Source organism: Vibrio sp. CUB2, assembly GCF_001557945.1.
GTDB lineage: Bacteria > Pseudomonadota > Gammaproteobacteria > Enterobacterales > Vibrionaceae > Vibrio > Vibrio owensii.
The window spans coordinates 346,028-403,698 of record NZ_LNRB01000003.1 but is presented as its reverse complement, the minus strand read 5'-3'; the positions used below and the strand labels follow the sequence as shown (position 1 = coordinate 403,698).

The 57,671-nt window shown below is 45.0% G+C and carries 46 protein-coding genes and 1 pseudogene (2 of these 47 running past the window's edge); 31 read left to right on the top strand and 16 right to left on the bottom strand.

What is annotated here, in order from left to right; all coding sequences use genetic code 11:
* Together hutH and ATB78_RS06545 are read left to right on the top strand one after the other, a co-directional pair.
* On the top strand, positions 1–1,497 hold the 3' portion of the coding sequence (hutH, locus tag ATB78_RS06555) for a histidine ammonia-lyase (protein ID WP_039985177.1). The gene continues 39 nt to the left of window position 1, outside the view; the window shows 1,497 of its 1,536 coding nt (coding positions 40–1,536); its start codon lies off the left edge, out of view; the stop codon is at positions 1,495–1,497.
* Positions 1,498–1,755: 258 nt separating this feature from the next.
* Positions 1,756–2,481, top strand: a complete 726-nt coding sequence (locus tag ATB78_RS06545) for a DUF3581 domain-containing protein (RefSeq protein ID WP_009705868.1) — start codon at positions 1,756–1,758, stop codon at positions 2,479–2,481.
* Positions 2,482–2,597: 116 nt separating this feature from the next.
* Here the strand turns inward: ATB78_RS06545 and ATB78_RS06540 are convergent, their stop codons facing one another.
* On the bottom strand, positions 2,598–3,059 hold the full coding sequence (locus ATB78_RS06540; protein ID WP_033006935.1) for an isoprenylcysteine carboxylmethyltransferase family protein: 462 nt from the start codon (positions 3,057–3,059) through the stop codon (positions 2,598–2,600).
* A 92-nt stretch (positions 3,060–3,151) separates the two neighbouring features.
* Positions 3,152–6,187, bottom strand: coding sequence for an FAD-binding and (Fe-S)-binding domain-containing protein (locus ATB78_RS06535; protein ID WP_061008148.1), 3,036 nt, complete (start codon positions 6,185–6,187; stop codon positions 3,152–3,154).
* 260 nt (positions 6,188–6,447) lie between these two features.
* On the opposite strand from ATB78_RS06535, the gene ATB78_RS06530 reads away from it, so the two are divergent.
* The 8 genes from ATB78_RS06530 (at position 6,448) to ATB78_RS06495 (ending at position 12,949) form a co-directional block, all read left to right on the top strand.
* A complete protein-coding gene (locus ATB78_RS06530; RefSeq protein WP_009705865.1) occupies positions 6,448–7,131 on the top strand; it encodes a DUF3334 family protein in 684 nt (227 codons plus the stop codon).
* Positions 7,132–7,284: 153 nt separating this feature from the next.
* Positions 7,285–7,980, top strand: coding sequence for a DUF2786 domain-containing protein (locus ATB78_RS06525; protein WP_005443269.1), 696 nt, complete (start codon positions 7,285–7,287; stop codon positions 7,978–7,980).
* Between the two features lie 156 nt (positions 7,981–8,136).
* Positions 8,137–8,805, top strand: a complete 669-nt coding sequence (locus ATB78_RS06520) for an OmpA family protein (RefSeq protein ID WP_009705864.1) — start codon at positions 8,137–8,139, stop codon at positions 8,803–8,805.
* A gap of 76 nt (positions 8,806–8,881) precedes the next feature.
* Complete coding sequence (locus ATB78_RS06515; RefSeq protein ID WP_061008147.1) at positions 8,882–9,862, top strand: J domain-containing protein; 981 nt, start codon at positions 8,882–8,884, stop codon at positions 9,860–9,862.
* 177 nt (positions 9,863–10,039) lie between these two features.
* Positions 10,040–10,225, top strand: a complete 186-nt coding sequence (locus ATB78_RS06510; protein ID WP_009705862.1) for a hypothetical protein — start codon at positions 10,040–10,042, stop codon at positions 10,223–10,225.
* A 249-nt stretch (positions 10,226–10,474) separates the two neighbouring features.
* Positions 10,475–10,792, top strand: coding sequence for a hypothetical protein (locus ATB78_RS06505; RefSeq protein ID WP_227739867.1), 318 nt, complete (start codon positions 10,475–10,477; stop codon positions 10,790–10,792).
* 457 nt (positions 10,793–11,249) lie between these two features.
* Positions 11,250–11,642, top strand: coding sequence for a SulA-like leucine-rich domain-containing protein (locus ATB78_RS06500; RefSeq protein ID WP_005443276.1), 393 nt, complete (start codon positions 11,250–11,252; stop codon positions 11,640–11,642).
* A 203-nt stretch (positions 11,643–11,845) separates the two neighbouring features.
* On the top strand, positions 11,846–12,949 hold the full coding sequence (locus ATB78_RS06495; RefSeq protein WP_061008146.1) for a phosphoribosylaminoimidazolesuccinocarboxamide synthase: 1,104 nt from the start codon (positions 11,846–11,848) through the stop codon (positions 12,947–12,949).
* A gap of 105 nt (positions 12,950–13,054) precedes the next feature.
* On the opposite strand, the gene ATB78_RS06490 is transcribed toward ATB78_RS06495, so the two are convergent.
* The 4 genes from ATB78_RS06490 to ATB78_RS06475 form a co-directional block, all read right to left on the bottom strand.
* Positions 13,055–14,731, bottom strand: a complete 1,677-nt coding sequence (locus tag ATB78_RS06490; RefSeq protein ID WP_061008145.1) for an alkaline phosphatase D family protein — start codon at positions 14,729–14,731, stop codon at positions 13,055–13,057.
* 293 nt (positions 14,732–15,024) lie between these two features.
* Complete coding sequence (locus ATB78_RS06485; protein ID WP_005443279.1) at positions 15,025–15,402, bottom strand: hypothetical protein; 378 nt, start codon at positions 15,400–15,402, stop codon at positions 15,025–15,027.
* Positions 15,403–15,637: 235 nt separating this feature from the next.
* Positions 15,638–16,396 carry a phospholipase A gene (locus ATB78_RS06480; RefSeq protein ID WP_005443280.1) on the bottom strand — a complete coding sequence of 253 codons (759 nt, stop codon included), beginning with the start codon at positions 16,394–16,396 and terminating at the stop codon, positions 15,638–15,640.
* A gap of 119 nt (positions 16,397–16,515) precedes the next feature.
* Positions 16,516–18,867, bottom strand: a complete 2,352-nt coding sequence (locus ATB78_RS06475; RefSeq protein ID WP_061008144.1) for a helicase-related protein — start codon at positions 18,865–18,867, stop codon at positions 16,516–16,518.
* Positions 18,868–19,104: 237 nt separating this feature from the next.
* Here ATB78_RS06475 and ATB78_RS06470 point away from each other — a divergent pair, with 237 nt between their 5' ends.
* The 3 genes from ATB78_RS06470 (at position 19,105) to ATB78_RS06460 (ending at position 23,323) form a co-directional block, all read left to right on the top strand.
* Complete coding sequence (locus tag ATB78_RS06470) at positions 19,105–20,793, top strand: NAD-dependent malic enzyme (protein WP_061008143.1); 1,689 nt, start codon at positions 19,105–19,107, stop codon at positions 20,791–20,793.
* Positions 20,794–20,959: 166 nt separating this feature from the next.
* The gene (locus ATB78_RS06465) at positions 20,960–21,706 is read left to right on the top strand and encodes an ElyC/SanA/YdcF family protein (RefSeq protein ID WP_005443283.1); all 747 of its coding nucleotides are present in this window, start codon (positions 20,960–20,962) and stop codon (positions 21,704–21,706) included.
* Between the two features lie 246 nt (positions 21,707–21,952).
* Entirely contained in the window at positions 21,953–23,323 is a 1,371-nt protein-coding gene (locus ATB78_RS06460; protein WP_061008142.1) for a DASS family sodium-coupled anion symporter, read from the top strand.
* Between the two features lie 234 nt (positions 23,324–23,557).
* Here ATB78_RS06460 and ATB78_RS06455 read toward each other — a convergent pair whose 3' ends face one another.
* On the bottom strand, positions 23,558–24,895 hold the full coding sequence (locus ATB78_RS06455; RefSeq protein ID WP_005443285.1) for a GGDEF domain-containing protein: 1,338 nt from the start codon (positions 24,893–24,895) through the stop codon (positions 23,558–23,560).
* A gap of 341 nt (positions 24,896–25,236) precedes the next feature.
* On the opposite strand from ATB78_RS06455, the gene ATB78_RS06450 reads away from it, so the two are divergent.
* Positions 25,237–26,061 carry a DUF2797 domain-containing protein gene (locus tag ATB78_RS06450; RefSeq protein ID WP_061008141.1) on the top strand — a complete coding sequence of 275 codons (825 nt, stop codon included), beginning with the start codon at positions 25,237–25,239 and terminating at the stop codon, positions 26,059–26,061.
* A 79-nt stretch (positions 26,062–26,140) separates the two neighbouring features.
* Here ATB78_RS06450 and ATB78_RS06445 read toward each other — a convergent pair whose 3' ends face one another.
* Positions 26,141–27,376, bottom strand: a complete 1,236-nt coding sequence (locus ATB78_RS06445) for a cysteine desulfurase-like protein (protein ID WP_061008140.1) — start codon at positions 27,374–27,376, stop codon at positions 26,141–26,143.
* Positions 27,360–28,016 carry a 2OG-Fe dioxygenase family protein gene (locus tag ATB78_RS06440; RefSeq protein ID WP_061008139.1) on the bottom strand — a complete coding sequence of 219 codons (657 nt, stop codon included), beginning with the start codon at positions 28,014–28,016 and terminating at the stop codon, positions 27,360–27,362. The genes ATB78_RS06445 and ATB78_RS06440 overlap by 17 nt, the downstream gene beginning before the upstream one ends.
* 371 nt (positions 28,017–28,387) lie before the next feature.
* Between ATB78_RS06440 and trxB the strand changes: the two genes are divergently transcribed.
* The 3 genes from trxB to cydC all read left to right on the top strand — a co-directional run bounded on the left by trxB (position 28,388) and on the right by cydC (position 32,955).
* Positions 28,388–29,347: a thioredoxin-disulfide reductase gene (gene trxB, locus ATB78_RS06435; protein ID WP_009705851.1), complete on the top strand. Its 960-nt coding sequence runs from the start codon at positions 28,388–28,390 to the stop codon at positions 29,345–29,347.
* A 103-nt stretch (positions 29,348–29,450) separates the two neighbouring features.
* Positions 29,451–31,238 carry a cysteine/glutathione ABC transporter permease/ATP-binding protein CydD gene (cydD, locus tag ATB78_RS06430; protein WP_061008138.1) on the top strand — a complete coding sequence of 596 codons (1,788 nt, stop codon included), beginning with the start codon at positions 29,451–29,453 and terminating at the stop codon, positions 31,236–31,238.
* Positions 31,231–32,955: a cysteine/glutathione ABC transporter ATP-binding protein/permease CydC gene (gene cydC / locus ATB78_RS06425; protein WP_061008137.1), complete on the top strand. Its 1,725-nt coding sequence runs from the start codon at positions 31,231–31,233 to the stop codon at positions 32,953–32,955. The genes cydD and cydC overlap by 8 nt, the downstream gene beginning before the upstream one ends.
* An 87-nt stretch (positions 32,956–33,042) precedes the next feature.
* Here the strand turns inward: cydC and ATB78_RS06420 are convergent, their stop codons facing one another.
* Positions 33,043–34,374: a D-serine ammonia-lyase gene (locus tag ATB78_RS06420; protein ID WP_061008136.1), complete on the bottom strand. Its 1,332-nt coding sequence runs from the start codon at positions 34,372–34,374 to the stop codon at positions 33,043–33,045.
* A gap of 211 nt (positions 34,375–34,585) precedes the next feature.
* Here ATB78_RS06420 and dsdC point away from each other — a divergent pair, with 211 nt between their 5' ends.
* Complete coding sequence (gene dsdC, locus ATB78_RS06415) at positions 34,586–35,527, top strand: DNA-binding transcriptional regulator DsdC (protein ID WP_027726587.1); 942 nt, start codon at positions 34,586–34,588, stop codon at positions 35,525–35,527.
* A gap of 3 nt (positions 35,528–35,530) precedes the next feature.
* On the opposite strand, the gene ATB78_RS06410 is transcribed toward dsdC, so the two are convergent.
* Complete coding sequence (locus ATB78_RS06410) at positions 35,531–36,331, bottom strand: EAL domain-containing protein (RefSeq protein ID WP_061008135.1); 801 nt, start codon at positions 36,329–36,331, stop codon at positions 35,531–35,533.
* Positions 36,332–36,492: 161 nt separating this feature from the next.
* Here ATB78_RS06410 and ATB78_RS06405 point away from each other — a divergent pair, with 161 nt between their 5' ends.
* From ATB78_RS06405 to ATB78_RS06385, 5 genes and pseudogenes are all read left to right on the top strand, one after another.
* Positions 36,493–37,413, top strand: coding sequence for a helix-turn-helix transcriptional regulator (locus ATB78_RS06405; protein WP_061008134.1), 921 nt, complete (start codon positions 36,493–36,495; stop codon positions 37,411–37,413).
* A 166-nt stretch (positions 37,414–37,579) separates the two neighbouring features.
* Positions 37,580–38,515 carry a helix-turn-helix transcriptional regulator gene (locus ATB78_RS06400; protein ID WP_061008133.1) on the top strand — a complete coding sequence of 312 codons (936 nt, stop codon included), beginning with the start codon at positions 37,580–37,582 and terminating at the stop codon, positions 38,513–38,515.
* Between the two features lie 68 nt (positions 38,516–38,583).
* Entirely contained in the window at positions 38,584–39,531 is a 948-nt protein-coding gene (locus tag ATB78_RS06395; protein ID WP_041055403.1) for a helix-turn-helix transcriptional regulator, read from the top strand.
* A 574-nt stretch (positions 39,532–40,105) separates the two neighbouring features.
* Positions 40,106–41,118, top strand: a pseudogene (locus ATB78_RS06390) (DNA-binding protein).
* Between the two features lie 591 nt (positions 41,119–41,709).
* Positions 41,710–42,096, top strand: coding sequence for a hypothetical protein (locus ATB78_RS06385; protein WP_009705841.1), 387 nt, complete (start codon positions 41,710–41,712; stop codon positions 42,094–42,096).
* 185 nt (positions 42,097–42,281) lie between these two features.
* Here the strand turns inward: ATB78_RS06385 and ATB78_RS06380 are convergent, their stop codons facing one another.
* The 4 genes from ATB78_RS06380 to ATB78_RS06365 form a co-directional block, all read right to left on the bottom strand.
* The gene (locus ATB78_RS06380) at positions 42,282–44,216 is read right to left on the bottom strand and encodes a GGDEF domain-containing protein (RefSeq protein WP_061008132.1); all 1,935 of its coding nucleotides are present in this window, start codon (positions 44,214–44,216) and stop codon (positions 42,282–42,284) included.
* Positions 44,213–45,316, bottom strand: coding sequence for an extracellular solute-binding protein (locus tag ATB78_RS06375; protein ID WP_009705839.1), 1,104 nt, complete (start codon positions 45,314–45,316; stop codon positions 44,213–44,215). The genes ATB78_RS06380 and ATB78_RS06375 overlap by 4 nt, the downstream gene beginning before the upstream one ends.
* Positions 45,317–45,549: 233 nt before the next feature.
* Positions 45,550–46,644, bottom strand: coding sequence for a 3-phosphoserine/phosphohydroxythreonine transaminase (gene serC, locus ATB78_RS06370; protein WP_061008220.1), 1,095 nt, complete (start codon positions 46,642–46,644; stop codon positions 45,550–45,552).
* A 131-nt stretch (positions 46,645–46,775) separates the two neighbouring features.
* On the bottom strand, positions 46,776–48,038 hold the full coding sequence (locus tag ATB78_RS06365; RefSeq protein ID WP_061008131.1) for a DUF945 family protein: 1,263 nt from the start codon (positions 48,036–48,038) through the stop codon (positions 46,776–46,778).
* Between the two features lie 185 nt (positions 48,039–48,223).
* Here ATB78_RS06365 and ATB78_RS06360 point away from each other — a divergent pair, with 185 nt between their 5' ends.
* From ATB78_RS06360 to ATB78_RS06350, 3 genes are all read left to right on the top strand, one after another.
* Positions 48,224–50,164, top strand: a complete 1,941-nt coding sequence (locus ATB78_RS06360) for an ATP-binding protein (RefSeq protein WP_038894817.1) — start codon at positions 48,224–48,226, stop codon at positions 50,162–50,164.
* Positions 50,161–50,658, top strand: coding sequence for a response regulator (locus ATB78_RS06355; RefSeq protein ID WP_061008130.1), 498 nt, complete (start codon positions 50,161–50,163; stop codon positions 50,656–50,658). The genes ATB78_RS06360 and ATB78_RS06355 overlap by 4 nt, the downstream gene beginning before the upstream one ends.
* A 206-nt stretch (positions 50,659–50,864) precedes the next feature.
* Complete coding sequence (locus tag ATB78_RS06350) at positions 50,865–51,413, top strand: hypothetical protein (protein ID WP_005442235.1); 549 nt, start codon at positions 50,865–50,867, stop codon at positions 51,411–51,413.
* Positions 51,414–51,624: 211 nt separating this feature from the next.
* Here ATB78_RS06350 and ATB78_RS06345 read toward each other — a convergent pair whose 3' ends face one another.
* A complete protein-coding gene (locus ATB78_RS06345) occupies positions 51,625–52,212 on the bottom strand; it encodes a TfoX/Sxy family DNA transformation protein (protein WP_009705834.1) in 588 nt (195 codons plus the stop codon).
* Between the two features lie 370 nt (positions 52,213–52,582).
* On the opposite strand from ATB78_RS06345, the gene ATB78_RS06340 reads away from it, so the two are divergent.
* From ATB78_RS06340 to ATB78_RS06320, 5 genes are all read left to right on the top strand, one after another.
* On the top strand, positions 52,583–53,503 hold the full coding sequence (locus ATB78_RS06340) for an HDOD domain-containing protein (protein WP_061008129.1): 921 nt from the start codon (positions 52,583–52,585) through the stop codon (positions 53,501–53,503).
* Positions 53,504–53,606: 103 nt separating this feature from the next.
* Positions 53,607–54,512, top strand: coding sequence for a lysine exporter LysO family protein (locus ATB78_RS06335; RefSeq protein WP_045413660.1), 906 nt, complete (start codon positions 53,607–53,609; stop codon positions 54,510–54,512).
* Between the two features lie 208 nt (positions 54,513–54,720).
* Positions 54,721–55,233 carry a hypothetical protein gene (locus tag ATB78_RS06330; protein ID WP_005442243.1) on the top strand — a complete coding sequence of 171 codons (513 nt, stop codon included), beginning with the start codon at positions 54,721–54,723 and terminating at the stop codon, positions 55,231–55,233.
* A gap of 121 nt (positions 55,234–55,354) precedes the next feature.
* A complete protein-coding gene (panP, locus tag ATB78_RS06325) occupies positions 55,355–57,001 on the top strand; it encodes a pyridoxal-dependent aspartate 1-decarboxylase PanP (RefSeq protein ID WP_009705831.1) in 1,647 nt (548 codons plus the stop codon).
* Between the two features lie 312 nt (positions 57,002–57,313).
* Positions 57,314–57,671, top strand: partial view of a MurR/RpiR family transcriptional regulator gene (locus ATB78_RS06320; protein ID WP_005442248.1) — the 5' portion only. 497 nt of this gene lie beyond the right edge of the window; only the first 358 of its 855 coding nucleotides appear in the window; its start codon is at positions 57,314–57,316; its stop codon lies beyond the right edge, outside the window.

Genomic DNA, 57,671 nt, shown 5'->3' with positions numbered 1-57,671 from the left:
AACGAACTACGTCAGGTGAGCCGCTCACCTGTCAACCTTACTCTCGATCCAGAAGCCATTCCGGCCATTGAGGAAAGCACTCAAGTTGTCGACCGAGTGATTGCAGAAGATCGCACCGTTTATGGCATCAATACGGGTTTCGGTCTACTTGCAAACACTCGTATTGCGCCGGAAGATCTAGAAACGCTGCAACGCAGTATTGTGCTTTCTCATGCTGCGGGCATCGGCAAATTTATGTCAGATGAGACTGTTCGTTTGATGATGGTGCTGAAAATCAATAGCCTTGCGCGTGGATTCTCAGGCTTACGTTTGAAAGTCATCAACATGCTGATTGACCTTGTGAACGCACAAGTATATCCATGCGTGCCTCAAAAAGGCTCTGTCGGTGCATCCGGTGACTTAGCGCCGCTTGCTCACATGAGTACGGTTCTTCTTGGCGAGGGCCAAGCGCGTCATAATGGCAAAGTCATTTCTGGCTTAGAAGCTCTGCAAATTGCTGGTCTAGAGCCAATCACACTGGCACCTAAAGAAGGCCTTGCACTACTTAACGGTACTCAAGCGTCAACGGCGTTTGCGTTAGAGGGCTTATTTATTGCCGAGGATCTGTTCTCATCTGCGACCGTTTGTGGCGCGATGTCGGTAGAAGCAGCACTAGGCAGCCGTCGTCCGTTCGATCCTCGTATCCACCGAGTCCGTGGCCATCGTAGCCAAATGGATGCGGCGTTAGCGTATCGACACCTATTAGAAGCGACCAGTGAGATCGGTGAATCCCATACCAACTGTGAGAAGGTTCAAGACCCTTACTCTCTGCGCTGTCAGCCTCAAGTTATGGGTGCTTGTTTACAGCAAATTCGCAATGCGGCAGACACTCTGCAAGTAGAGGCGAACTCGGTGTCAGATAACCCGCTTGTGTTTGCAGAAGACGATGACATCATCTCTGGTGGTAACTTCCATGCTGAGCCCGTTGCTATGGCGGCGGATAACCTTGCACTTGCGATTGCAGAGATTGGTAGCTTGTCAGAGCGTCGCATGGCACTGCTTATTGATAGTGCTCTATCTAAGCTTCCTCCATTCTTGGTCGACAATGGCGGCGTAAACTCGGGCTTTATGATCGCTCAGGTTACTTCGGCTGCGCTGGCGAGTGAAAACAAAACACTGGCTCACCCTGCTTCTGTCGATAGCTTGCCAACATCAGCAAACCAAGAAGATCACGTATCAATGGCGACTTTCGCCGCTCGTCGTTTGAAAGAGATGGGAGAAAATACGCGTGGTATTTTGGCGGTTGAATACTTGTCAGCCGCGCAAGGGTTGGATTTCCGTGCGCCAAACAAATCTTCGGAGCGTATCGAAATTGCCAAGCAAATGCTGCGCGAGAAAGTGTCGTTCTACGATAAAGACCGCTACTTCGCGCCAGATATCGAGCAAGCCAATGCCCTACTCAAGCTTGCTCTGCATAACGCATTGATGCCAGAAAGCTTACTGCCAAGCGTGCATTAATCTATTGTGCTAATGACCCTAAAGGCTCCTTCTTGGAGCCTTTATTGTATTTATACGCATCAAGTCCCTCAATAATATGGTAAATCGCGGATTTATGGCCATACTGAATAATGCATAACAAAAGCGCTCTTTTTGGTGCTTTATTCCGCTGCGTTATCGTTTCATTGTTAAGATACAGTGAAGTTTTCACTGGATGGACCATTGCTACGCAGATATTCGCATATAATCCCTGACAGTTTTGGTTACTACGTAAAAATTATGTTTCTAACACCTTATTTTTCAAACACTAATCACCAATTTCAGTTCACTCGTGAACAAGCAAGTCACTTCGCAAAACGCGTAGCTGGTGATTACAACCCTATTCACGATGAAGACAACAAGCGCTTTTGCGTTCCAGGCGATCTGCTTTTTGCAGTATTGCTGAGCAAAGAAGGCGTAAGCCAAAAGATGCGTTTCGATTTCTCTGGAATGGTGAATGATGGCGTTGCACTTCACATCGAAAATAAGTGTGAAAAAGAAAGCGCCGTGGTCGATGAGGCAGGTAAAGAATACCTACACATGTCTCGTGAAGGCGAAACAAACCAAGATCCAGCATTCATTGAGCACGTGGTGACTAACTACGTTCAATTCTCTGGCATGAACTTCCCTCACATCATGGTTCCTCTAATGGAAGAGAAACAGATGATGATCAACTGCCAACGTCCACTGGTGATTTACGAAAGCATGGAAGTTGAGTTCTGTCGTTTAGACCTGACTCACCCAGAAGTCGATTTCACAGGCGCAACGTTTGATGTGGAAGGCAAGCGTGGTGTTGTAACGTTAAACTTTGCATTCAAACAAGACGGTGAAGTCGTTGGTAAAGGCATCAAACGTATGGTGGCAAGTGGCCTTAAACCATACGACCAAGATGCAGTTGACGATTTGGTACAACGCTTTAACGAGCGTAAGGATGCCTTCTTAGCAAAGTTCGCTAAGGCAGCTTAGTCTTCGGAAGCTATGCTCCAGCAGACAAGCCCTGCCGCTCCTTTCCAAAAAAGAAATTCAATAGAAAGCCCAGCAAATATGCTGGGCTTTCTTTTTATCTGCGGTTTATTTACTCATCAAATCCAGCGACGGACTTGGTTCTTATAATCTAGGTAATCTTCCCCGAATAGTCTTTCCAAAGCGCGTTCTTCTGGCTTAATTTGGTAGCGATTCATGTACGCGACAAACAATACACCGCACAAGATAACACTGAGATGTTGCCACCATAGACCAATAGCGATAATGACAAGCAAAAGCGCTACATACATTGGATTGCGTGTGTAAGCAAATACGCCTGTATCGACCACCAGCGACGCGGTTTCTGGTTTCACGGGGTTTACTGTCGTCTTGGCTTTACGAAACTCGTAAACACCGGCAATGCCGACAAACCCTGCTATCAAAACAAGCCCAGCAGTAACAAACTCAACAAACGGTACGGTAATTTTCATTTCTGGCACGACGTCTTTCAGCCAGTACATCAGCAATACCATCAACAAAAATAGAGCGACAGGTGGCACTTTAAGCTCAAGCTTTTTCAATCTTCATATCCTTATGAGAATAAAACGTTGTCATCGTCAGTAACGGTTCTTAAATGATAAAAAGCCCAGTTAGACTGGGCTTTCGTAAAACATTATATCAAGGTTAGCAAAGCTTGAACTGGGTGCTTAGGTTTTACCCCTTCAAATCGTTTGACTTGGCTTCGGCAGGAGTACCCCGTAATCAAGCAACGCTCGTTATCGAGTTTGTCCAAGTTTGGCTTCCAGCTCAGATCATAAATGTCACGCGACATCGAGAGCTTATCTACTTCATGGCCAAAGGTCCCCGCCATACCACAACAGCCTACAGGCACAGTGTTCAGCACCGCACCGAAGTGGGCGAAGATAGCCCCCCACTCTTTCTCTGCATTTGGCAATTTGGTTTTCTCCGTACAATGAGCGAACAGGTACCAAGGTGCTTGCTCTTTAGACTCAAGAGCATCGAACTCGCCCAGTCTTGGATGAAGCCACTCATGGGCAGTAAGCACATCAAACTGACCACGCTTGTTACCCAATACTTCAGCATACTCGTCGCGGTAACACAGTACTAACGCAGGATCGACTCCCACCAATGGGATATCTAGGTCCGCGACCATCTCCAAGAACTTCGCGGTATCTTGCGCGGTGTTCTTAAACTGACGTAAGAAACCTTTGATGTGCTGTGCTTTGCCGTTTGGCTTAAATGGCAGAAGAACCGGATTCATACCCAACTTCTTAACCAGTTTGATGAAATCTTCCACCACCTCTGCGTCGTAGTAACTGGTGAAAGGGTCTTGAACAATCAGCACATGCTTTTGTTTGTCTTCACTTGATAAGCCACTTAGTGCTTGAAGGTCATAAGCCGTGGTTAACGTCTCGACTCGCTCTTTCAAAGTCGGTACAGACAATAACGGAGCATCAACATACCCCACCGTCGAAGCCGTTAGACTTTGCACCCAAGATTGCTTGAGCACACCATTCACGACACTTGGCGCTTTGGCCATCAATGGCAACATGGATTCAATGTTCGATACCAAATAGTCTTTTGCCGGGCGTTGATAACGCGAGTGATAAATATTGAGGAAGCGAGAGCGGAAACTAGGTACATCCACTTTAATCGGACACTGACTCGCACACGCTTTACACGCCAAACAACCATTCATCGCTTCATACACTTCGTGGGAAAAGTCATACTCATGACGACGATTAATCGAATGACGCACACGGTCAATCATGGTTTTGATGGACGTTTTGTTTTCCAGCGTCTGCTTCTCTAGATCGAGAATATCAATGCCCTGCTCAGTCAACTGGCGTAGCCACTCACGAACTAAACCTGCACGCCCTTTCGGCGAATGACGACGGTCTGCAGTGACTTTCATTGAAGGACACATAGGCGAGCTGGTGTCGTAGTTAAAACACAAGCCGTTACCGTTACACTCCATCGCTTGCTTGAAGCTATCACGTACTTGTACGTCAATCTGACGATCATAGTAACCGCGTTTGGTATCGGTGACTTTCACAAGCTCAGCATCGCTATTCAGCGGCGTACAGATCTTGCCTGGGTTCATTTTGTTGTGTGGATCAAAAGCAGCTTTCACTCGGCGCAATTCAGTAAAGAGTTCTTCACCAAAAAACTCAGGGCCGTATTCAGAGCGGAACCCTTTGCCGTGTTCACCCCACATTAAGCCGCCGTATTTTGCCACCAGCTTAACCACCTCATCCGAGATTTCATGCATCAAGGCTTCTTGGTGAGGATCGCACAGATCCAATGCTGGTCGAACGTGGAGAACACCTGCATCTACGTGACCAAACATGCCGTAGTTAAGCGATTTTGCGTCTAGCAACTCGCGAAACTCAACGATAAAGTCCGCTAAGTTTTCTGGCGGAACACAAGTGTCCTCGGCAAACGCGACTGGTTTCGCACGCCCTTTTGCTGCGCCTAATAACCCCACGGCTTTTTTACGCATATTGTAGATACGGCCAATGCTCGCCACATCACTGCAGACTTGGTAGCCAATGATGCCCGCTTCTTCCGTTTCTAGCATACTATCGAGCTTGGCCGTTAGAAACGCGACTTGAGAAGCCACTTCTTCTTCATCCTGACCTGCGTACTCGACCATGTTGATGCCAAGCATCTCTTTATCAGGTACGTCGGTGATCAAGTCACTGACTGTGTGCCAAACAATGTCTTGCTTCGCCAAGTTCAGAACTTTTGAATCCACTGTCTCAACGGACAACGCTTTCGCTTCCACCATAAATGGCGCGTTGCGCAGAGCCGAATCAAAACTGTTGTACTTAACGTTAACCAGAGTACGCGCTTTAGGAATGCGGGTTAGGTTGAGCTTCGCTTCGGTGATAAAGGCCAATGAGCCCTCAGCGCCGCACAAAACACGAGTGATATCGAAGCTGTCTGCCTCTTCATCAAATGCGTTTTTAAGGTCATAGCCAGTTAAGAAGCGGTTTAACGGTGGAAACTTATCATTAATTTGCTGGCGCTTGTCACGACATACCGACTCCGTCACACGCATTGCCGTATTGGCAAACTCCCCTTCGTTTGGCAAGCCATGAGAAAGGTCAGATTCCAAAATCGAACCATCAGCAAAAACCGCTTGAAGAGAAAGAACGTGGTCTGAGGTTTTACCGTACTTAAGCGAGCCTTGGCCAGACGCATCGGTGTTGATCATCCCACCAATCGTGGCACGGTTGCTGGTCGATAAATCAGGCGAAAAGAAATAACCATACGGGCGAACAGCATCATTCAGTTGGTCTTTAACCACACCCGTTTGAACACGAACCCAGCCTTCTTCTTCATTCACTTCTAGAACTTGGTTCATGTGGCGAGACAAATCAACCACGATGCCCTTCGTTAAAGATTGACCGTTCGTACCCGTACCGCCGCCACGAGGAGAAAAGGTAATACGCTCGTATTTTTCTTTGTTGCTGAGTTTACCGATGAGGGAAACGTCTTGGGTGGTTTTGGGGTGAACAACAGCCTGAGGAAGTTGCTGGTAGACACTGTTATCAGTGGCTACTGCGAGACGGCTAGAGTATTGGCTTTCGATATCGCCAGTGAACCCGGAGTGCTCAAGCTCTTTGAGAAAACTAAGAACAAGAGGATCGACATCCGTTTGCGAGTGTAATCTTGGTAACATTTGCTTCCTGCCCCTACTGCGCTGATCCAATCAGCTGCGGGTTATCTAATTTTTAATCATTCTCACCATCAACGACCAAAAAAACCACTGGCGAGTTAGAGGTATGAATGAGGTTGTTTTCTTTGAATTACGTCACTTTACAACATTTAAAAAGGCGTTCAAATCAGAATCTCAATACAAGAATTAAACTTATGCTTTATTTTATAACGCTTGATGCCTTACATTGAAAAAGAAATAGCCTTTCAATATGAGCTTTCAGGATGAAAAAAAATAAAGTTGTAACCACTGAAGATATCCTTCTAAAACTTTGCCAGTCGGTTTCTGGCGTACTTACTTCAGCAACCTCTTCTCAAGTTAACTACTCTGCCATGGTGCAAAAGATCAACAAAACCAGCCTCAAGCCGGATTTTGGTTGTTTTGTATTGTTTGATGGAGGCTTCACTGGCCTTGTTGTAATTAACTTTACAGCAAAAGCGGCCTTAGAGATTTACACCAACTACATGCGTAATATGGGCATGCCAGAGGAAGAGTTAGCGATCTCACACACTTCAGATGAAGTGGGCGATGTGCTTGGTGAGCTGATGAACCAATTGGTCGGCGACTTCACCAATAAAATTCGTAAAGAGCTGCAGACCAATATCACGCAGAACCAACCAAAAATGCTTTCACTGAACAAGCAAGTGATTCTGCAAGTTGATACCAATCTAGACCGTCCTCAAGCGCGCCGAGTCACCTTCTCTACAGAGAACAATAATATCTTCTACCTAGAACTTGCGATGGACAAGACCGAGTTTATCCAACTTGAAGAGTTTGAAGTGGCTGAGGATGAAAGCCCGGATGATATTTTAGAAGCCACGCGCAAAAGTATGGCTGACAAAAAAGCAGCAGAATCAGCAAGCTCAAAAAGTGACGCGGATGATCTGCTAGATCAGCTTGGTCTGTAATATTGTCAAACAACGACCTTTCTCAAAGCCTCTTTCCATAAGGGGCTTTCTTTTTGCGGCACAGTTTTCCCTCTCCATCGTTATTCCGTTTTCCCATCAAAAAAGGTAATATATCCGACTTCCTAAATTTTCAGTTCCCGGTACTGGTCGTCGATGGATAAACAAAAAGCTCTGAAAAAAATCGCCAAGTGTTTAGAACTGGGCAACTCCGCCAACGTAAATGAAGCGGCGAACGCTATCAAGATGGCGCATCGTCTCATGCTGAAATATGGCTTGGATAAGGACGATATTGAGTTTATCAAGATGGGTAAGACTCAGTCTTCACATCTCTTGCCAGCAAGCATTAGCTCGACGATATTGCGCGTGATTCGCGGCATCAATACTAAGTTCGGTGTTGAGGCGGTTCTTCTGAACCATAAAGGGCTTAAACGAGTAGAGTTTATCGGTGAAGCAGACCGCGCGATTTTTGCGGCTTTTGCCTTTGATATTATCTATCGTGAGATGAACGAGAGCACCGGACAGTTCCGTAATAGTTTCGCGGGTTCAGGCACTTCTTCAATGGAAGTAACGCGTCGTGTTAACTCCTTCGTTTCTGGTTGGGTAGAAGGTGCGCTCGAAAAGCTACCTGTGATCTCACCAGACGAAGAATCCGCAAACAAAATCAATAACTACATTGATAAAGAATTTAAAAACATCGACCGTGAGACGTTCAAGAAACAGCTCAAGGAAGCGATGAAGAACATCACTGCAGATTACGAAGTCGGCTTGAAAAAAGGCCGCAAAGTTTCCGTTAACCGAGGGGTTGGCGGAGAGCAGGCGAGAAAAATGTTGGATAACCCTTCTAAATAACTCTGGAACTGATTACAACATCGCCAACTATAAGAAAAAGCTTACAAAGCTTCTATCAATCTGACGTTCGCATAACAAATATCAATACCTTCTATTCCATAATTCACATCCCATTATGAGGCGCACTTGCGCCTCGGCTTATACGGAGATTTTCCCTTGAAAAAGATGTCTATTGCACTTGCGCTAGTGCTGGCTCTTACTGGCTGTCAAGCAACACAACGCCAAAACGCAACTACAGGTGAATACGAAACTAACTCAACCACGCAAGGTGCGCTTATCGGTGCGATTGCGGGGGCAGCAATTGGTCTTGCGACTGGTGACGACGCTAAAGAACGTCGTAAACACGCATTGATTGGTGCAGCAGCTGGTGGTGCGACAGGCGCTGGTGTTGGTTACTACTTCGACCAACAAGAAGCGGAACTGCGTCGTGCTCTATTAAACTCTGGCGTACAAGTTGAACGTGTTGGCGAAAACCAACTGCTTCTTCGCATGGAAAACGGCATTGGCTTCTCTTCAAGCTCTTACCAACTAGACGCAAGCATCCACAACACACTACGTGGTGTGGCTCGCATCCTAGTTGAATACCCAGACACAAGCCTTGTGATCGATGGTTACACAGACAGCACAGGTAGCGATTCTTACAACCAAACGCTATCAGAGCGTCGTGCTGAATCGGTACGTCAATACCTAGTATCACAAAACGTTGCACCAGGTCGCGCTATCGCACGTGGCTACGGTGAGCGTAACCCAATTTGCTCAAACCAAACTTCTGAAGGTCGTGCTTGCAACCGTCGTGTTGAAATCCAGATCTTGCCACTGAAGTAATTTGGTTGCACCATATCGGTAATAACAATTATTACCGGAGCAGGTCTAGCGTTGTTCGCTAGACCTGACATACCCAATGTCTTTGAGAACCACTGCCCTCACCTTTGCTTTAAGTGCCTGCCTTACGAGCACTGCATTTGCTTCTCAGAACCCGACACAACCTGAAGCCCAATTCGACCTTGCACAGCAACTGGCGTTAACCTCAAATCCAGAATCACCTACTGACGCACGTTATTGGCTAGAACAAGCGGCACATCAAGATTACTTACCTGCTCAAAAACAATTAGCAGAAGATTACGCTCGCGGTTTAACTGGCAACACGGATTTCACCCAAGCGATTTATTGGTTCACTTCTGTTGCGCTAAACGATCCAACCGACCGTGGCTTTTTGTTGGCCGATTTTGTCCAGCACCATCAAGCGGAAGTATCGAACTCTGATCTCGTCGAAGCTTGGTATCAACTGTCTGCACTTAAAAACCCTCAGGCAGAAGAAGCCTATAACCAGTTTTTGGAAGAACGCTTCAATCAACTCAGGGCCAAACAAGTTTCTGAGATTGTAGAGTTGGATAAGCAAGCTACAGACGAAGAACAGAAAGAGACCATTGAAATTCAACAAGCAAAGAAAGCTGAAAACTCCAACGTTTGGTATGCCTCTGGCGCTTTGGGCTTTGCTCTACTACTTGGAGGCGGTGCATTCGGTTACCGCAGGCATACACAAAAGACCAAAGCCACTGCAGCAAATGAAGTATCACGCTCTCTGCAATTAGAGACACAAGTGAAAGAACTGCAGTTTGCCAATAAACAACTTAAGCGCCAACTCGAAAAAGTATTTAAAGAGTTTAAGAAGATAAAAGGTCAATCTGAGAACCAAAAACTTCTCGTCGCTTGTGCGATGTTTGGCTATACCCCGCAAACCATTCCAGACAGTAAAGCAGTGAAGTTGCGCTACAGACAATTATCTAAACTCTATCATCCTGATTCGAGGGGGAGTGAAGAAGAGATGAAGCGTTTAAATCAGGCGTTTAAAACCATTTCACAAAATGTTACAAAAGAGTAAAACTTAGCCGCACACCTTTATCTTGCGAGCTTTTCATCCTAGAAAATAAAGGCTCGCAATCGATCTCCCTCTCAAACAAATTAACAGACATTTAACTTGACCATCTTTTATATGCCATAATGCTGGGCGAAAAATAACACCTAGCGACTAAAATTTATGTAGGTGGGGAGAAAATCAATGTTCACTGAAGAAGGCACCTGTGACTGGTGTAAAAAACCTAGCTTTGTAACTCGTCATGATTACGTAGATGGTAAATACCATCGTTCATGCAGCTCTTGCTACGACATCGCGAAAATCGATGTCCGCCTATTCAACCAAGGCGAATTGCAAATGCGCGAGCGTTTGGAACAACGAGCAAGCTAAATAGAACAAATCAACGGAACTGATTTTCAAGGGCGCCTTATCACAAGGCGCTTTTTTGATCCTTCATTAGAACGTGAAGCCCTCACAACCAAAACACTCCGCAATCACATTCTCTAGTTCTCTGGTGGTTCTCACACTCTCAAATCGGCTATTAATTGACCTATTAAAAACAGTGTCACTTATTTCATAGTGATGTTGATGGTTTTCCCTGTCAGCGGGTCAAACCCACGATACATCTGGAGTATAGTTTTGTCGCTCAAACAAAAAACAGGTGACCATATGTACACAGATGAAGCGGAAGCAATTATTGCTAGCCAGCCTCCTGAAGCCGTTGCAACTGGCGAGTTGATGGTTTTGAAAAATACAATTAAAAGAAAAGTCTCTGGCCCTAACAAAAGTCGATTATTGCGGTTAGCAAACTCCGACCTTGGCAGTTTATGCTCCCGTGCCAATTCAGGTAACATCGAACAAATTCGCACCATGTTTCAAACTATGGTTCAGCTTGTAAGAGCTGGCAACCTTGGTCAGTTTGAAACAGAAATCGCGCGTGCAAAAACCGAATTCTAACCATTATTAAACATCGCTCCTTGTATTTTCAGGCTGCGTATTCGTAGCCTGCTTTTTATCGTTGTCTGAAAAAGCAAAGCGCTTTCTTAAACGTCCCGCCTCTGCCTTCCTTGTTTTCTCTTCCTTTCTTCTCCCTCAAAAGCACTAACACCACTGTGTGCCATCACGAAAAAGCACTGTATAAACCGGTTAAAACCACTGTATAGCTAAGCCGAAATTACTGTATATACAGTAGTAATCACCTGTATATACAGCTCCGGAATGCAGGTGGCTTCACATTTCACCATGTTTATCAAACATATCAAAACCCAAACTTTACATCTTAATTTCAATAACTTAGAAAAAAACAAATCATAAGTAAGGGAAAGTTTTTCAACTCAATTCATAAAAATCGGTTGATCAGGCATCAAAAACAAACTACTGTATACACATACAGCATGTATAAAGGAACAGCAAGATGCAGTTACAAACTCAATCTCATACATACTCTCGCTACAACGTATTGGCACAAGCAACACAACCTATGGACGTGTCAGACCAACTTCTTTCTAAGTTGGCAGTATTGTCTCAACAACAGCAATGGATTCTGTTTACCGCTGAGTGCCCTCGTCCTGACTTTGAGCAACTTGCTGCTTCCAACATTCGCTGTCAAAACATCATTCAGATGAAGCCGTCTCAACAGCTTTCTGAAGTGGAAATCGTGATTAAAGCTATTCAGTCTGGTAACGCTAGCGCTGTCGTCGCATCGAACAAGATTGCCCTAATGAATCAATCAATGCTTCGCGATATTGCTCAACGTTATCAGTGTGAAGTCTTTTTCGTCGAAGGCAGAGTGAACAAGTACCACTAACAAGATCGACGTTATCCATCCTGCATCTCGCCTCCTTTTAAGGGGGCTTTTTTGTGCTTTAACAAATTAAGGCAAACGTTTGCTTTTTCTCTGGCGAGTTAAAATAGTTCTGGTATGATGCCCTCATTCGATTTATTCAGCGTGCTCTTTTCGCTGGATATCTTCTCTTTATGACGTTTGATTAAGATGATAGGAATGTCGCAATGAGCCTTGCTAATCAAGTACTTGCCGTCAATGACGACCTGCCAATTCGCACCCACAAGCCTGTTCACAGCGGAAAAGTTCGCTCTGTTTACTGGTTAACTGAAGAAGACAGCGCACGACTGATCAAAGAAAAAGGATACGATGTCGCTCCTAATGCCCCGCTGGCCATCATGGTGATCAGTGACCGTATCTCTGCATTCGATTGTATCTGGCACGGCGAAGGTGGACTCAAAGGCGTGCCGGGTAAAGGCGCTGCACTCAACGCGATCTCTAACCACTGGTTCAAATTGTTCAAAGACAACGGCCTTGCTGATAGTCATATCTTGGACATCCCTCACCCATTCGTTTGGATCGTACAAAAAGCGAAGCCAGTTAAGATTGAAGCAATCTGCCGTAAGTACATCACGGGTTCTATGTGGCGTGCCTACGCAAATGGCGAGCGTGAATTCTGTGGCATTCAGCTTCCTGAAGGTCTTGAGAAGGATAAAGCGCTACCTGAACTGCTAATGACACCTTCAACTAAAGGTATCTTGAAAGGCATTCCAGGCGTTCCTGAAGCGGATGACGTGAACATCACTCGCCAAAACATCGTGGATAACTATGAAGCTTTCAACTTCTCAAGTGCAGAAGACATTGCACAATACGAAAAGCTATTGAAAGAAGGCTTTAACGTGATCAGCGATGCGCTTGAAGCCGTTGACCAAACATTCGTAGATACTAAGTTTGAATTTGGTTACGTACACGACGCTGCCGGTAACGAAAAGCTAATTTACATGGATGAAGTAGGTACGCCTGATTCGTCACGTATTTGGGATACAAAAGAATACCAAGCGGGTAACATTGTTGAGAACTCGAAAGAAGGTTTCCGTCAGTTCTTACTAAACCACTTCCCTGATCCTGATATTCTGCTTAACAAAGAACGCATGCCAGAGCGTGAAGCCCTTGCTCGTGATAACGACCTGCCAGTGGAGTCTTTGATGGACATCTCTCGCACGTATATCGGCATTGCAGAAAAAATCACAGGGCAACCAATCAAGTTGAGCGAGAATCCAAAAGCAGAGATCATCGAAATCTTGAGCAAAGAATACGGTCTAATCGACTAAAGCCAGCCTTTACGCTGAGTTACTAGATTAACCAACAAGAAAGTCCGCCAAGTGCGGACTTTCTTATTTCTAGCGCGGTCGTCTAGAACGTATTCGTTAGCTGCCCTACTCTATATCGAGCGTCAGACCATCCGTTGTGGATGCCGACTTGGTTGTCACTTGATAGTTTTTATCTTTAATGCTGGAAAGCATGTACCACGTTGATTGCGCTTTCTCTGGCGTAAAGGTCACACGCATGAAACCGCGTTGCTTAATGTCTGCCCATTGCAGCTCAGAGACTAAATTCGGCAGTGAATATTCCATCTGAGCAATCGCAACTGGCTCCAACGCTAAATATTCTTCCAAGCCCGGCGAACTGACCGAGCTTGTCGCGAATTCAACGCCAATAGGATTGTTCGACACATCCTTCAACTCACTAGTCCATGCATTATGTGTATCGCCCGCCAAACACACAAAGTTGCCTGAGCTTGCTTTAGCAATTTCATAAATGCGCTCACGTTCGACATAGTAACCATCCCAAGCATCGAGGTTATACGGCAGTTTAATCGTGTCTGAGCTTGGGTCAGCAAGATAACCTGCGATTGCATTGTTCACTGCCAATAATGCGTCCAACTTCTGCTCATCGGTTGCGGTAAAAAGTTGGAACATCGCCAACATGACCGAGCTCGGAAGCTCCATGCGTGACATCAGCACTTGCTGTCCAAGCACATTCCACTTTGCATTCTGGCTGTTAAACGCATTCATCAACCACGCTAACTGCTCTGTACCAAGCAGTTCTCGTTCGGAACTACGTGACTGAGCAACTAGGTTACCAATTGCTTCCATTGTTGGTGCGGTGAGAGAGAAATAATCCAAAGGTTGGTCGCGGCCTACCAATCGAGTGTCGAGCATCATTAGATTGATTAGGTCACCAAAAGCAAACTGACGATAAATCAGCATGTTTGAGAAGGTGTTTTCTCGCACAGGGAGCCATTCAGTCCAAGCTGCTGCTGCCGCGGCACGCCTATCATCAAAGCTGCCTTCGTTGTCTTGGTGGTTTTCCGCCCCCTCTTTCCATGCATCATTAGCTAACTCGTGGTCATCCCAAACCGCAATCATTGGTAACGCCGCATGTAGAGCTTGCAGATCTTCATCTTGGCGATATTGAGCATAGCGCTTTCGATAATCATCTAACGTAATACATTCTGTGCCTTTACTCGGCTCACGACCTAACACAGCTGCATCTTCGCTCGCATAACCACCAGCGCCGTATTCATAAATGTAATCACCGAGATGCAAAACCACATCGAATGCTTCCTTTTGATGCTGTACAAGAATCTCCTTGTAGGCGTTGAAATACCCCGTAGGATAATTTGCGCAAGACACGACTGCCATAGACGCTTTGGTCACGCTGCCTTCCGGTAAGGTCTGTGTCATACCTACTATGCTACTATTCTCTCCCACCATGAATCGGTAGTAGTACTGGGAGCTTGGATTAAGGTTTTGCACATCGACCTTAACCGTAAAATCGCGACTGGTATCTGTGGTAAAAGTGCCACTTTGCTCGATGCTAGAAAAGTCTTCCGTTGCAGACACCTGCCAAGAGACATCGACATAACTCGCCTGCGTAGTCACTCTTGTCCAGATAATCACTTGAGTTTGAGTTGGGTCACCACTGGCGACGCCATGCTCGAATGAGGCAGCAGTGGCAGTATTGTTATCATCACTTCCACAAGCGGTCAGCGTGGTAGCAACGGCTCCTGAAGAGACGACTTTTATAAAGTCTCTGCGAGACAATGACATAGTAACTTCCTTTGTTATTGTGTTTTTATCAATGCGCGTTTTCATGCGCTGAGTAACGAGCCAATTTGGGCCTTGGGGTCGTTTGGCTAATTACTCTAAAAAACATTAAGTTAGAAGCTAGTTATGACAATTGCATTTCTTGATGTTAATTTTTTGTTACTTTAAGTGTAAATACTCTATATTCATCACAGTTCCAACAAATTGAAAACCAATTTATAGAATCGATAGGACAAACATAAAAAAAGCGACCGTTGCTGGTCGCCTTTGTGTTTGGGGGAAATGTTCCTTGGGTGTTAGAGCTTCAAATTAAGCACATCTTGCTCTGCAGTTTCTACTTTTAGTTTACTTCTAGATTCAATGTACTCTATTTGTTTTGAGTCTAACGAATAAGGCATAACTACACGTAATTCATGGATCCCTTCGTGTTTTGCTAGCTTCACCAACATCACTAGATTGGATTCATCGCTCTGACGAGAAGACATCGATTTTAAGGCAGCATCCCAAAGGCGATCCTCTGGTTGGCTTAACTCCGCGATGTTCTGTTTCCACATCAGGCCAAAAATGGGAGCGATGGTGGCGAATGCCTCCAAGAAGGTCCACTTCTTACTTCCTGTTGCCCCTAGGAAGCTTGTGTAGTCGAATTCAATGCATGTCTTTCCTTGTTGCTCCATCCTATGCCTCGACACTCTGAAATGAGATATACAAAATATCGTTCAATTATTTTGATATAGCAATAGGATATAAAACAATGGTCTTTTATGCCCTAATTTAACCTCAAAAGGAAATATTAAAACCAGCTTTGTAACAAATGATGTACAGCTTCGCCATATATAAGCATCCAATTGATTAATATTTTAAACGCCAAACTAAAACTAAGCGGCAACAAGGGATACAAGCAGATCGGCGTTATAAGTTAACCAACCTGATCCCAAGCCCAACACGCGTTTGCGAATGGTCGTAATCAATCAAGGTTTCACCATAGCCATGGTAGCCCTGAACGTACAAACCTAAGATGTCATTGAAGTACAAGGTGTACCCCAATTCTACGCCACCTTTATCATCGGCAAAGTTATAGAAGCCTCGGGTATTAAATACACCAGCGCCAGTGTAGACCTTTGCCCACAGTTCATACGGGGCATAATAGTTTTCCATGTCATCATTTTCGGTGGTAACCACCCACCAAGCGTGCGCACCGTATTCAACAGGACCAGAAAAACGCTCTGCTGCGATATAAAGGCGATCCCAACTACGAGATAGCTTACTTGATTGTCCATTTGACTCATGCTTGTACCCCACCTCTAAATGGTTGAATAGCAGCATGTTTGATTGATGTGCAAGAAACACTTGAGGTTTGTAATTGGTCTCTCTGAACGGAGAAGAAATGTCAGAGTTAGCAAGTTGCCAGAGAGACTTTTGCGTGTAAGACCCCATCAAGGCCGTGCCAGAGCTGAATCGGTAGAATGGGATAGAAGCCGAGATTTGAAACTTCACTTCAAACTGCTGAAGTGAGTCCATATCTGAACCGAGCTCGTTGTAGGCGTCTTGATTGATGTCTGTGGTGTAGGTACCCAGAACGTAGTTGTCTTCGTATGTTGAGATGTGTGTGATGCTTTTGCCGTACGCTAGTACCGGACATAACAATAGTGGAATCGCTTTATACTTCATCGTTTTCCTTCACGCCGCTCAACCGGAGCGGCAAATTCATTCCTTATCACCTAATAATCAGGTCATAAACTGCAAGGGAAACGGATTAAAGCAATTATCGTTCCGGCTTATAAATATCCTTATTTTACATCAAGCACACGACTGGCTTTTTTATACTGCACTTTCCAACCAGCCCAGCGAGGTAACTCCCAACGTTTAGGGTCGCCTTTTCGGCTGCCTTCAGTGTAAATGACATGAACCAGTTTACGAGACACAAAGTATTCCACATCGAGTTTCAGTTCCGCCAAGATCAACTTTAAAGGGAACTGCTCTGCAAAGTCTTGATATTCCCAATCTGGAATACCTTCGAATGGGATGTCTTCGGCTTCAAACAGCTCGATATCTTCCACACTTTCTACACCAAGCGTTTCCAGCTGCTCGACCAACCAAGTAGTGAAAGATAAACCGTCAAGTTCCGTTTTTTCAATAGGCTCAGGATTTAACCCAAGCGCGTTATAGATCTTCCAGTGCTGAATTTGCTGTTTTCTCAATGGAGCAAAACCCGGTAACAGCGTTTCGTCTTCAATCATCTCAACAATAGATTGGACGGCAACTTCACCTTCAAGCGCTTGATATTCAGTACAAATGGTTCGTCCTGCATAGATCAAATGCATAGTCGCGCGTGGGGCTTCTTCCTCATAATTGGTTTCGCCTTGTTGCCACTCACCAAGCTCTAATTCGCGCAGCAGATTGAGGGAAACAGGCAGCATTACGGAGGCAAGATTGAGCGTCTGTTTTACACCTCGTCCGGGTACGCTGTGGCTATCTAGCACCAAAGCTGCTTCACTTTTTTCCGGAAAACGGCTACGCCCAACCATCATTTCCATCAAACCATTGCCTAGCGCGTCACGACGTCGTTCTCGGCGAACAAATACAAGTTCTGGATGTAACGTGGCAATGGCTTTAGTCAATTTATCGCGTTTGTATCGCGATGCGACTTCAAGATCCGGCAATTCAAACACTTCTCGCATCTGCTTTGCTAAACCTTGCACCTCTTCAAGCACGCTTATATCAAGATTAACGCCGGGGAGTTGCTCCCCTCGCACCAAGCGAATCATCAGCGAGGCATCGCAGCCAAATGGTTCTTCTTGTGCTAATGCTTCGGCCGATTCCCCACCTTGCAATTGATACAACTGAGCGGGCACAGAAAGCGCTGCCGCTAAGTCGATCATTGCTTCTCTTTCTGATTTGGTTTGGATGCGAGTCACTAAGTCCGCAAATAAGGCATCAATTGGTAGAGGGTAAACTTTTTTACCGTGCTCGGTGATGTCACCTTGCTCGTCTATCGCTGCCATCCCCTGCAGGGTTTGGAGTGCTGAGTTAAGTGACTTTTCAGGTACAGAATCGAGGAAGGAAAGTTCGGAAAGTCTGTATCCACAACAAGCCGCTGCGAGCATTGGTTCTACGAGTTCTTCACGGTGCAATTCAGGTGGCGTCACCAGTTCCAACGGTGCATGCTCACCAAACAAGCGAATACACGCCCCTTCAGCAACACGGCCTGCTCGACCCATTCGCTGCGCCGCGCTGGCTTTGGAAATGTTACTTAACGTCAGAGCTGTTCGTCCATTTCGTTGTACGGTTCTGCGTTCCAAACCACTATCGATGACCACGCGGATGTTTGGAATGGTCAGAGAGGTTTCTGCAACGTTGGTTGCCAACACCACTTTACGCTGCTTTTGTACCGTCAACGCACGATGGCGCTCTTCATCACTCACCGATGCATGCAGCTTCACGACCATCACATCATCAATACTTTGCAGCATTTGTGCACATTGAGTGATCTCTTTTCGACCCGGTAAGAAAACGAGAATATCGCCCTCTTCGTCTTCGAGTGCTTCTTTTACTGTGCGCACAACATCTTTCTCACAACCTTTCTTGTTCGGCAAGTAACGACTGTCCATTGAGCGATGAGTCACGGTGACAGGAAAGCAACGCCCTTCAGAACGCAGGCGCTTGGCATCCAAATAGTTCGCTAGCTTTTCGCCTTCTAACGTGGCTGACGTGACAATCAGACGGTGCTGTTTTTCTTGCTTTAAAATCGCGGTAAGGAGATCAATGTCCCAGCGGCGTTCATGAAATTCGTCCACCATCACGATATCGAAGCTAGCCAGTTTGTCTTCCGCGAACCAACGCAGCGCAACACCGGGCGTCACGAACACGACTTTAGTCTTTTCATCATAGTGAGCGTGAAGCTTTATCGCGTAGCCAATCTGTTTACCTAAAGGTTGACCAGATTGCTCGGCAAGAAATTCAGCTAACGAGGTACAAGCGATTCGGCGTGGCTCAATCACCAATACTCGACCGTGATTTGCTGCCCAAAGTGGCAATCGCGTGGATTTACCTGAGCCGGTTTCGGCCTCAACCACCAAATGATGGTGATTCACGAGTTGGTCAAATTCCGCTTGTAAGCTATCGATAGGTAATTGAGACATAAAAGATAAGAACGTGATAATGGATTGCGAGGCATTATACCTGAGTGAGAAATTCCTGCTTTAGGAATCGTTTCTGGCCATTTAATGACAGTATTAATGTTTCAGTGACGATATTTTCGTCGGGAATTGGATTTTTTTGCGACATTACGTTGATGTGCATCAACGAATGTTTACAACTAAATAGTGAACCCGTTAGAATTTTGCACGCATCCTTCAACCCTACATTTAAGGCACCCAATGAACAACGACAAGCGCCCACTCTATATCCCATATGCGGGTCCGGCTCTTTTAGCGACCCCTCTTTTGAACAAGGGCAGTGCGTTCTCCGGAGAAGAACGTAGTTCATTCAACTTGGAAGGTCTTCTACCAGAGACGACTGAAACCATCCAAGAACAAGTAGAGCGTGCGTACCAACAGTACAAAAGCTTTGAAAGTGACATGGACAAGCACATTTACCTGCGCAACATCCAAGACACGAACGAAACGCTATTCTACCGCCTAGTTCAAAACCACATTTCTGAGATGATGCCGATCATCTACACACCAACCGTTGGTGCAGCGTGTGAGAACTTCTCAAACATCTATCGTCGTGGCCGTGGTCTGTTCATCTCTTACCCGAACCGTGACCGTATCGATGACCTGCTAAACAACGCAGCAAACCACAACGTTAAAGTAATAGTAGTAACTGATGGTGAACGTATCTTGGGCTTGGGTGACCAAGGTATCGGCGGCATGGGTATTCCAATCGGTAAGCTTTCTCTGTACACAGCGTGTGGCGGTATCAGCCCAGCTTACACACTACCAATCGTACTTGATGTGGGTACCAACAACCCGCAACGTCTTGCAGACCCAATGTACATGGGTTGGCGTCACCCTCGTATCACTGGTCCTGATTACGATGCGTTTGTTGAAGAGTTTATCCAAGCAGTACAACGCCGTTGGCCAGATGCCCTGATCCAGTTCGAAGACTTTGCACAGAAAAACGCAATGCCACTTCTAGAGCGCTACAAAGATCGCATCTGTTGTTTCAACGATGACATTCAAGGTACGGCGGCAGTTACAGTAGGTTCTCTACTGGCAGCATGTAAAGCGGCAGGCACTAAACTGTCTGATCAGCGCATTACTTTCTTGGGTGCTGGTTCTGCTGGTTGTGGTATTGCTGAAGCGATCATCGCGCAAATGGTATCGGAAGGAATCTCTGATAAGAAAGCACGTTCGCAAGTTTACATGGTTGACCGTTGGGGTCTGTTGCAAGAAGGCATGCCTAACCTTCTTGATTTCCAACAGCGCTTGGTTCAGAAGTTCGACAACACGAAGAAGTGGGAAAATGAAGGAAATGGCTTCTCACTTCTTGATGTGATGCACAATGCGAAACCAACCGTGCTAATTGGTGTATCTGGTGCCCCTGGTCTCTTCAGTGAAGAAGTGATCAAAGAGATGCACAAGCACTGCGCGCGTCCGATTGTATTCCCGCTTTCGAACCCAACAAACCGCGTAGAAGCAACACCAAATGACATCATTCGTTGGACAAACGGTGAAGCGTTAGTTGCAACAGGTAGCCCATTTGAGCCAGTGGTTCATGAAGGCAACACTTACCCTATCGCGCAATGTAACAACAGCTACATCTTCCCTGGTATTGGTTTGGGTGTACTTGCGGTAAACGCGAAGCGCGTAACTGACGAAATGTTGATGGAATCAAGCCGTGCATTGGCAACATGCTCACCATTAGCGATCAACGGTAACGGTGCTCTGCTTCCACCACTAGAAGAAATTCATTTGGTATCGAAGAAGATTGCATTCGCTGTTGCGAAGAAAGCGATTGAGCAAGGTGTCGCGCTAGAAATCACTGATGAAGCGCTAAATGACGCAATTGACCAAGCATTCTGGCAACCAGTTTACCGCCGTTACAAACGCACAGCATTCTAAGCTTTAAGACGTTTTGTATAATTATTAGCCCTCGCACTCCGAGGGCTTTTGTTTTTTATGCGCTTTTTTCTCATCCTAACCATATTTTGGCATAAATGGGCTTCTCTCTTTTCATTTCTATCAGATATGATGAGGGATACACATTGAAATAAGGACATCGAACGTTTTGCTGTTTTCTCGCATAAAGTCAAAGTGGAAGCTCAAGTTCTCATGGAAGCGTCTGGCTTTGGTTTTGTCGATCTCTTTACTCGGTCTTTTCGTCACGATTATTGCCATTGACCGTTGGGTCGTGCTCCAAGCACAAGAAGAAATCTTTACCGACTACGAGCAAGTGCCTAAGCATGAAGTCGCGGTCGTTCTCGGCACCAGTAAATACATTGGGAAGATCCTCAATACTTACTACACCCACAGAATCAACGCCGCTATCGAACTGTACAAACAAGGAAAAGTGAAGCAATTTTTGTTGAGTGGGGACAACGCACATCGCTCTTACAATGAACCGTGGACGATGAAACGTGATCTACTCAAAGCGGGCGTGCCAGAAGAAGTCATTCATCTGGACTATGCAGGATTCCGAACTCTGGATTCCATCGTTCGTGCTAAAAAGATATTCGCCTCTGAGCGCTTCTTGATTGTCACTCAACGATTCCATTGTGAACGAGCTCTGTTTATTGCTGACGCTTACAATATTGATGCGCAGTGTTTGGCCGTAGCTGGACCAACGGCAAGTAAGCAGAAGATCAACATGCGAACACGTGAACTTATGGCTCGTGTGAAAGCGTTTTTGGACTTGTACATCATGAATACGCAACCGCGCTTCCTTGGTCCTCAAGAGCCAATCGTTGCGGTCGAAGATACAGTGGAAGAAAAGCAAGAAATCATCGAAAACGAACGTAACATTCCGGTTCATTAAGTCGACCAAAGTGTTGCTGCTTTCAACATTCTCGCTCTGCATTACACACCGATAACAATTCATTAAAAGTAAATGGGTAGCTTTCTACCCATTTCCAATTCCCAACCTCACACTTTCTTATTCTGCCGTCGATTCAGGCAAAACACCCTTTCGCATCCGAAGTAACATTTAATCAATAAATAACTACAAGTCAGTTACTTTGCCATAAAAAACCAACACTAAGGCAATGCAAAAGGAGCACAACCCATGACCGCACTCGCTGTGACACTGAAGAATTGGTTCTTCACACGCAACAGCATGATATTGACGTCTAATGTCCTGCTGTTCGCTATTTTGTTCAACACCCTACCCTTTGAGCCTCAAGTCGTAACCGGCTTATGTATTTTGATTTTCGTTGCCGTACTTTGGTTAACGGAAGCCATTCACGTAAGCATCACTGCCCTGCTAATCCCGCTACTCGCGGTATTCTTGGGCGTATTCAATACTCAAGCAGCACTAAACAACTTCTCTAACTCGATCATTTTCTTGTTCTTGGGTGGTTTCGCATTGGCTGCCGCGCTGCATAAGCAAAAGCTTGACCAAGCGATCGCAGACAAAGTACTGCTCATTGCACGCGGTAAAATGTCTGTCGCAGTCTTCATGTTGTTTGGGGTGAGCGCAGGCCTATCAATGTGGATCTCAAACACCGCAACGACAGCAATGATGTTGCCATTGGTTCTAGGCGTTATGAGCAAGCTAGACGCGAAGAAGAGTCACAGCACTTACCTGTTCGTATTACTTGGTATTGCTTACAGTGCGTCGATTGGCGGCATCGCAACGCTAGTAGGTAGTCCACCGAATGCTATCGCAGCTGCAGAAGTCGGTTTGAACTTTACAGAATGGATGGAGCTGGGTTTACCAATTTCTTTGATTCTGATGCCTATCGCGATCTTGGTGCTTTACACCATGACAAAGCCAGATTTAAGCCACACGTTCGAACTTGACCACCAGCCTGTTGAGTGGACAAACGGCAAGAAGATCACCTTAGCGATTTTCCTATTAACAGTGACATTCTGGATTTTCAGCAAACCAATCAACGCGATGCTTGGCGGTTTTGCGAAGTTCGATACGCTGGTTGCAATTGGTGCGATTCTATTACTTGGTGCATCTCGCGCAGTAGAGTGGAAAGACATTGAAAAAACAACTGACTGGGGTGTTTTGCTCCTCTTTGGTGGCGGTATCTGTCTAAGTAACGTACTAAAAGCAACGGGCACAAGTGTCTTCTTGGCTAACGGTCTAGCTGGTTTCCTTGAGCAAGCTGGTGTCCTACTCACGATTCTATCTGTGGTTGCGTTTGTTGTTTTCCTAACCGAGTTTGCAAGTAACACAGCAAGTGCGGCGTTATTGGTGCCAGTATTTGCCACCATTGCAGAAGCGCTTGGTCTATCGCCAGTCATTCTATCAGCATTGATTGCTGTAGCAGCATCTTGTGCCTTCATGCTGCCAGTAGCAACGCCACCGAACGCGATTGTATTTGCGACGGGCCATATCAAACAGAAAGAGATGATGCGAATCGGTATGGTGTTGAACGTTGCCTGTATCGGCGCGCTGACTCTATTCGCTTGGTTGTTCTGGTAAACATTGCTCAAATAAAAAAGAGCTGCGCCCAAACGCAGCTCTCTTATCAAAACTAGCACTACAACTGCTGTTCTCGGTAATCAAATTGAATACCTAACTACTACCCCCTAGTCATGTTCAGCAGTTTCCCTTTTGGTGGTCGGTCGGCCACCTTTTTTCTTTTCCACGCCAATTATTAGCGCGGCAGCCATATCAGAACGCTGCACTTAGGAAGCTTAGGTTATGAAACTTGAGTTAAGAAGCGATATCCGACTTCTTTTGCATACCGTAATTCACTTCTATTCGGTTTCGACCATTCCGCTTAGCCAAATACAACACTTCATCTGCACGAGCCATGGTCTCAGAGACTCGTTCGTTTTGCATTTGAGCGACACCAATACTGCACGTTAGCGATTCACCATGAACCCAGAGGTGTTTTTCAACATTCTGGCGCACGACTTCAGCTTTCTTCACGGCTTGCTCAATATCGGTATTTGGGCAGAACACGACGAACTCTTCCCCACCCCAGCGAACCAGACGATCATCTGGTTGGATAGAGCTAGCGATCACCATGACAAACTCCCGCAGAATATCGTCACCCATCTGATGACCATACTTGTCGTTTACTCGTTTGAATTTATCCAGATCCATGTAAAGGATAGAGAAAGAGTCATGCCCCCAACGAACTTGTCGAGCCTGTTGCTCCAACCAGTTCTGTACCGCATGTCGGTTCATTGCTCCAGTTAGCGCATCGCGATGTGCCAGTTCTGCAAATTCATAATTTTGAGCGCGCAGTGTACTGTTCACTTTTTCTAAATGGCGATGACGCTTTCGTGCTTTGTTATACGCGATTTTGTTTTTGCGCATTTCATGCAGCGAGAAAGCCAAGCCAAGTGCCATCCAAGAGAACAACAGAGCGAACAAGAGTGTGGATTGCTGAACATACGCACCTTCAAACTCAATTTTATCGATAACGATCTTATGTTTACCGAGTGCCGCACCCGCTCCAGTAGCCAAATCAATACGAGTAATATTGGCAAACTCAGGCGCAGAGTGTTCAATTGCAACGTCGTTGTCATTCAACCACCACGTCATTACTTGGAGGTTTTCTATTGGAATCTCGATAACTTCGCTAAAGTCTGAAGGAGAAAACTGCATGCCATTGTATTTGATGGTGTATTCGTCATTCGGATCTGAATAGGCCGAATTGAAGTTACGTAGGTACAAGCGCAAGTTTTTGCTTGGGCTTTGTCCCTCTCCCGCCGTTTCATAACGAATTTTAAGACGAACGGTATGGTAACTCGAAAGATCCAAACCTTTAGTCGCTTGCTTCACATCGGTGTAAACGGAGATACCGCAATAAGGCCACGCGTACTTACTTTCTTTTAGGTCACAGTTAAGAACCAAACTGTGGTTCTGATAAGTAATATCAGATTCACTCAGACCACCAGCAATGGCATCGCTTGTGACATGAATATTAAATTGATCCGGCGTGACTTCTAGCTTACGGGTATCACCAAGCAAACTGTATAACGCCACTAAACTGATGGTGCATATCGATAATGCAAAAATTAATCTGTGTATCCACTTCATCGTGACTAACCTAGTTACTGACTATCGTTCCGTTTATATTAAGCAAATGTACTGAAAGTTATTTCACATTTCAAATAAAGTTATTTATCAAGTTAAAAAGTGATTTTTGACTCACATTCTCACTCTCGATACATATTACTCATTTAAGAAGCGTGATCTTGCTTCAGGTATGTTGGATTTTTCCCACTTGAGCGTTTGTGCGAAGCATCTCACGTCAATCAACGTCACTTTGATTAAAAAGGCACCAAAGAGAACACAAAACCACAGACTTGTTTGCTTACCTCTGCATATCGAGACCGCTTCGGTATATACTGTGCAAAAACACAATAATGAGTAATGTCATGTCAATAATTGCTACAGGCACGCTAAACAAAATGCGTGCTTCTCTGGATGGTGCAGTAAGCTATCGTCTGCCTGTGGGTGACGAAGAAGTGGATTTGAGCCCATTTCTTGGTAAAACCCTCACCCTAACTCACACTGGCAACATCTACTGTTGTTCTTGCGGTAAGAAAACCAAGAAGAGCTACTCTCAAGGCCACTGCTTTGTGTGTATGAAGAAATTAGCGAGTTGCGACATGTGCATCATGAAGCCAGAAACTTGTCACTACGAACAAGGCACCTGTCGCGAGCCACAATGGGGTGAAGAGAACTGCATGGTGGACCACTTCGTTTACCTATCTAACACGTCAAGTTTGAAAGTGGGCATCACGCGTCATACCCAAATTCCAACGCGTTGGATAGACCAAGGTGCGACACAAGGTCTTCCTATCTTCAAAGTGAAGACTCGTCATATCTCTGGCTTGATTGAAATCGAATTAGCGAAACACATTGCTGATAAGACAAACTGGCGAACGCTGCTAAAAGGCGATGGCGCCCCAATTGAACTGCAAGATCGCTTTGCAGAACTGCTGCCATTAGTGGAAGACAAAATCGCTGAGATTAAACAGCAGTATGGCGATGACGCAATTGAAGTGTTAAGCGAAAACATCACTTCTCTAAGCTACCCAGTTCAGCAGCATCCGACTAAAATCACCTCACACAACTTCGATAAAAACCCAGTTGTAACGGGTACATTGCAAGGCATTAAAGGCCAATACCTGATCTTCGATACTGGTGTGATCAACGTGCGTAAGTTCACCTCTTATGAAGTTGAAGTGAGCGAATAAGCTCTCGACTCATTGAATAAACGAAACGAAAAAGCTCGAGCACTTGGCTCGAGCTTTTAGTTTGTGGCGTCTTCGATTCTTAGGCGTCGAGGATGTTTTCTAACACATCAAACAACATATCGATTTCTGCCGTCGTGTTGTAGTGCATACAACCGATGCGCACCACACCACCCGACTCTTCTAGGCCTAACTGACGAACGAGTCCTAGCGCATAGAAGTGTCCATTCCAGACACAGATATTGTGCTCGCCCAACGTCTTCGCGATGAACTCTGGAGCGTATTTATCAAAAGTGAGCGCGAAAGTTGGCGTTCTCAGTTGATTGCTTTCATTGTTAATACCAAACAAGTTCACGCCGTCCAGCGCCCCTAAACGCTGCAAGAAATGCTCGCTCAATTGCTGCTCATGTTGGCTGTATAACGCATAGCTTTGCTCTAGACGCTGGCGAAGTGATGCATCGTCATCACCAAACTGAGCTAAGTATTCAACCGCAGCCGTGACGCCTGCCAAGCCTTCAAAGCTCTGCGTTCCGGTTTCAAAGCGCCCCGGTCCAATATTGGTTGCAGGTTCAACTTTGTAGGGCTTAACACTGTGTAACCACTGGTCTGCTACGTACGCAATTCCTACGTGAGGTCCGAAAAACTTGTACGCTGAACACGCCAAGAAATCACATCCTAATGCTTGCACATCGACTAAATGGTGCGGTGCATAATGCACGGCATCCACATAAACTTGAGCGCCGATACTGTGTGCCATTTTGACCACTTGGTGCATATCGACGATCGAGCCTGTAGTGTTCGATGCGTAAGTCACCGCCACTAAACGCGTTTTCTCATTCAACAAGCCCTGAAGATGCGCAAGATCCAGCGTGCAATCTTCTTCATTAACTCTGACTTGGTGAACCACCACGCCTTTATCTTCTGCTGCTTGTTGCCAACTCGACACGTTAGAGTAATGGTCTAGGGCTGAAACAATGATCTCATCACCCTTTTTCCAGTCTCGACTAATAGCGCGACTTAGCTGGAATGTCAGCGAGGTCATATTCGCGCCAAACACAATATTGCCCGAGGAAGGTGCGTTTAGCAGAGCTTGTGCCGATTCGCGAGCCGATTGCATTACATCAACCGTCGCTTGGCTTGAGAAATAATGCCCGCCGAGGTTCGAATTGAATCGTCCAAGGTAGTTCACCATGCTATCGAGTACCGACTGCGGCACTTGTGAACCACCGGGTCCATCAAAAAAGGTCACTGGGCGATCATTGTGGTATTGCGCCAGTGCGGGAAATTGTTCTCGGATCTGATTAAGATTGAAGTTCATTTCGTTTGTCCGTCGCTGTCAGTACAAATACATCCATATGACCTTCTTGGTCATTAATCACTGAGCGAATTGGCACCGCGTTGTGCCACAGTTTGCTGTCTGCCAGCATTGCCACTTCGCCATTTTCCAATACTTTACGGAAAAAAGGCGCTTGGTTGTGGCTGCTGTATAGCATGATGTCGCCACCCATGATGTTATGACGCCCTACGCCTACTAGCGCGATGTGGTCAAAACCATCTTGGTGTACGCCTTCCGGTGCAACTTGGGTTTCATCGTAAATCGCGGTAATTCGAATTTGATGGATCTCGATTTCCTGACCGTCTGGTAAGTGGTTTGCGTTAACGAACAACTCACACATTTCACGGAAACCTCCACTGGAAAGAATCCCTTTTTCAATCGGCTCAAACTGGCGAATCACATCACCTTGGAAACGGTTGATATCAGAAGATTGTACAAAGCTGTTTTTGTTTAAATCGACCACCTGACCGTTTTCAAACCCAACCACGGAGTAACGACGAAGACGATATTGACCGTCGGCGTGTTCCGTACGAGGTAAGCCTTCGAAGGAAGGAGAAAGTTGCTCAATCGCTGCCATGCTGAGCTGAGTTAAATGTAGGGTGTTCTCTCGTGAATGTAACATCATTGGCTCCTTTAATGAGGCACATTTAGCTTGTTTGAATTAACATTTAATTTACATCTTAGGATACGCAAATATTCTGCAATTACCAGAATTTGACGTTGATAGCTTCAACAAAAAAGAAAAAACGACACTTAGTACTACAATTAACACCAAAAGCAGTTTAAACATTCAGAACGGAGCTTGCGCAGTATTTGAAACTAGAACTCTCTACTATAAACAGAATTTTATTCTAGTCTGGAACGCCTCTCCATAAACATCAGCAAGTTCTAACCTATAACCAATAATTCGATCCTCTCCTTTCGTTTATGCTTTTAAAGCACTAAGAATTTCCATACAATCGGGAGAAATGTTCAGCCCTCTATGGAGCCATAATGAGCGACGTAAAACACTGTAAATTATTAATTCTTGGTTCTGGCCCAGCAGGTTACACCGCAGCAGTATACGCAGCGCGTGCTAACTTAAACCCTGTGCTAGTAACGGGAATGCAGCAAGGTGGTCAGCTAACGACCACAACTGAAGTAGAAAACTGGCCTGGTGATGCAGAAGGTCTTACTGGCCCAGGTTTGATGGAACGCATGAAAGAACACGCAGAACGATTCGAAACAGAAATCGTGTTCGATCACATCAACGAAGTGGATCTGTCTCAACGTCCATTCCGTCTAAAAGGTGACTCTGGTGAGTACACTTGTGATGCGTTGATCATCTCTACTGGTGCATCAGCGAAATACCTAGGTCTTGAATCTGAAGAAGCATTTAAAGGTCGCGGCGTTTCAGCTTGTGCAACTTGTGATGGTTTCTTCTACCGCAATCAGAAAGTGGCGGTTGTAGGCGGCGGTAACACTGCTGTTGAAGAAGCGCTTTACCTATCAAACATCGCATCAGAAGTTCACCTGATCCACCGCCGCGATTCATTCCGCGCTGAGAAGATCCTTGTAAAACGCCTGATGGATAAAGTTGAAAGCGGTAATATCGTTCTTCACACTGACCGTACTCTAGATGAAGTGCTAGGCGACGACATGGGTGTAACAGGTGTTCGCATTAAAGACGTGAACAGCGGTGCAACTGAAGATATCGATGTAATGGGTGCATTCATCGCAATCGGTCACCAACCAAACACGCAAATCTTCGAAGGCCAAGTCGATATGAAAGATGGTTACATCCTCGTTCAATCTGGTCTAGAAGGTAACGCAACGCAAACCAGCATCGAAGGTGTGTTTGCAGCAGGCGATGTGATGGATCATAACTACCGTCAAGCAATCACCTCTGCAGGTACTGGCTGTATGGCAGCTTTAGATGCAGAACGCTTCTTAGATGCACTTACTGACAAATAACTTTTCACATTTGTGTCATATCCTTAAAGCCCAGCGGTATTCCCGCTGGGTTTTCTTTTGTATACTACCGCCTCATTAAAACAATTATCATTAAGCCTTCACGATGGATAAGAAAAAGCAAAGCAGCTTGAATAAGTGGCTTAAGCAACAGAGTAAGTTGGCCAAGCGCTGGCTGATGGTTGCGATTGGCCTAGGCGTACTATCAAGCGTGTTTTTATTGGCTCAAGCAGCCCTGCTCGCCTCCATTCTCCACCAACTCATTATTGAACAAGTTGATAAATCCGAGCTCGTTTGGTACTTCGTCGGACTTGGTGTCACCGTTATCGGTCGCGCAGCTTGTACTTGGGGACGCGAAATCGCCGGATATCGTTGCGGCGAACAGATCCGCGTTTACATCCGCCAACTGATTCTCGATAAAGTACACCAACTTGGTCCTGCTTATATCAAAGGCAAGCCAGCAGGTAGCTGGGCAACGTTGATTCTAGAGCAAGTAGAAGACATGCAAGACTTCTTCTCGCGCTACCTTCCGCAAATGTCATTGTCTGTTTTGGTGCCTTTCATCATCCTAGTGGTGGTTTTCCCAATTAACTGGGCAGCCGGTTTAATTTTCCTGATTACTGCACCATTGGTTCCAATGTTTATGGCGTTGGTGGGTATGAAAGCCGCTGACGCAAACCGTAAAAACTTCAAAGCTCTGCAACGTTTATCTGGTCACTTTTATGACCGTTTGCAAGCAATGACAACCATCCGTTTGTTCGACCGCACTCAATCAGAAACTGAGACGTTAAAAGGTGCATCTGAAGTTTTCCGTACTCGCACAATGGATGTATTGAAGATTGCATTCCTATCTTCAGCAGTTCTTGAGTTCTTCACTTCTATCTCAATTGCGATTACGGCAGTTTACTTTGGCTTTAGCTATATCGGAGAGCTCAACTTCGGTTACTACGGCGCAGGTGTAACGCTGTTTGCTGGTCTATTTATTCTGATCCTTGCGCCTGAGTTCTATCAGCCATTGCGTGACCTTGGTACCTTCTACCATGCGAAGCAACAAGCAGTCGGCGCAGCAGAAAGCATTGTTGAATTTCTAGAGCTAGATGTAGACCAAGTAAAAGACGGTAACAAGGCTGTAGAACAAAACGCTGCGATTCATATCGAAGCGATAGATCTTGTTATCTTCAGCCCTGAAGGTAAACAACTTGCTGGTCCCCTATCCTTCTCGCTAGAAGCGAACCAAAGCACCGCACTGGTTGGCCCAAGTGGTGCAGGTAAAACTAGCTTAGTAAATACCATCCTTGGTTTTATGCCATACAAAGGCAGCTTAAAGATTAACGGCTGTGAACTTTCCGAGTTGGATTTGGCGACATGGCGCGAAACCATCAGCTGGATTGGTCAAAACCCAATGCTTTTGCACGGCAGCATTCGTAACAACGTCACTCTAGGTAAGCAGGATATTCAAGATCAGCAAGTCCACTCTGTACTGAGTGACTCCCACGCTGCAGAATTTGTTGAAATGCACGGTCTGGATTACCAAATCTCAGATCGCTCTGGCGGTTTGTCTGTTGGTCAGGCACAGCGCCTTGCTCTTGCTCGTGCGATGTTACAAAACGGCCGTTTCTGGCTACTTGATGAACCAACGGCAAGTTTGGATGCTCGAAGCGAGAAATTGGTTATGGAAGGCATCGGTAAATACACTGAGTCCACCACTAACTTGATGATCACCCACCAACTCGCGCCGCTGCAGAATGTCTCCCAAATTCTGGTTATGCAAGAGGGTCAAATCGTTCAACGTGGCGATTACGCAACGTTGGCTTCACAAGATGGTTTGTTTAAAGAGATGTTGGCTGCCAACCTAGCTCAACGTGAATCAGACAAGGGGAACTTAGATGCGTGATTTACTCCCTTATCTAAAACTGTATAAAAAGCACTGGTTTGGTTTGTCACTCGGTATGCTTCTGGCGTTTCTAACGCTCGCCGCTTCTATTGGCCTACTCACCTTATCCGGTTGGTTTATCTCTGCGGCGGCGGTAGCGGGTTTGACTATTGCTCGTGAAACCTTTAACTACATGCTTCCGGGCGCTGGCGTTCGTGGCGCTGCGATGGCACGCACTGCGGGCCGTTGGGGCGAGCGTGTAGTTAGTCACAATGCAACATTCAAACTACTGACGGATCTGCGTATCTTCTTCTTCAAGAAGCTTGCACCTCTGATCCCTGGTCGCGTTTCGACTCTGCGTGATGCGGATCTGCTAAACCGTCTAGTGGCAGACGTAGACGCGATGGATCACGTGTACTTGCGTCTTGTCAGCCCTGTGATTGTTGGCATCTTCGGTATCTTGTCGCTAACCGCAGTACTTGCCTTCTTTGACTGGCACCTTGCGCTACTGCTTGGCGGTATCCTGACGGTAATGCTGTTGGTGTGGCCGGTATTGTTCTACAAACTAGGCAAACATAACGGCGAACACCTGACTCAAAACAAAGCACAACTGCGCGTAGCAACACTTGACTGGCTACAAGGTTACAGCGAGCTGAGCCTGTTTGGTGCAGAAGAGCGTTACCGTAACGTGATTCTAGAAAAGCAAAAACAGCTGCTATCCAATCAGTTTGTTAATGCAAACCTCACTGGTATGGCATCTGGCTTGTTGATGCTCGCTAACGGCTTAACCCTTGTTGCAATGCTTTGGTTTGCTGCGGATGGTGTTGGCGGTCGTGCACCAGATCCTTGGATTGCACTGTTCGCGTTTGCAACCATGGCAAGCTTTGAAATTCTGATGCCAATTGCTGGTGCTTTCCAATACCTAGGTCAAACATTGACGTCCGCGCGTCGATTGAACGAAATCACCTTAGCGGAGCCAGACGTTGTCTTCCCAGAAACATCGAAGCGTGAAGGTGATAAACCGTTAAATATTGAGTTCGACAAGGTTGATTTCACCTACCCTGATGGCCAGCAAAAAGTGCTGAAAGACCTGACACTGTCACTGCCACTGGGCTCAAAAACGGCGATTGTTGGTCAAACCGGTTCAGGTAAATCGACGCTTATTCAATTGCTTTGTCGCTACTGGGATGTAAACCAAGGTCAAGTCAGCATTGGTGGTGCACCTCTGCAAGATTGGAGCGAATCCGATCTGCGCGCTGCAATCACAGTAGTTAGCCAACGTGTGGATGTGCTTAATGGCACACTGCGTGACAACCTATTGCTTGCGGCTCCAGAAGCAACGGATGAACAGCTGGCTGACATTCTGACTAGAGTAGACTTAGCAAATCTGTTAGACGAACCAGGACTGGATGCTTGGCTAGGTGACGGCGGTCGTCAACTGTCTGGTGGTGAGAAGCGTCGCATCGGTATTGCTCGCGCGCTATTGCGTGACGCTCCTATTCTGCTGCTTGATGAACCAACTGAAGGTCTAGACAAGCGTACTGAACAAACAGTGATGGAACTGTTCAAGCAACACTTCACCAATAAAACGGTCGTATTCATTACTCACCGTTTGATTGAGTTGGAAAGCATGGACAACATCTGTTTGATGGAACAAGGCGAGATCATCGAACAAGGTAGCCACCAAGCACTGCTTGCAGAAAAAGGTCGTTACCACCAGCTGTTACAATCTCTGTAATACTGGGATTCAAATAGACAAAGGGCTCATCAATTGATGAGCCCTTTTCTTTTGCTCTCGCTGTTCCCATAACAAGTGCAAAGTTCATTAACGACCTGACTTGGCCAGATAAGCCGACATTTCCTCTTCCGGTACCATGCCGCCACCAGTCGCCCAAACCAAGTGAGTTGCGTTGTTTAGATGCTCTTCAGTAAACTGCATTCGCGCTTGGTAAGCTTTATCGTTAGAAACATGCACCGCACCAACCATGCCCGCTAGCGCCGATGGTTCTAAACGAATATCTTCCAGCTCACTTAGCTCACCTAAATGGTGATACATGCGCTCATCCGTCATTGTATAGTAACCATCAAGCAGTCTTTCCATCGCTCGACCAACAAAACCTGACGCACGCCCTACCGCTAGACCATCAGCGGCAGTGATATTGTCGATACCAAGATCTTGCACCGCGATGTCATCATGCAAGCCGGTGTGTACACCAAGCAGCATACACGGAGAGTGTGTCGGCTCCGCGAAAATGCAATGAACATGGCCACCAAAAGCCATCTTCAAGCCGAACGCTACACCACCAGGACCTCCGCCCACCCCACAAGGTAGGTAAACAAACAACGGGTGGTTCGAATCAACGACAATGCCCATCTCATCAAACTGCTGCTTCAAGCGTTCGCCTGCAACGGAATAGCCTAAGAACAAGGTCTGAGAGTTTTCATCATCAATAAAGAAGCAATTTGGATCTTTCTCCGCTTCTTTGCGTCCCTGCTCTACAGCAACACCGTAATCTTGCTCGTATTCCACTACATTCACACCGTGAGAGCGCAGTTTGTTTTTCTTCCACTCTCTTGCATCTGCCGACATATGAACCGACACAGAAAAACCGAGTTTTGCACTCATGATGCCGATAGACATGCCCAGATTTCCGGTTGAACCAACAGCAATGCTATATTGCTGAAAGAACTGACGAAACTCTTCACTCGCCAATTTGCTGTAGTCATCACTTTCACTCAGAAGCCCAGCTTCAATCGCTAACCTCTCCGCGTGTGTCAACACTTCATAAATACCGCCACGTGCCTTAATAGAACCTGAGATAGGCAAATGGCTGTCTTTTTTAAGCATCAAACGCCCAAGAATTTGAGTATCGTATTGCGTTTCCAAACACGACTTCATCTTATCGATGTCGACCACGCTCGATTCAATGATTCCGCTAGAAGCCATCGTTTCAGGGAAGGCTTTCATTAAGTAAGGAGCAAAGCGTTTTAGTCGCTCGCTCGCGTCTTTGATGTTGGCAGCATCTAAGCCAACGTACGGCAGACCTTCTTTAAGTGTGGTGATATTTGGGTTGAACCAAACCACCTCTTCCAAATCAATCAATCGCTTAACCAGAGGAAACTCGGTAGCAAGTGCGTGTGCATTGTAGGTTGTCATTGGTTCCTAGTTGCAAGTTACTGTCTTTAATCGTTATTTAACCAAACTCTCACCAAAGATGACAAACGATCAAAAATCACTTTCACATGAACCAGATTAAAACAAAAACGTGATTAAGTTGGAATTTTGCGGACAAGAAGTCTTTTTAGCTCAACATACAACACACAAAAGCCTTATTATCCAATCAACAGCAGCAAATCATTCATTAGCCATGTACACCAACGACACCATTTTCGGTAAGCATCAGCGCATCAACAGTTTTCAACTTTCTAAGTTACACACCTTTGAAGTAGCAGCGAGACACTGCTCTTTTTCCCTTGCTGCGGAAGAGCTTTCCATGACCCCTAGCGCCATCTCACATCGCATCAACAAACTGGAAGAAGAACTTGGCATCAAGCTGTTTGTAAGGTCCCATCGAAAGATAACCCTGACCGAAGAAGGCGAACGGATATATCTAGCCCTTAACCGAACGTTGAATGAGTTAAACCAAGAAGTAATGGAAGTGAAGTGTGGCGATGTCTCGGGCGAACTGACCATCTACTCCCGCCCTTCCTTTGCGCAAAGCTGGCTGGTTCCGCGCATTTACTCGTTTAAACAGCAATTTCCGTCGATTGAGCTAAACATACTAACGGGTAATGAGAACGTGAATTTCCAAGGCTATGGCATTGATGCCGCCATTTATTTCGATGAGCAGATGCCAGAAAAACTGTGGCACCAAGAGCTGATGGAAGAAAGTATTGTTCCAGTTTGCACCAAAGAGTACGCAGAAAAACTGGGACTCATTGATGCCCCAGATAAACTTGTGAGCGCCACATTACTGCATGACAAACAAGCATGGGACTACAACTCGCATCATGATGAGTGGGCGCTTTGGGCTGGTGAAAATGGGCTCGACGATATCGAAGGGATCCCGAGTATCTCGTTTGATCGTTCCGATCTTGCGGTTACAGCGGCAATGCATAACGCCGGCGTTGCCATTGGTCGACTTTCTCTTGTCGAAAGCTTATTGAAATCCGGCGCACTTATTACGCCTTTTTCTGCGAGAGCACTTCGCTGTAAACAGAAATACTATGTGGTCACCGCCAATGAAAAGCACTCACGTAAGTTGGCACTTTTCATTGGTTGGTTAAATCAGCAGGCAGGGAACCGCTAAATATTATGCCCACATCGCCGATGAGCCATGGTTTGAGCTAGGCTTAGAGAGTTTTGGAGATAAATCCGAAACCATACTTGGTCTGTGGAGGTAATAACCCTGCGCATAACTCACATCCAAACTTTGCATGAAGTTCAGTTCATCGGATGTTTCAATCCCTTCGGCAACCAAATCAAATTTGTATTGGTGCTTCCAAGACGCCAAACGTTGCCAGAACTTCTCATATTGAATCCCTTGCCTTCTGAGTAAGCTTCGATCGAGCTTCACCACATCTGGCGATACATATCGAATGATGGATTCATTCTTATGATTGTCTCGACCAAAATCGTCCAGCGCAATTTTCACTCCCAAATTTTGGCATAGTTGTAAGTTGATCTTAAACATCAACTTATCGCACACCTCTGTTGGATACTGCGTTTGCTCGGTCAGTTCAAGCCATAACGTGCTTCCCATACGCTTACATGCGTTCAATAAGGGCAACACATCGGCAAAAAAAGACAGACTGGAAAGATAAGAAGGTGGAATATTTACCGAAATGAAGCCAATCGATTCAGGAAGCTCATCCAAACACGTTGAAATCTTTTTGAATAATCGTTTAGTAAAAAAATTGGCGTACCCTTCTTCCTCGATACAACGGAAAGATTTTTCGATACATCTTGGCGTGTTCCATCGCGTTAGCACTTCAGCACCAATTTTGTGGCCGTGCTGCAATCCATAGATTGGTTGAAAGATGGGATAGAAAGCGCCTTTACGAATATCCGCAAAGACCGTTTTACATTCATCCTCCCTCGTTGAATTTTTCATGGGTCTTACCGTTAACAATAGATCTCTAATATAAAGATTAAGGGAACGTAATACACAATAGTAGCCATCGAAAAATGGGTTTGCTTGAGCTTTGCTATGCGACTCCTATAATGACAGAGCAATCAATAACCTATTACAGAACAAAAAATGCGAGGAAATTGATGTTCGGGGAATACTTAAAACAACTCAGGGAAGAGATTGGACTGACACAAAAAGAACTCGCGACCAAACTGAACCTCGCGAGCACAGATTTCGCCTCGATTGACCCAGTAACGATTAGCCGCTGGGAAAGAGGAACGACGGCTCCAACGACGGTAAAAGCCATCAGGATCCTGAGAGTGCTCACCACCGACTTAATGCCCTTTCTCATCACGCTGCCATCTGAATCAGGAAAAGGCATATTCGAAGAGATTGTTGAATATCGATTTAAGTCGCCTTGGGCAACATTAATGAGCAGCTCTTATGACACACAATCGAAATGCAATGCGATTACGGAAAGTCAGCTGTTAGAAAACGATCAGGATGATTACCTAACTAGCCTAAAACACTTTTTTAATAGTTTGTCGCTCGATAACAAAGCGCTATTCGACATCGATTTGTACCAATATCAGCTCGACAACAAAATGGTCGCTCGCAAATACACAGATGAAGAAAGTAAAGAAATTCTGGGCCACAGTATCTCGTTTTTATTTGATGCTAACGAATTACATCAGTATTTCTCATCACCATTTTATCCAGTGCCATTGCAGCAAGCTCGCCCTTATTCCACGAGCCGAGCCATGGCGGTTTGTACCATCTCGCGTTATTCGTCGATTGAATCTGTATTTTGGCAAAATAGTGCATTTGGTGCGAAATACGTTGCCTCACACGCTAACATTCATGATATGTACTTTTATGCTGTTGACCACTGGTCAGTCAATTATATGAATAGCTTAGATGCAGAGAAAATTGCTTTTGATACACCCGATGAAAACGGCATTGTAAAAATTGGCAATCAATCTTTTAAACGCTGTTTATACCGAGTTGATAGCGCTATCTGGTTATCCAGACCAGAGATCATTGAGCTGCTAAAACGCGAATAATTATTAATAAGTGTCACTTCTTTCTTATATAGATGAACAGGATATAACCAAATCCAGACATATTATTGACATGATTGAACGCGACACTGCCTAGCATAAAAATAGTTTCTACAATTAATGTAGGCACGTGTAAGAAACACGATTCAAGTTATTATGAGGGCAATGTATGTTCGGGGATTACCTGAAAAAGCTTAGGATCGAGGGAAATCTTACGCAAAAGGAACTTGCGGTAAAACTTAACTTGGCAGACCCAGAGTTCGCCTCTATCGACTCTGTAACGGTCAGTCGTTGGGAACGCAATACTACCGCACCGAATCCGGTTAAAGCGGTTAAAGTACTCAGAACCCTTACCAACGATCTAAGGCCTTACCTTCTCTCCATCGAGATTGATGAGGACAAGACTCAGATTAATCACTATCTGAAAGAGCGTTACCATTCTCCTAAAGATGTCTTGATGAATACTTCGTATCAATCAAACCAAGAGGTTGAAGCATGTAATGTGCTTGAGGCACCACTGTTTGAATCCAGAGGGGAAAAATACGAAGCAGGTTTGAAGAACTTCTTGAGTGGAATTGGCATTGAGTACGACACCTTGTTTGACGTCGACCTGTATCAATATCAGCAAGATCATAAGATTTACGGCAAGAAGTATCTCGATAAGCTATCTGGACGATTGCTGGGGCATTCGCTGTCTTTCTTCTTCCATGCCCACGATTTAGAAGACTATTATTGTTCGCCGTTTCTTAAGATCCCGATAAAAAAGACCAAAGCCTTTTCAAGCAACAAAAAGATGGCAATCTGTACGTTAACCCATTTTTGCTCTGATGAGCCTACCTTTTGGATTGACCATCAAACTGGTATTGACTACCTCGCGACTCACGCGAATGTTCAAGACCTTTACTACTATGCCATCGATAAACTCACGGCAGACTATATGATTGGGATCGGCGCGGAAAAAGTGGCTTTCGACGCACCGAGCGAACAAGGCATCGTCAAAATCGGTGCAGAAAAGTACATGCGCTGTTTACTTAAACTCGACAGTGCGATTTGGCTGACACGCCCTGAGTTGCTCCTCCTTCTCAAAAGACAATATCCTCAATAATCAACTACCCTAGTGTAAGAAGCCAATTAGTTTTGGCTTCCTTTCCATAATAAAAACAAGGTAAGTGTATGTTTGGAGACTATTTAAAACAGTTGAGAAATCAGCTCAACTTGACGCAAAGGGAACTTGCCACAAAGCTCAACCTCGCAAACCCAGAGTTTGCCTCTATCGACTCTGTAACGATCAGTCGATGGGAAAGAAACACAACATCACCAAACGCGGTTAAAGCGATCCGAGTACTTCGTGAACTCGCATTGGACTTAAAGCCATTTTTGTTGTCCATTCCGTCTCCAGAAAATGGCACCATGCTTGATGACATCTTATACGACCGCTTTCACTCGCAACGAGCAATGCTCCTAACATCGGGATACGAAGAACTAAAACCGAGTAAAGAAGTCGAGATCATTGAAGAGACGCTTTTCACTGAGCATGTTGATGCCGATCTGGCTCGCTTAAAAAACTTCTTTCTCAATTCAGACGCGCATTACCCAGGGATGTTCGATCTCGATTACGTGGCGATGCACAATGACGATAAGTTAATCGCCAAAGTCTATAAAGACAGCGAGACGAACAAAGTGCGCGGGCACTCGATTTCGTTCCTTTTCCGGATTGAAGATTTGGACGCACATTTTCATAACCCAAGCCAAACCTTGCCGTTCAGCCAAGCTCGCGCTTACTCAGAAAACCGAGGTATGGCACTATGTTGCTTGAGCCGATATGCCGCTAGCGAACAAGTCTTTATGATGCTTCATCCGACGTTGGTGGATTACTTGGCAGGACGTTCCAATATCACTGAGTTGTACTATTACGCGTTCGATAATCAGTTTACCGATTATTTAGTGAGCTTGGGGGCTGAGAAAGTCGCTTATGACACGCCAGACAAATCGGGTTCGGTAACCATAGGCAAAACGTCTTATCGCAAATGCTTACTAAAAGTGGATACTGCCGTACTTCTTGCACAGCCTTCAATGATATATCTACTCCATCAACACCAAGCAAATACTGCAAAACGTTAAACGCTAAATAAGGCTTTCCTGAAATATATTAAGCGCCGTAAATTCACTTACGGCGTCTATTAGTGCATTGGCACTAATCGATAAATAATAAATTCAGTGAAGAAAGGACCTTATAATTATATCTAATATACTCATATGAAATATGTTCTTTCCCGTGAACCTTTCTCATTTTTAAGATAACAGCAAAAAATGATTTACCGAACGTATAATTGTATAAATTTCATCAACCTACGTGACCAAGTACTAAAAAATACTGTAATTACAAGGCTATTTTCATCTATTTTAGGACAGTATTGGCCATCACTAGGCATCTTCAATCGACTTAATAAGCACAATGCCTTCTCAATTTAATAACAAACACAATATGATTTGCATGATATTTATGATCAAACACAACATAAATATTAATGCATTTTCAACCTCCTATAAGCCAAGTCAATTTTAAAGGGTCGTAAGTAAATGGAATAACATTTCCAACAATTGACATATTTGGCAGAGGAATGTCATGCACATAACTTAAACGAAAAATAAGAATTAGCTATGGACATGTTTTAAACCTATGGGGGAAAGTAAAGTGTTCGGGAGTTATCTAAAAGCAATAAGAACCACATTAGGGTTAACTCAGGAGCAAGCATCGATAAGGTTAAATCTATTAGGTGGTGATTTAGCTAATATAGACTGTGTCACTTTCAGTCGATGGGAACGGGGCATTACTCAACCAAGCTTAAGCCGTCGAGTAAGAGTCCTACGAGCGTTTGAAAACAACTTGCTGCCTTATCTGTGCAGTTTGGGATTAGACTCATCTTTAAAGGATGAAGTTGAGCAATTTGAACTGTCGTTGAAGCAACGCTACCAGGACGCGATGTCGATCATCTCGGGGATTGATTACAATACTCCGTGTCCGGTAGAGCACAATAATATTGAAGAGGAAGAGCTCAGCCAAAGTAATGAACAAGAGTTTATTCACAGTTTGAACAACTTCCACAATCAATTGAAGTCGCTCAACATTAAGCACAACTTAGCTACTATCGATTTGGTGGAATACCAAAAGGAGGTCGCGCAATTGCTTACAAGTATCTTTCTCGAGGAGAGTTAGTAGGACATAACATTGGCATGTTTTTTACCGAGCCAACGTTAGAGAATGAAATTGATCGAGTGAAGAAGAACCGCTTACCGATCGATGTCATTGACCTAAGACTCACCAAACCGCTGAAAGATAAAGGGGTATATTCTTACTACGCCATCAGTCAACACTCGAAGAATGAACGTGTTTTCCGAAGGCAGTTACACACTGAATTTACCTTTTTGGCTCAAAATGCGCATATTCATCACTATTACGCGAGTGTCACACTCAAGAGTTCTGTCGATGTTATGCTCAAAATGGGCTTTAGTGTCGCCGCTTACGAAGGTGAAAACCCAGTTGGCGCGATTAAAGTCGGGTCTAAGCGTTACACCAGAGCGATCATGTATATTGAAACCAGTGAACTGTTCACGCAGCCTGAGTTTCTCTACTTGCTCACTTGTTGCGGCGTTTGCACCCACCGCCAGTGTGACACCTGTACGGAACACCCTGACTGCATTTGTTAATTAGCGACAAAGAACGAAAGTTTCGGCATTCAGCTGCCCCGCTCTGTGCTTGAACGATACTGTTCATCAAAAGGTCAATAACAGCAGACTCTCCCTCCTAACCTGTTGTGATTGGCCTTTTTATTATCCACGTCGCCCGCATTTAGTTTTCGACCTTACATCACGCATACGGCCATCAACGAGTTCAACGGTAACGTACCCAGAGCGCATTATTAAGAAACTTGAGCTAAGAAACTTGAGCTAAGAAACTAGAGCCTGAAACTTGAACCAAAAACTGAACGCTCTGACTTATTGGTTTCCATTCTAAATCCTATTTGCTGCATGACGTAGGCAGATAACAGTTTAGCTTTTTATAATATGCTTAGGATTGATTAAGTTAGAGCATTTAATCCGTGCATATCCGCGTTGAGAACTCATTAGGTATCACTTCTCAATCGACAGCGTATCGTACAAAAAATAAACGCAACTCCTTGAATATCCCCATACTTAGCAATAGGGGTATGTATCAATTTGTAAATGCTATCTTATCAAGATTCATAGTCGTTAAGATGAACCGTTAAAGTGCTATACGTTTATTCACAGGTGAAACGCATGAAAAAGATTCGCTACCCATTTGATTTGCACGGAACGCTCTCAATCCGATACAGGGACAAAGTAAATCCAATTTTTCTTGATACTGACGAGGAAAATCAGTCCATTATCGACATTGATGATTTTGCAGTAAGAGCGTTTAGCTACGACGCAGAAGATCGTCTACTAAAAATATCGTTGCAAAAGGCGGTGAACCTTACCGAGATCTCGGATTGCGGTTCAGTATTTACAGGCGTGGAGCTAGAGCAGAACAACATCAAATTGGATCTTGTGTACTGCCTCTACAATGCAGGCATTATTAGCTCTAGCATTTCTTACCCACTTGATGACGCTTCACCTATTGAATCTATCGCAGTCTCAAAGCCATTAACCTTGCATTTAAAGTAGAGTCATTGATGAAGTAAAGAGCTCCCAAAGCAACAGCTAAGGCTCTGAAGCAACAATAACTAATAACTGCATCACCATACTCAAATAAAAAGCCCTTGCTGTACGAACAACAAGGGCTTTTTGTATTCAGGCGAGTAGCGCTAGATTAATAGGACCTGATATCTATGCCCTACTCCAATAGCGGCTTACTTTTGATAGAAGGCGCGTTTTTTCTCGTACATGGCCTCATCTGCGATGGAGAACAGATTTTCCAGCGCTACTGACTCACTCGATGCACCGCCAACAGAGAATTGAACTGGGTGACGGTTTTGCCCTGAAAGCTCTATCCATTTGTCTTGCTGAGATACTTCTAAAGCCGAAATCAGTTCGTCTAATGCTGCGGCATTCATATCTTGTGCAATCACCGCAAACTCATCGCCACCAATCCGATACAGGGCGTGCTTACCTTGAAGTACTGTCTTAATCAGTTGGGTGGATTTAGCAATCAACATATCACCACGATCGTGCCCGTAGGTATCATTCAACGTCTTCAATCCGTTAATATCGATGATAAGAATCGACATCCTACGCCAACGCCCCTGAGCAACAGACTGGCGCGCATACTCATAATCTTCATCAAACGCTTTTCGGTTAAAGCTTTTGGAGAGCTTATCTCGACGAGCGAACTCTTCCAATTCAAGCCAAGAGTAGAGCTGCTTCTTGAATAGCTCTAGAAGGATGCCTTCCTCTTCGTTCATCGAATAAGTACCGTAGTCGAAGTAACCCAACTCAGAACCCGTTGATGAGCGCATCGTTTTAACGCGTTCACAGTCCGGTTTTTCAAAGCTAAAGCGCATGTCTGAATCAGGAAAGAGCTTGATTAAACCTGAATTGATCACTTCCGGAATCGCGTGATACCCCACTCCCGCGTGGCTGGTGGTGAAATTAATCAAGGTCATCAATTTAGCTTGGTGCGCTTCTTCTCGGGTCAAGTTCGCACGTAACTCTGCCGTTTGCTCATCAACGCGATGCTCTAGCTCTTGGTTAAAGTTCGCTAACTGTGCGTTGGTTTCTTGGACTTGCAGGTTTGCCTTTCGCAGTGCTTGGTTTCTGATCTCCAATTCATCCATGTGGTTGGTCAGTTGCAACCATAGCGAATCGAGCAATCTCATCAACTGCCTAAACTCTTTAAACTGGAACTGCTTGGGTTGAAGATCCGGACGCTTGTTGTTTTTAAAGCTACGTACCACCCGCTCCATCTTCCTGATAGGTTGAGTCAACCAACGGCTTGCCACAATCGCAAAGCACAGAGTCACGATGAGCGTCGCGATGATAATATTGAGTAGCTGTTGCTTCGAGCGCATAAGGTCTTGGTTACGCACAGCATCAGAAACAGTGTGCACCATAGTGACTTCAAGCGGCTCTACAAAGTTACTGTTGTTCACCTCTATCTCACTCACATGGCGAGAGTTATCCGTCTTTAACTTGTTGATGTCACCGTAGTGGAAGTTCACGCTCTCTTGCGCATAGAGAAAAGGTTGAGAGATACGAATCAAATCTTGATACGAAACCAGCACCACCAAATAACCTTGCGGCTCGTACTCTGATCCAGGCAACAGCGTATACGGCAAAAGCGGACTAACGAAAGCAATACCACTTTGTCCCCCATCCAAAACTAACCCTTCATCAAAGTAGGTGGTGTGGAACATTTTACCCTGCTTATAAACATCACTAGCGGCGCGTATTTTGTTAAGCAGTTTGCTGGTTTCTAAATGGTAAACGGAGCCATTGCTTTCGTACATTGGCTGCCAGTTTTTGTCGATGATGTAAGTGGTACTGACGTTAACGGCCAATTCTTCAAACGTTTCGATCATCTGCCAGATGATGCTTGAATACAGCACGTTATCCATGCCTTGAACCAACAAACGGTCTTTGGAGTACCAACGTGTTAAGTTCGCGACGAACGTCAGATCTTCCGTCACTGTTTTCTTGATACCTTGATTGGTATTAACAAGCTTGATCTCTTTCTCCACCAGCAGATCTTCTTGGTGTTTTTCGATCATACTAGTCCCGACCCAATAAGCAGGAAGCAAAGAGCCTAGCACCACAATCAAAGTTAGGATGTTACGTAAACTTATCATGATGACTTCCTACGTTTATGGATATGCTGAGAGTGTTTTTGGATGAAATCCACCACAAACTCTGCTGCGGATTCAGCAGGCATGCCTGCACGGAAGCGTTTGTAGCCACGAATCAACGCTTCCCATGTCACCGCCATTTCGACAGTACTCGGCATAACATAAGCCGGGTTCAATTGAGTATAGAGATCGCTATAGTAAGTGCTGTCTGCGTCGTACCATTTGCGATTGATTGAGCGGTTGGTCGAAATCAGATTCTGGTTGATGATAACGTCTTCGATGAATTCAGGTTTCTGTACAATCGTCGCTAGGGTTCGCATGGCTTGGCGCTTGTCTGGGTTTGCCATTGCTTCAGCATTAAACGCCAGCACTTTGCCACCACTTAACGAATGCATGTGATGGTTGTTGTAAGTCGGCAATCCGCTGATTTTCAGCTCTTTTGAAAAGTGTTGTTTAAGCTCCCCTAACGCCCAGTCACCATCAATTAAGTACGCCACTTCACCATCGATAAACTGCTGTCGTGCCTGATCTTGGCCGTATTCGCCTTTTAAAACGCCCACGACAGGAAGCTCACCATAAAACTTCAGCGCAGCAGCTAAAGCACCAACGTCAATGTCTGTGACCGGTTTAGAACGGTGGTCAGAGAACATTGGAACAAACGACATCAAAAAATACATATTCGGATATTGCATCGCGAGCGTCGTTCTTCCCTGCTCAGCCTCTTCGAGCAGCTCTTCCCACGTCGGTTCAAGATCTTTGGTTAGCTTTGTGTTCACGTACAATACAAGGTGATTGCCCAATCCAAGAGGCACGCCATAAATGGCTCCATCAACCGAGACCAACTCTAGCGCTTTTGGCTCAATACTCTTTTCATCAATCCAGCTAGAAGGGATTTTAGCCAAATCGAAATAATCGTGTAGCCCCAGAAAATCTGAAGGCACCCAAATAACATCAGGTACCGTAATCCCTGTCTGTTTCGCTAATAACAGCTCTGAGCGAATGTTGTTTACGTCAAACTCACGAATCGCTAGCTTGTTGCCAGTCTCTGCCTCAAAACGCTCTTGGATCTCAGCAACAGTAGAGTACTCAATACCGCTCCACACTTGGATCTCTTGTGCATTTACAAAGGAAGATAAGCACAGCAGAAATGTCAGACAGAGGTTTCTCACTAGATTTCTCGAAAATTGATGATGTTACAAAGATAGCGAACAGCGGATGGTTGTTCAAAATCGCCATTTGGAAATGTGCGTGTGCTTCCATTAGAAAATCGCGATTCTGCAGAAAGTAAAAAGCGCCGCTAATGCGACGCTTTGAAGGATTGTATCACAGGTCGCGATTAAGCGTATTCTTGCTCGAACTCTCGCATAAAGTCGACAAGGGCCTGTACGCCTTCTAGTGGCATTGCGTTGTAGATAGAAGCGCGCATACCGCCAACTGCGCGGTGACCTTTTAGTGCTTTCAGACCTTTCGCGTCTGCTAGCTCTAGGAATGTACCGTCTAGCTCAGGCTTAGCAAGCTGGAATGGTACGTTCATTAGAGAACGGTTCGCAGAATGCACACCATTGCGGTAGAAGTCTGATTGGTCAATGTAATCGTAAAGCAGTGCAGCTTTGTCACGGTTTACTTGTTCAATCGCTTTTACGCCGCCTTGCGCTTTCAACCACTTGAATACAAGGCCAGATAAGTACCAAGCAAATGTCGGTGGCGTGTTGAACATTGACTCTTTCTCTGCCAACACTTTGTAATCCAAAATGCTTGGCAGTACTTCTTTCGCTAGACCAAGCAGATCATCACGAACGATCGCAATAGCGATACCTGAAGGACCAATATTCTTCTGAGCGCCCGCGTAAATCACGCCGTATTTTGAAACGTCGATTTCACGAGAAAGAATGCTTGAAGACATATCAGCAACGATTGGTTTGTCCGTCACCGGCATATCGTTGATTTCGATACCATCAATGGTTTCGTTCGGGCAGAAATGTACGTAAGCCGCGTCTGGCGAAATTTTCCATTCTGCCGCTGGCAATACAGCTGCTTTGCCGTCGATAACAGTCTTTGCGTTGAAGACGTCTGGTTCACAGTACTTTTTCGCTTCTGCTACTGCGCTTTCTGCCCAGTAACCGCCATCAATATAAGTCGCAGTTTCCGCATCGCCTAAAAGGTTAAGTGGAACAGCGGCAAATTGAGCACGAGCACCACCTTGGCAAAACAGTACTTTGTAGTTGTCTGGGATGTTCAGAAGATCACGAAGGTCTTGCTCTGCTTCTTCTGCAACCTTGATGAACTCTTTGCTTCGGTGACTGATTTCCATCACTGAAGTACCAAGACCTTGCCAGTTGATTAGCTCCTTTTGTGCTTTCTGCATGACTGCTTTTGGCAGACCTGCTGGCCCTGCACTGAAGTTAAATACGTTGTCCGTATTTTGTTCCATGATGCTCATTGCTCCTGCTAAGTAAAGATTACGAAATTAATATCACGTTTTTGCAGGGATAAAAACAACAAAAGAGGTCTTACGACCTCTTTTTAAACTGAAAAAGCTAAAAACTTACTTTGTAAACTTCTCTATTGCATCAAGGCTGGCATAAGCAGTGCGATTAAAGGAAACTCTTGTCCGTTTTCGAACTTCAATTTCCCATCAGAAATTTGCGCTTTTAGTTCATAACCTTTGTCTTTTTTCTGGATAAGCTCCATCACCATCAGCTCATCCACACTTTCTTGAATGAATGGGTAAAGATCCACGAGTTCATCCGAGAAGTAGGTGTTTAGAGAACCATTTGTCGCCGTCATCAACTTCATTGGATCTTGAGTGATGTGGTCAGTACCTTGAGGCACAGACAATTGCCATTCATTACGGAACTTACCTTCACCAAATGCCAAAGACAATTCATTCACAGATAGGTTGAAGCCTTTGCTAAACAACGTATCAATGTGTGGCAATAGTTTTTGAACTTCTTGCTCATCCAGCATTGGCGAGCTTTGGTAAATTGACATGATTTCATCAAAGGCTTTGCTGTCTACATCGCCAATAGCAAAATCCAACTTAAAGTTATCAACGTCTGTGCCATCTGTTAAACGCATTTGCTTCGCATCCAGCACCAGTTTCGTGCTCAGCTTATCGCCCGCTTCGTTCAGAGAGGTATTGCCGCTGTAGCTTGCGTTCTCAATCAGGAACATAGGAGCAAGTTGCGCATCAACGATATCTAGCTTTTGTAGTGAGAAAGACTGCTCACCTAGCCAGTAACCTTTTGCTTGCTTACCTTTGCCTTCACCTTTTAGCTCTGTTAGGTGAATCTCTTCGCCATTTTCAAAATCAATTTGTACCGAAGGAATCGACACTTGGTAGTTCAAATCACCCAGTACCGTTACATTACCTTTCACTTGAGCAGGGCTTGAAGAAAGGTGCATACCTTGAGCATCATTCTGGTAATTCCAGCTAGCAAGATCCAACGTGAAATCGGTGTTGCCGTTCAACTGGGTTTTGCTGTGCATCGTCAGTGGCAAGAAGTCAGCATCCACCAATTTAGAGTCAGCACTTAGGCTTGTTAAACCATGAGTCACGTCACTGGTTACATCAAATGCAGTCGGCAGACCATCGCGCTCAAGCTGCGCTTTGATTTCTGGGTCGACAACGGTGTAACGCGTCAAAACGACTGAAGACAGGTAACCGCGGTCATATTCCACGATTTCACCTTTGACCATTTCATCGTTCATGTTGGCGATGCCATCTTCAATGATAGTTTGACCAATCTGACCAACCGCTAGCGGCCAACATAGCGCAAGAGAAATAGCGCCACCAATGGCACCGATTTTTTTTAGATTTTCCATAACGTCACTTATTGAGTATTTGTGCTCAGTCTAACCCAAACCCAAAGCGGATAAAACATTGAGATATATCAGACTATTGATGGTTATTTTAGTTCATTAATCGAGAATAATACCCAGCTCCCACCCATTCTTACATTTAATTGATATGTTGTTAGTGCCAAGTTTTAACCGGAGCTCAAACCGCTGTGAACCGTTACGCTGTATTGTGCCTCGACAACAATCCAATCAGTGCCGAACAGTTTCGATTGGAGTTGTCAGCCTTCTCAAGTAAGTTTGATATTCTCTCTGTGGAATCGATAGAAGAAGCACAGAGCGCTCTCGAATATCTCGAAGAAAGAGAGCAAAAAGTGGCACTCGTTATTGCCAGTCATCACGCACATTTTAACGGCGTCGATTTCCTCATTGGCTTGGATCGCAAGCCTCATACTGAACAAGCGCGCAAAATACTGATCAGCTGCTCTTCAGATATTGAAGCCATTTTAACCGCCGTCAACGAAGGTAGACTCGACCATTGCTTAACTAAGCCACTCCCTGACAAGGTTCTGTTCAATACAGCACAGAAAGAGCTCACCCAATTTATTCTGCGTTACGACAGAGAAGACTTACTCAGCTACAGTCAAATTCTCGACCAGCACAAGTTGCTCCGTGCACACATCGAAAATCAGATGAGTAATTATCAAGCTGGTTTCCTAAACGACTATCACGCCCTTTCCGACGGAGAACTGGCAGAACAAGTCATCAGTGCTCTGCAACATTTCTTTGAACAAAATGACGATACCAAGGCTTGCCGTACCTACTCACCAGAACACCTGCTCACGGTAGAAGGCGAACCAAATAGCTTCTTGTGGTTTATTACCAGTGGTGAAGTAGCACTCTACAAGCGCGACGAGCTTGGTATGCAACGCGAAGTGGTTCGACATTCGAAAGGTAACATTGTCGGCGGCATGTCGTTTGTTACTGGAGAAAGCTCCTTCTCGACAGCCTTAACACTCACCAAAACCGAAGTAATCAAGCTAGATAGAAAAGTCTTTCGTAAAGTAATGCAGAGCGATTCAAATTTACTGCCTTTGTTTACCAACTTGTTGTTACGCCATTTCAACCGACGTTTGCAGCGCAGCATTAATACCAAGCTACAACTGCAAAAAACCTTAGAGTCATTAGAATCCGCCCACCAGCAATTAATCGAGCGTGAAAAGATGGCAATGCTTGGCCAGCTTGTCGCTGGGGTCGCTCATGAGCTGAACAACCCTATTGCGGCAATTTTGCGGGGTGTAGAAAACCTGACACTGACGTTAGAGAATCTGCTCAAAGAGCTTCCTAGCCATGACATTCAAGAAAAAGGCGTTGCCTTACTGACCAAAGCCCAACGCGTCAAACCCGCTTCTACGTCCGAGCTACGGGAACGAGTGAAACAATTAAGCACCGACCTACCCGACAGAGCGCTCGCTAAGAAAGTCGTTAATCTCGGACTCGAATCTGATCAAACCTTGATAACGCAGCTCAACCGTCAAAAAACCGAATCACTGCACACCTTGGGAACCCTAGAGCAGTATCACCAAGTTGGTGCCTCTCTGCGTTCGATAAATGTGTGTGCCGCTCGGATTGCTGACATGGTGAAAAGCTTGAAGGGCTACGCCCGCTCTGATGATGAGAGTTTGCATTTTGCGGACCTGCATGAAGGCATAGAAGATACGTTGGTGATCTTTGAAAACAAACTCAAAATGCACAAGGTCACAACCGACTATGCTGAACTACCTAACACCCTTTGCCAGCCGATTGCGCTGCAACAAGTGTGGACCAATCTAATCTCCAACGCGATTGATGCTTTCCCGGACAAAGGGGAATTGGTGATTCAGTCGAGGTTGGTCGAGAAAGACAGTCAAACTTATGCCGTCATCTCATTCAAAGACAACGGATGCGGCATTCCAGAATCACAACAAAAAGCCATTTTTGAACTCAACTTTACAACGAAGAAAGAAGGCAATTTCGGTTTAGGAATCGGACTTTCTATCTGCCAACAAATCATGGCGGGCCATAAAGGCTGGATAGAAGTGGAATCTGAGCTCAACCATTTCACTTGCATGACCGTCTGGTTACCTATCACTCAAGAAGGAGATGAAGCATGACTAAATATCTGATTTTATATGTGGATGATGAAAGAGAAGTCTTGGATAGTGTCCTTCAGGATTTGATGCCATTTGAAGATAACTTTGTGGTCGAAGGCGCGGAATCCGTAACGGAAGCCAAACAAGTGATTGAAGAAATGGCGGAAGATGGCATTCAGCTTGCCTTGATTCTGTGTGACCACATCATGCCAGAACAGACAGGCATCAGCTTCTTAATCGAGCTCAGTCAAAATGGTGACACTAAATCCGCTCGAAAGGTACTCCTTACTGGACAAGCAGGGCTTGAAGACACTGTAGAAGCAGTTAACCACGCAAGTCTTGATTACTACATTGCTAAACCTTGGAAAGGTGAAGAATTAAGAGAAGCGATTATCTCGCAACTGACTGCTTTTATGATAGAAAACGATGATAACCTTCTATCCTGGACTTCTATTTTAGACGCAGAAGCGATTCTTAACGCCATGGCAGATAGACGAGCAAGCTTCGGCGAATAATTCTTTGAACACAAAAACGCGCCACGTCACCTCAACATGGCGCGTTTTTTGCTGTTAACTTGGCACAATTGACTCATTTGACAAAACATCGACACTTTTTTGTTGGTCGTCGCCCTTGGTTTTTATTATGATGTCGAACAAATCAGATTACGGTTCAAGTGGTTACTTGGATCCATGGAACTATAAGACAAGGTTTATCGTTAGTTATGCGTAAAACACTATTAGCCGCTGCCCTTTTGCTGGCATCTAGCCAAGCTCTAGCTGCGAACGACTACAACGCTCCAGCAACAATGAGCAACTTTAGCTACGACTACATGGAAGCTCGCATTGGTGCAAGCCCAGTAACATTCGGTGCTGGTTTCAGCAAATCAATCCACCCAAATGCACACGTAATTGCTCGCATCGATTCTGAATTCGATGGCGATTTCGATTCAGCAGCGGGTTTTGGCTTCCACTCTCCACTAAACAACTGGGCTGACCTAACAGGTGCAATGCTAATGCGTGTTGTACAACCATCAAACTCAAGCAGCACAGACGTTGGTATGGAACTGAACCTTGGTGTACGCCAATGGCTTGGTCCACAACTAGAAGTGGGTGGTAAAGCAGGCTACGTATCTATCGATAACGATGACGATTGGATTGGTTCTGTTTACGCTCGTTTCCACTCTACAGAGCTATTCTCTCTAGGTGCAGAAGCGCGCATTAACGACTTCTACGGTGACCAAGTGATGTTCACTACTCGCTTCAAGTTCTAATCAATCCCTTGATTGAACAGCCCTAGAAGCACAAATAAAAAAACCGAGGCATCTGCCTCGGTTTTTCTTTTCTAATAACTGATTTGTAGCAATGACTAACTCTAATGAAGTGGCTAAAAGCATCAACTTCCTTTTGTCGCTTTCAACACTCACCTTTTATGACTCGCTAACTTCATCCTAAACGAGTCAATCATCGTGAAACTAAAGCGCCTTACTCGCACATCGCTAGCAATTGCTTTTTGCGTGGCTCTTGGATCAATTTCCAGTGGATACCATCGATCGCACCGGCAAATTTCCATAGAAGTTTCACATCAACGTCACTGCCGTAAGCAACTCTGACTTTGTTGAACACTTCTACCGGTCCAAGTTCTAAAAATGTGTCGACATCATCAATGCCGGCTTTCTTCACCATGCGTTCGAGCGTCAACTGCATATTTGGCAGATCACGCAAACGTCTACTGGCGGAAGACTTTTGGTATTTGCGTTCCTTGATAGAACATTCAATTGATTTTTGTAACAGTTCGTCTAGCCCATCAAAGCTTGAATCAAACAGGTCTGTTACGTCGTAATAGTTTACGGTTGCCGTCGTTTGCTTTTTGACGTGCTTATATTTTTCGCAGTTTAGTTGAGTAAACTCATCATCCAACCCATTTCCGCCGCGTAAATAACAACAGTCGTTACTTACTAACGCGAACATTGCGTCATTGCTGAATAAACCAATACCACCAAACATTGAACGTTTTTGGTACTCACTAAAATTGCTTACATAGTTAAAAAAAGCTTGGTCTGTCATGTCCATTGACCTCTTTAATTGGAATAAATTACCCCGATTAGCGATGTCACCAGATTGAACAGCAGCTTATAGCGATTAAAAATTGTCGTTATGTTGGCGATATTTTTGTGAATTGCGCTCACCAACTGTCTTAATCATACTTAACGTTGAAAAATAAGTTAGGATCTATGTCACAGATGCCAAACTACAAATTCAACATACGTGATTAGTTTCACAGTTACTTATCTTCATCCGATGTTTTTTTGACGCAGTAAGTGCCAAAAAATAAGCATCATGGTGATTAATGCGGCAATTGCGAGAGCGAATTAGGTATTTAATTGATAACTAACATACTGTGAGGGTACACTGTACGAAAGCTCTCAAGCACAGCGTCATAATGGAACATTTATCATTTTTTTGGCTACCTAATAATAAAGATAAGCTCATAAAGGCACTCGAATCTGAGTTCGCTCAGCTGGTAGAACAATCGATTTCTACTGGTAAAATTTCCCTTCCTCCCATCCCAGATGTCGTCCTCAAGATCCAACAACTTTGCACTGAAGAACACACGACCATTGCAGATGTAGCAAATGCCTTACTGGAAGATCCAGGTTTGGCTGCAGTTGTTGTTCGCGTGGCAAACTCTGTCATCTTTAATCGTCGCAACATTACATGCAATGATCTAACGACGGCGGTTTCACGCCTTGGGATTCTGCGAGTGAGGGATATCGTCACCGCACAAGCTATTGAACAGTTGAAGCACTCTGTAAATCTGACCAAAGAGTGTAATAGCATCTTGGTGAAAAGTGCGGCGGTTTCACGTGAGCTTGGCGCAACCATGGGGTTAGTGGGTCAAGAGTTTCGTAAGCATGAGCCCGCGACCTATGGGCATCTGGAGCAAGAAAAGGCACTGCTGGTTGGCTTGTTAGCCGACATTGGCTTATTCTGCCTAATCAATGAGTACCACCTCTATCTCGATCGCGGCAATTACCTTGATGCCGATATCGCGCTACAAATATTCCAAACCCGCTGTTCTGCAACGAGTAAATTAGTGCTAGAAAAATGGGGCTTTGATAATGATTTCCGCGAAGTCTCCTCGAATGAGAAGTTCGAATCTGCTCGCCCTGAAGTAAGCTATTTAGATATTGCTCGTATCGCAAACCATCTATTGATGTTCCGCAATCAAGATGAACGCATTGAAGATCACGAAGTAGAATTTAATTTAACAGGTGCAGAAGTCTTGTACGATCTCAGTAATATGAGTGATACTGACTTCCAAAGTGAAATTAAAGAAGTACTCAGCGCAAGCGGTCTTTAATCTTACCAGCTTCAAACCAAGCCACGATAAGCGTCAGATAGTATTCTGATACGTTGATTCGTGGCTCTGTTGTTCTTTATCCAGAAAGGAATCATTGGGCTTTATGTTCTCAGGGATGCTATTTATCTTCGCCCCACTCGTGGTGGGTTATTTAATTCCAGTTTCTCGCGCGTCAGTATTGGAGAAGATCAATAAATCGACGTCATACCTTATTTACGTCATTCTTTCCCTGATGGGCTTGAGCTTGGCTGCGCTGGATAATTTAGGTAGCAATCTACAAACCATCCTTCTATACGCGGGCACCTTCTTCGTGTGCTTGGGAGCCTGCAACCTACTCGCTTTACCTTTGGTCGATAAGCTGCTTCCTTTGCAAACCGATCAGAATCAAAAGAAGCTCCCCCTTTCGTCAATGGCCTTAGAGTCAATAAAACTTGTCGTTGTTGTGGGTGGTGGCCTAGTCGCCGGCTTGATTCTTCCTATTGGCTTGTCTTGGGTAGACACTGCAAGCGAGTGGATTTTATTCCTTTTGCTTTTCTTTATCGGCATTCAACTGCGCAATAGTGGTTTGACGCTTAGACAAATCCTACTTAACAAGCAAGGCATGGCGATTGCGACAGTGATCATTACGACATGTATGCTTGGCGGTGTGATTGCTGCAATGATTTTGGATCTTCCTCTTTATCAAGCTTTGGCAATGTCTTCCGGTTTTGGTTGGTACTCACTGGCTGGTATTTTGATGGGTGACGCCTTTGGCCCTATCTTTGGCGGCGCTTCTTTCTTAATAGAGCTGATGCGTGAATTGGTCGCTTTGATTGCCATTCCGCTGCTTATTCGCAGTTATCCATCTACAGCAATTGGCTACGCCGGCGCGACGGCAATGGACTTTACCCTGCCCGTCATTCAAACCACTGGCGGTGTTCGATGTGTGCCTGTTGCCATTGTTAGTGGCTTTATCTTGAGCTTATTAGTGCCAGTTATGATGCTTTTCTTTGTGTCTCTTGCTAGCTAGATCTCAGGAATATTCATTAACATCCATTACAATACGGCAAAAATTCAAATACCCAAGTAACCTCAAAATGCTCAATTCGAAGAGAATTTTCTGGTTCACCGCTTTGTTATCGAGCCCTTTAATTTTTAACTCTTGGATCGGTAATCAGTGACAGGCAAGGCATATGTCTATTGGGGTTACAAAGGGAATACAACCAAAAGGAATAATAATGAAACGCTTTGTCGTTGCGGCGCTCCTCGCTACAAGCTCAACTTTTACTTTTGCTGCTGATCAGCAATGTCTTGCAACTAAATACGATGGCTACATTGATGCTTCCCTACAGTGGTATCAAGACCTCGTAGACCTAACTGTGACTCAATACCCTGACTTAAACGAAGTTAGCCAATGGTTCTTAGAAGGCCGTAAACACCACTTCGAACTCAACCGTGAAGCAGTACATTATTTTCTAGAAAACGATCCAAGCCGAGTAGCGACAGAACAACCGGTTGAGGCATGGTTGAAGCTAGAACAACATGATGTGAAGCAACTGGCGACACGCAGTGATGCCCTAGGTGAAGCGGCGAAGAAAACCTTCAGCGATCGTCAATCAGCAAACCACCCAAAGAACTACGACCTACGTTCTGCGTTTGCTGACTTATTGAGCCACCCAAAACAGATCGATTCTGCGCTTAACAAGTATAATCAATCAATTGCTAAGATTGAAAAGCAGAAATGTGAATAAATCCCACCCTAGAATTTCATTTCAGCAATATGGGTTTCAATAATTAAAACGGGACTTTGCGCCCGTTTTGGTTTAGATTGTGCCGCTCGCATTACCAAAATAACTACAAAGATTCTTTGCTATGGTTAAGGAACAAAAAACCGCTGACGTTAGCTTCGAGAGCTTGTTAAAGATCTTCACTATCCCTGAAGGTCCAGATTCAACGTTGACTAAAATTGATGAAAGTCTTTCGCAGAACTTGAATCAATTTCTTCGTGAACACATCGTGGCAGAAGAAAAGCCTTTACGTGAAATTGAGAAAGACTTTTCTTCTGCTCAGATTCCTGAGCAACCTGAGTTCGTGTCAGACCATACCGAGCACCTGCTAGATACCTTGGTATCTCACTCGGTTCACACCTCTGCACCAAGCTTTATTGGTCACATGACTTCTGCCCTGCCGTATTTCTTAATGCCGCTGTCGAAGATCATGATTGCCCTGAACCAAAACTTGGTGAAAATCGAAACATCAAAAGCTTTCACACCGCTTGAGCGTCAAGTTCTTGGTATGTTGCATCGCCTTATCTATGGTCAGGACGATAAGTTCTACCGTAAATGGATGCACAGCGCGAAACACTCTCTTGGTGCATTTTGCTCTGGCGGTACCATCGCTAACATCACTGCACTTTGGGTTGCTCGAAATAAAGCGCTGAAGGCAGATGGCGCATTCAAAGGTGTAGAGAAAGAAGGTCTGTTCAAAGCCATGAAACATTATGGCTACGAAGGCTTAGCGATTTTGGTTTCTGAACGAGGTCACTACTCACTGAAGAAAGCAGCAGACGTTCTTGGTCTTGGTCAAGAGGGCCTAGTTGCCGTCAAAACAGACGCGAACAACCGCATCATTGTTGACGACCTAAAAGCAAAAATCGCCGAGCTCGAATCACAGAACATCAAACCTATCGCTGTGGTTGGTGTTGCTGGTACAACAGAGACTGGCAGTGTTGACCCACTACCTCAAATTGCAGAAGTATGTGCTGAGCACAACTGCCACTTCCACGTGGATGCAGCTTGGGGCGGCGCGACATTGATGTCGAACAACCATCGTCACCTACTTGGTGGTGTTGAACTCGCCGACTCTGTAACGATCGATGCTCACAAGCAGCTTTACATTCCGATGGGCGCTGGCATGGTTCTGTTTAAAGATCCAGATGCGATGAAGTCTATCGAGCATCATGCACAGTACATCTTGCGTAAAGGTTCTAAAGACTTGGGCAGTCATACGCTTGAGGGTTCTCGATCTGGTATGGCAATGTTGGTTTACGCAGCAATGCACATCATCAGTCGCCCAGGTTACGAGCTTCTGATCGACCAAAGTATTGAGAAAGCACGTTACTTTGCCGACCTGATTAACCAGCAAGAAGACTTCGAATTGGTGTCTGAGCCGGAGCTTTGTTTGTTAACCTACCGCTATCTGCCAACCAATATGCGCGCGGCATTAGATAAAGCACAAGGCGTTCAGAAAGAAAAACTTAATGAGCTAATTAACCAGCTCACTCAGTTTATTCAGAAACGTCAGCGTGAAACTGGTAAGTCGTTTGTTTCTCGTACTCGACTGAATCCAGACCAATGGCAACGCATGAACACCATTGTATTCCGCGTCGTTCTTGCTAACCCATTAACCACCAATGATATCTTGAGCGCGGTTTTGAGTGAGCAAAGAGAAATTGCTCAGCAAGCACCGAGCTTGATGGCTAAGATTGAAGAAACTGTCGACGACATTCTCAATTCTTAGGCGCCAATGTGAGTTACATCAAAGTGAAAATTTCTTTCTTTTTGGTGTAACTCAGACATCATTATTGTGCCACTAGAGCAACAAACCAACGATCCCACCTTCAATTCTGTAGTTTTTACAACATTTTGTTTGAGGCTTGTCAAATTCTCACGAAATAGTAACGGTATTTGTTTTAGCCAGATAAAGGATCGGGTTTATACTGAATTTATGGCGCTGGTGGTTTTCGTTAACGCCCCTCTAGACCGAGAAGCCCCTTGGGTTTCCATACGTTAACAGAGCCAGCGAGTTGTTCTCTATACCCTCGTGAACACTATGAATACATTAGAAAAAATTCAAAAAAACCTGGAGAATTTCAGTAAGTCAGAGCGCAAAGTTGCGGAAGTAATTATGGCGTCTCCACAAACTGCAATTCATTCAAGCATTGCAACGTTAGCTAAAATGGCTGACGTGAGTGAGCCTACTGTTAACCGTTTCTGTCGTCGTCTGGATACTAAAGGTTTCCCAGATTTTAAACTTCACCTTGCGCAAAGCCTTGCCAATGGTACGCCTTACGTAAACCGTAATGTCGAAGAAGACGATGGTCCGGATGCTTACACGCACAAGATTTTCGAATCGACAATGGCGTGCTTAGACGTAGCGAAAAACAGTCTTGATTCGATGCAAGTTAACC

Excerpts from the sequence above, each read along its gene's own strand:
- ATB78_RS06500 (WP_005443276.1), top strand. The coding sequence starts at position 11,250 with ATGCAGTTACAAACTCAATCTCATACATACTCTCGCTACAACGTATTG.
- ATB78_RS06335 (WP_045413660.1), top strand. The coding sequence starts at position 53,607 with ATGTTCTCAGGGATGCTATTTATCTTCGCCCCACTCGTGGTGGGTTAT.
- ATB78_RS06420 (WP_061008136.1), bottom strand. The coding sequence starts at position 34,374 with ATGACAACCTACAATGCACACGCACTTGCTACCGAGTTTCCTCTGGTT.
- ATB78_RS06345 (WP_009705834.1), bottom strand. The coding sequence starts at position 52,212 with ATGGACATGACAGACCAAGCTTTTTTTAACTATGTAAGCAATTTTAGT.
- ATB78_RS06410 (WP_061008135.1), bottom strand. The coding sequence starts at position 36,331 with ATGAAAAATTCAACGAGGGAGGATGAATGTAAAACGGTCTTTGCGGAT.
- ATB78_RS06405 (WP_061008134.1), top strand. The coding sequence starts at position 36,493 with ATGTTCGGGGAATACTTAAAACAACTCAGGGAAGAGATTGGACTGACA.
- ATB78_RS06475 (WP_061008144.1), bottom strand. The coding sequence starts at position 18,867 with ATGTCTCAATTACCTATCGATAGCTTACAAGCGGAATTTGACCAACTC.
- serC (WP_061008220.1), bottom strand. The coding sequence starts at position 46,644 with ATGGAACAAAATACGGACAACGTATTTAACTTCAGTGCAGGGCCAGCA.
- ATB78_RS06355 (WP_061008130.1), top strand. The coding sequence starts at position 50,161 with ATGACTAAATATCTGATTTTATATGTGGATGATGAAAGAGAAGTCTTG.
- ATB78_RS06535 (WP_061008148.1), bottom strand. The coding sequence starts at position 6,187 with ATGTTACCAAGATTACACTCGCAAACGGATGTCGATCCTCTTGTTCTT.
- ATB78_RS06455 (WP_005443285.1), bottom strand. The coding sequence starts at position 24,895 with ATGAAGTGGATACACAGATTAATTTTTGCATTATCGATATGCACCATC.
- ATB78_RS06480 (WP_005443280.1), bottom strand. The coding sequence starts at position 16,396 with ATGAAGTATAAAGCGATTCCACTATTGTTATGTCCGGTACTAGCGTAC.
- ATB78_RS06470 (WP_061008143.1), top strand. The coding sequence starts at position 19,105 with ATGAACAACGACAAGCGCCCACTCTATATCCCATATGCGGGTCCGGCT.
- ATB78_RS06460 (WP_061008142.1), top strand. The coding sequence starts at position 21,953 with ATGACCGCACTCGCTGTGACACTGAAGAATTGGTTCTTCACACGCAAC.
- ATB78_RS06395 (WP_041055403.1), top strand. The coding sequence starts at position 38,584 with ATGTTTGGAGACTATTTAAAACAGTTGAGAAATCAGCTCAACTTGACG.
- ATB78_RS06365 (WP_061008131.1), bottom strand. The coding sequence starts at position 48,038 with ATGGAAAATCTAAAAAAAATCGGTGCCATTGGTGGCGCTATTTCTCTT.
- ATB78_RS06385 (WP_009705841.1), top strand. The coding sequence starts at position 41,710 with ATGAAAAAGATTCGCTACCCATTTGATTTGCACGGAACGCTCTCAATC.
- ATB78_RS06340 (WP_061008129.1), top strand. The coding sequence starts at position 52,583 with ATGGAACATTTATCATTTTTTTGGCTACCTAATAATAAAGATAAGCTC.
- ATB78_RS06490 (WP_061008145.1), bottom strand. The coding sequence starts at position 14,731 with ATGTCATTGTCTCGCAGAGACTTTATAAAAGTCGTCTCTTCAGGAGCC.
- ATB78_RS06400 (WP_061008133.1), top strand. The coding sequence starts at position 37,580 with ATGTTCGGGGATTACCTGAAAAAGCTTAGGATCGAGGGAAATCTTACG.
- ATB78_RS06450 (WP_061008141.1), top strand. The coding sequence starts at position 25,237 with ATGTCAATAATTGCTACAGGCACGCTAAACAAAATGCGTGCTTCTCTG.
- ATB78_RS06485 (WP_005443279.1), bottom strand. The coding sequence starts at position 15,402 with ATGGAGCAACAAGGAAAGACATGCATTGAATTCGACTACACAAGCTTC.
- ATB78_RS06350 (WP_005442235.1), top strand. The coding sequence starts at position 50,865 with ATGCGTAAAACACTATTAGCCGCTGCCCTTTTGCTGGCATCTAGCCAA.
- ATB78_RS06380 (WP_061008132.1), bottom strand. The coding sequence starts at position 44,216 with ATGATAAGTTTACGTAACATCCTAACTTTGATTGTGGTGCTAGGCTCT.
- cydC (WP_061008137.1), top strand. The coding sequence starts at position 31,231 with ATGCGTGATTTACTCCCTTATCTAAAACTGTATAAAAAGCACTGGTTT.
- cydD (WP_061008138.1), top strand. The coding sequence starts at position 29,451 with ATGGATAAGAAAAAGCAAAGCAGCTTGAATAAGTGGCTTAAGCAACAG.
- panP (WP_009705831.1), top strand. The coding sequence starts at position 55,355 with ATGGTTAAGGAACAAAAAACCGCTGACGTTAGCTTCGAGAGCTTGTTA.
- ATB78_RS06530 (WP_009705865.1), top strand. The coding sequence starts at position 6,448 with ATGAAAAAAAATAAAGTTGTAACCACTGAAGATATCCTTCTAAAACTT.
- ATB78_RS06440 (WP_061008139.1), bottom strand. The coding sequence starts at position 28,016 with ATGTTACATTCACGAGAGAACACCCTACATTTAACTCAGCTCAGCATG.
- ATB78_RS06510 (WP_009705862.1), top strand. The coding sequence starts at position 10,040 with ATGTTCACTGAAGAAGGCACCTGTGACTGGTGTAAAAAACCTAGCTTT.
- ATB78_RS06545 (WP_009705868.1), top strand. The coding sequence starts at position 1,756 with ATGTTTCTAACACCTTATTTTTCAAACACTAATCACCAATTTCAGTTC.
- ATB78_RS06445 (WP_061008140.1), bottom strand. The coding sequence starts at position 27,376 with ATGAACTTCAATCTTAATCAGATCCGAGAACAATTTCCCGCACTGGCG.
- ATB78_RS06330 (WP_005442243.1), top strand. The coding sequence starts at position 54,721 with ATGAAACGCTTTGTCGTTGCGGCGCTCCTCGCTACAAGCTCAACTTTT.
- trxB (WP_009705851.1), top strand. The coding sequence starts at position 28,388 with ATGAGCGACGTAAAACACTGTAAATTATTAATTCTTGGTTCTGGCCCA.
- ATB78_RS06495 (WP_061008146.1), top strand. The coding sequence starts at position 11,846 with ATGAGCCTTGCTAATCAAGTACTTGCCGTCAATGACGACCTGCCAATT.
- ATB78_RS06515 (WP_061008147.1), top strand. The coding sequence starts at position 8,882 with ATGTCTTTGAGAACCACTGCCCTCACCTTTGCTTTAAGTGCCTGCCTT.
- dsdC (WP_027726587.1), top strand. The coding sequence starts at position 34,586 with ATGTACACCAACGACACCATTTTCGGTAAGCATCAGCGCATCAACAGT.
- ATB78_RS06525 (WP_005443269.1), top strand. The coding sequence starts at position 7,285 with ATGGATAAACAAAAAGCTCTGAAAAAAATCGCCAAGTGTTTAGAACTG.